The organism is Pseudonocardia sp. ZF1, from assembly GCF_056835605.1.
In genome coordinates, this window is sequence record NZ_JAJNBY010000001.1 from 5,505,056 (window position 1) to 5,561,959 (window position 56,904).

The following is a 56,904-nucleotide window of genomic DNA, read 5'->3' on the forward strand; positions in this document are numbered from 1 at the left end:
GCGGTGGGGGCGACCCGCTCGGGGTCGCGGGTGACGAGCAGGAGGTCGTGTCCGCGCGCGGCCAGTCGGTCGGCCAGAGCCGCGCCGAGACCCGTACCGCCGCCGGTGATGAGAGCCATAGCCACACGATCAGGCTAGCGGTACCCGTTCGGCTTAACGCGTTCGGGTGGTCACATCGCGTTGCGGTGGATCAACGCTGCGTAGATATCCACAGATCAGGACTCGATCGCGGGACGACGGGCGTGCAGCCCCTCCTCCAGAGCGGTGGCCACCTCGGCCAGATCGGCGAGCAGGTCCTGCATCCGATCGGCGGAGATGCCGACGGGCGCGGCGGCCAGCACCCAGGCGTCCTCGGCCCAGAGGAGCTCGACGTCCTCGCCGACCGCGTCGCTGGCGTCGGCGACGCGCGGGGTCAGCAGCGGGCGGACGGCGTCGGCGTCGCTGACAAAGGCGTAGCGCTCACCGACCGGCTCGAGCAGGTCGAGGCCGGCGTCGTCGGGCAGCGGGGCCGACGGCAGCCGCAGCTCGACGGCGGCGGGCAGCGACTCGTGCACCTGCACCGCGCAGAGCACCGAGCTGATGCGGCCGGCCTGCTCGTGGTCGAACGCGTAGGCCTTGCGCGGGCCGTCCGGGGTGGGGACGTCGCCCGAGACCAGGTTGCGGGCCACACCGGGGCCGCCCTGGTGGATCGTCCCGTAGCGCCAGCGGCTGGGCAGGACGGGATCGGACTCGAGGTACTCCCACTCCCGCATGGACGCCCAGCGACGGCGGTCCCGCGTCGCGCCCCCGCGGAACCGGTCGAACAGCAGCAGACCGACACCGACGACGATCGCGACGAGGGCGATGACGAACCAGACCGACATGCCGGGCAGCGTAGTCCCGACGGGCCCCGTGGAGTGGTAGCGCCACGGCTCCGGACGTGCACGTTCGTCGCGGATCAGCCGGCCGGCGCCGTCGGGACGGGCCCGTCCCACTCCGCAACGGTCTCGCGGGCGGACGCCTGCTGTTTCTGGCTCTCGACGACGGCGTCGAGGGCGACGGCGCCCGCGGACTCCGCACGCGAGGCACGGACCGCGTTCGACGGCGAACGCGTCTGCAGGCTCTGCCCGATCCGGGTGGCGGTGCCCGCGGCGTCCTCCAGCATCCGGAGGATCTCCTCGAGCCGGGCGACCAGCGTGCGGGCGAACTGCACGATCTCGAGGACGACGGCGGGGACCGTCACCGCCCCGGCGCCGGCCGTGGCGACGGTGACCGCGGTGGCCAGGACGATCCTGGACAGGATGGAACCCAGGAAGTCCGCGATGGCGTCGCGGATCAGTGCCCGCTCGGTCCCGACGAGGACCCCCGAGTCCAGGACCAGCCCGGCCAGCTCCCGGGTGTCACCGGCCAGCTCCCGCAGGCTCGTCACCTGCCGGGTGGCGGCGGCGAGGTAGGCCCCGGCCGCGGCACCGGTCCAGACGGCCGGGACGTCGGTGATCGCCCGGTCCAGCTCCTCGGCCCGGCCCTCCAGGTGCCGGGACAACCGGGCCCAGCCGTCGGCCCGTTCCCCGATCTGCTTCCCGTCGCCGCACAGGACGTCGAGCACCTCACGCAGGACCTCGATGTGCTCCATCGCCCAGCCGGCGACCGCCGAGCCCAGGGTGGCCACCGGGTCCTGGACGACGCTGACGTGGTCCAGCGCCAGCGCGGCTCCGGCCGAGACGATGCCCAGGCCGTCCTGCCCGTCGACGGCCTTGCCCATGTCGTGGAAGGACGAGGCGATGCCCGCGCCCTCGAACCGGTCGTCGACGAGGTCCTCGGCGGTGGGCGGCGGCGCGTCGAACAGGTGCGGGGTCGGCGCGCTCACGATCCGCTCCGGCCGGGTGACGGACCGACGTCGACTGCGCAGACCTCGGCGGTCAGGTCGGCGTCGAAGGTCCGGTACGACGCGGCGGACTCGGCGAGGTCGCCCGCCACCCTCGCCAGCGCCTCGGCCCCTCGGGCCACCTGCCGTGCGCCGATCGTGGTCGGCGCCAGCAGCGCACCCGTCAGGACCGTGCCGAGCACGCCGTAGGCGTCCGGGGAGAGGTCCGTCCAGCGTGGCACCGCGGCCGCCGTCGCCTCGGCCAGCGCGGACACCCGGCGCGAGTGGTCGGACAGTCTCGTCGGGTCGACGGAGAAACCGCCGGTGTCCGTCACCGCCCGGCCCCCGTCAGCGGTGCCATGATCGCCTCCACCTGCGCCGCCGCGTCCGCCGCGGCCTCCCGGCTCAGCCGCAGCACCGTCTCGGCGAGCCGGGCCCGCGGCATCTCCTCCGCGCGCACGCCGAGCTGCAGGTCGGTGAGGCTCCCCGACGGGTCGACGGTGACCACGACCGCACCGTCGCGGGTGCGTGCGGTCGCGGTCACCGTCGCGACCCGGTCCCGGGCCTGCTCGGCCCGGACCCGGATCGATTCGATGCGGGTGCGGTACTCGTCCAGCCAGGTCCGCCCGGCGTGCGGCTGCTCGGCGGTGAAGTGCTCCATGGGCCCCGACGATGACGTGCACCGCCGGGGCCCACGGGCGAACCGGTGGATCAGTTCGCGATCGCGACCGCCGGGTCGGCCGCCCCGACCGCCTTGCCCACGACCAGGCCGCCGGTCCCGCCGTCGGCCGACGGGTCCAGGTCGACCCGGACCGTGTCGCCCTCGCGGACGCCGCCGGACAGCAGCTCGCGGGCGAGCTGGTCGCCGATCGCGGACTGCACCAGCCTGCGCAGCGGGCGCGCGCCGTAGACCGGGTCGAACCCGTTCATGGCGAGCCACTCGCGGGCCGCGTCGGAGACCTCCAGCGACAGCCGCCGCTTGGCCAGCCGGCGCCCCAGCACCCCGACCTGGATGTCGACGATGTGGGTCAGCTCCTCGGTCGACAGCGCGTGGAACACCACGACGTCGTCGAGCCGGTTGAGGAACTCCGGCTTGAAGTGCGACCGGACGACCGCCATGACGGCGTCCGTCCGCCCCTTCTCGTCCAGGGACGGGTCGGCGATGGCCTGGCTGCCCAGGTTGGACGTCAGCACCAGGATCGTGCTGCGGAAGTCCACCGTGCGGCCCTGGCCGTCGGTGAGACGGCCGTCGTCGAGCACCTGCAGGAGTGTGTCGAAGACGTCCGGGTGGGCCTTCTCGACCTCGTCGAGCAGCACGACGCTGTAGGGCCGCCGCCGCACCGCCTCGGTGAGCTGACCACCCTGGTCGTAGCCGACGTAGCCGGGAGGGGCACCGACGAGGCGGGCCACCGAGTGCTTCTCGGAGTACTCGCTCATGTCGATGCGGATCATCGCCCGCTCGTCGTCGAACAGGAACTCCGCGAGCGCCTTGGCCAGCTCGGTCTTGCCGACGCCGGTGGGCCCGAGGAACAGGAACGAGCCGGTCGGCCGGTTCTCGTCCGCGACGCCGGCACGCGCCCGGCGCACCGCGTCGGACACCACGCGCACGGCCTCGGACTGGCCGACGACCCGGTGGCCGAGCTCGTCCTCCATGCGCAGGAGCTTGGCGGTCTCACCCTCCAGCATCCGGCCGGCGGGCACGCCGGTCCACGAGCTGACGACGTCGGCGACGTCGTCCGGGCCGACCTCCTCCTTGAGCATCACGTCCTCGGCGCGCTCGACCGTCTCGGTGGCGGCGGCGAGCTCCTTCTCCAGCTGCGGGATGCGCCCGTAGCGCAGCTCCGCGGCCCGGCCCAGGTCGCCGTCGCGCTCGGCCCGCTCGGACTCGCCGCGCAGCTGCTCCAGCTGCTCCTTGAGCTCGCGGGTGACGTCGATGGCGCTCTTCTCGTTATGCCAGCGCGCGGTCAGCGCGGCCAGCTCCTCGCGCTTCTCGGCCAGCTCGGCGCGCAGGGCCACCAGCCGGTCCTTCGACGCCGCGTCGATCTCCTTGTCGAGCGCCATCTCCTCGATCTCCAGGCGGCGGACGGCCCGTTCCACGGTGTCGATCTCCACCGGACGCGAGTCGATCTCCATCCGGAGCCGGGAGGCGGCCTCGTCGACGAGGTCGATGGCCTTGTCCGGGAGGAACCGGGCGGTGATGTAGCGGTCCGACAGGGCGGCCGCGGCGACCAGGGCGGCGTCGGTGATGCGGACGCCGTGGTGCACCTCGTAGCGCTCCTTGAGCCCGCGCAGGATGCCGACGGTGTCCTCGACGGACGGCTCGCCGACCAGCACCTGCTGGAAGCGACGCTCCAGCGCCGGGTCCTTCTCGATGTGCTGGCGGTACTCGTCGAGCGTGGTCGCGCCGACCATCCGCAGCTCACCGCGGGCGAGCATCGGCTTGATCATGTTGCCGGCGTCCATCGCGCCCTCGCCGGACGCGCCCGCACCGACGATCGTGTGCAGCTCGTCGATGAAGGTGACGACCTCGCCCGCGGAGTCGGTGATCTCCTTCAGGACGGCCTTGAGACGCTCCTCGAACTCGCCGCGGTACTTCGCACCGGCCACCATCGACCCCAGGTCGAGGGAGACGACGCGCTTGCCGCGCAGCGACTCGGGGACGTCACCGGCCACGATGCGCTGGGCCAGGCCCTCGACGATCGCGGTCTTGCCGACGCCCGGCTCCCCGATCAGCACCGGGTTGTTCTTGGTGCGCCGCGACAGCACCTGGACGACGCGGCGGATCTCGGTGTCCCGGCCGATGACCGGGTCGAGCTCGCCCTCGCGCGCCCGGGCGGTCAGGTCCTGGCCGTACTTCTCCAGGGCCTGGTAGCTGCCCTCGGGGTCCGGGCTGGTCACCCGGGCCGAGCCGCGGACCTTGCCGAACGCCTCGCGCAGCGCGTCCGGCGTGGCGCCGTGACGCCCCAGCAGCTGGGCGACCGGGCCCCCGGAGCGCGCGAGGCCGACGAGCAGGTGCTCGGTGGAGACGTACTCGTCGCCCATCTCGGTGGCGAGCTGCTGCGCCGCGGTGATCGCGGCCAGTGCGTCCCGGGACAGCTGCGGCGCGCTCACCGACGACCCCGACGCCGACGGCAGCCGGTTGCCCAGCGCGGTCAGCTCGGATCGGACGGCGGCCGCGTCCGCCCCGACGGCGGCCAGCAGCGGCGCGGCGATGCCGTCGCCCTGGGCCAGCAGGGCACCCAGCAGGTGGGTGGGCCCGACATCGGGGTTCCCGGCCAGCGTCGCGGCCTGGACGGCGGCGGAGATGGCCTGCTGGGTACGGGTGGTGGGGTTGAAGGAGTCCATGCTCCGCGTTCCTCCCGGTCCTTCTGAGGTCGATGGTCTGTGGATGGGGAGCGGCACCCCGGGCCGCTGCTCCACAGTCTGCCCGGCCGGTGCGCCTCTCGACAGGGTCAACCGCAGAAAAGTTGAGTCCATTCCGCTCAACACCGGAAAGTTCCCGGGAACGACCTCGGCCCGCCCGGAGTGATCCGGACGGGCCGAGGGTGGAACGGGTACGACGATCAGCGCTCGCTGTTGTCGATCACCGTGACGCGGTTGTCGTTGTCGCTGAAGTTGTCGTTCGCGTTGTCCCGGACGTTGTCGTTCAGGAAGTCGCTGCAGTTGCCGGCCTGGCCGATGTTCGAGCCGGCGACCGGGGCCTGCGCCAGGGCGTTGAGCGAGCCCTCGGTGACGATCTTGCCCTTGGCGTCGGCGTCGCCGCCCTCGAAGGCGCAGGCCTTCGCCGGAGCGCCGTGGTGCTCGCCCTTGTCGTGGCCGTAGTCGCCCGCGAAGGCGAACGGCGCGGCCGCGGCCAGCGTGGCGGCGGTACCGGCGACGACGAGGCCGAGCTTCTTCTTCGACAGCATGTCTGACTTCTCCTGTGGTGTATCCGATACAGGACGACGCGAACGGCACCCGGAGCCCGTGGGTGTCGCCTGCCGTCCGACCGCCCGGGGGTTCGACCGAGCGTGCTCGATCGGTGACGGTCTGCTGCTGTCAACGACCAGGGTCGACCCGGGTCACGGCTCTCGGTTCACTCGATCGGAGTATCCTCTGGTGCGCAACCGTCGCCCCAGGTCAGCGGCCGTGCGGGCGGCGCCGGAGCGTCCGTGAGGCCCCCGCGCCGAGGTGCGTCGTGCTCGGGAACCGGCGACGGGAGGGCCGTGGCACCCGCGGCTCGGTCCCCTTGGCACCGAAGAAGTCGCCGCCCTTGCGGGCCGGGTCGTCGGTCCCCCAGGCGCGCCGCTGCGTCACCCGCTCCATCCGCGGGATGTGCTTGCGGCAGTGGATGTAGGCCTCCTCCACGTCCACCACCACCCAGCGCTCGGCGCGGCGGCCCGCGGCGTGGTCGCGCGCGTGTCCGGGGTAGACGGTGCGGAAGGCGTCGTCGTCCATGATCCGGGCGCGGCCGTTGACGTGCAGCCCGATCAGCGACTCGGTGAAGTCGACCATCAGCATCCCGACGTGCGGGTTCTCCACCAGGTTGCCGAGGCTGGCGTACACGCCGTTGCCCCGGTACTCGGGGTAGGCCAGCGTGTGCGGGTCCAGCACGTGCAGGAATCCGGGCGGGCCGGCCCGCAGCGAGCTGTCGCACTCGCCGTGCGCGTCGGACGTCGCGACGAAGGCCATCTCCATCCGCCCGACGAACTCGATCATCCGCGGCAGCAGCCGGTCGCGGAGCTGGTCGTCGTAGAACCGGCCGGCGCGGGCGGAGCTGCCCACCTCGGCCTGCAACGCGTGCTCACCCGCGGAGCCGGGCCGGTGCGGTCCGTCGGTGACCTCCGGGGCGTCGGGCACGCCGCGCTCCGGGGTCGCGGGGACGACCACCGGCGGCGTGGCCGGACGGTCCCGTCCGGGCAGGACGACGGCGGGGATTCGCAACGGCACAGGACAACCGTGCCATCCGGCGCGGCCAGGACCAAACGATCACGGCTCCGACCGGCCCGGGACACGCCACGTCGGCATTCCCCGCGATGGGCGCTATCCTGACCACGGCGCCACCCACGCCATGACGAGTGACCGCCGTCCCCGAACGGATGATGAGTGACAATGCGTACCCGCTCACCACACACTGGTGAGTCGGTCGGCGTACGCCGTTCCGGCGGATGGAGTCTCTCGCGTACCCTAACCGGCGGAACGCGGGCGGCAACGCCCGGTGTCACCGCGGCACGGAGCACGACCGAGGAGAGTGTCCGCCAGGCATGACTGCTGACCAGCTGATCGCCGGCGACGTCGCCCCGCCGCGACGCCCCGCCTCGGAGGCGGAGCGCACCGTCGAGCTCATCCGGACCAGCTTCGCCCTCGTCGAGCCGCAGGCCGAGGACATCGGCAAGCACTTCTACGCCACGCTGTTCAGCCATGCGCCCGAGACGCGTGACCTGTTCCCCGTGAACATGGAGGTGCAGCGCAGCCGGCTGCTGCGCGCCATCGTGCACGTGGTGCAGATGGTCGACCAGCCCGACGACCTCGTCCCGTTCCTGCAGCAGCTCGGTCGCGACCACCGCAAGTTCGGCGTGCTGTCCCAGCACTACGACGCGGTCGGCGCCGCCCTGCTCTCGGCGATCGCCACGTTCGCGGGCGAGAACTGGACCCCGGAGATCGAGAAGGCCTGGACCGGCGCGTACGGGATCGTCGCGGACGCGATGCAGCAGGCCGCCGCGGCCGAGCGCGGGCCCGCGTCCTGGCTGGGCCGGGTCGTGGAGCACCGCCGGATCGGCTGGGACCTGGCCGTGGTCACCGTCGCGACCGACCAGCCGGTGCCCTACCAGGCCGGCCAGTACGTCTCGGTGGAGACACCGCACCGACCGCGGCTGTGGCGCTACCTGTCCCCGGCCAACGCGCCGCGGCGCGACGGGACGATCCAGTTCCACGTCCGCGCGGTCGAGGGCGGCTGGGTCAGCCGCGCGATCGTCGCGCACAGCCGGGTCGGCGAGACCTGGCGGATCGGCCCGCCGATGGGCCGGATGGCCGTCCCGCAGAACACCCGTCGCGAGCTGCTGATGGTGGCCGGCGGCACCGGCGTCGCCCCGATGAAGGCGCTGCTCGACGAGGTCGGCCGGCGCCCCCAGCCGCCGCGCACCCAGGTGTTCGTCGGCGGCCGCACATGGGACGACCTGTACGACTTCACCTCGCTGCGCAAGCTGTCCTACAACTACCCGTGGCTCGACGTCATCCCGGTCGTCGAGTACGAGGACGAGCCGTCCGGGGCCGAGACCGGCACCCTGGCCGACGTCGTGACCCGGTTCGGCGCCTGGAGCGACCACGACGTCCTGGTCTGCGGGTCGCCGTCGATGATCCGCTCCACGGTGTCGCGGATGCTGGTCGCGGGCACGCCGCTCGACCGCATCACCTACGACCCGTTCACGATGGACTGAGCAGGCCCGTACGCCACGACGGCCGCCCTCCCGCGCCGGGAGGGCGGCCGTCGTCGTCGCGGGGCCCGGTCAGAAGGCCTCGGTGGTACGCACCGACAGCACGTGCAGCTCCCGGCTGCCGGTGAACGCGTCGCGCCCGTGCAGGAAGCGGTAGTTGTCGAGGACCAGCAGGTCCCCGCTCTCCAGCCGGAACCGTGGTGCGGCCTCGAACGCGGTGGCGAGCACGTCGGCGTAGGACTCGATGTGCGCGAGGTGGGTGTCCCAGTACGGCTCGCGCGGCACCGGCAGCGCGTAGTCGCTCGCTCGGACCGCACGCCGGCCACCACGGGTGTGCTCGATCATCCGGCGCAGCAGCGGGGTCGACGGCACACCGCGCGGCGGGTTCGTCCGACTGCCGAAGAAGTCCACGTCGCAGCCGGTCAGGAACCCGTGCAGCGACGGGTGCTCCGCGGCGATCCGCTCGGCGAGCGCATAGCCGTCGACGAGCACCGAGTCGCCCCCGGACGGCGCCGGGGAGGTGCAGTGCATGAACAGGAAGTCCTCGTCGGGGTCGCGCAGCCGTACGGTGCGGCCGTGCACGTCGGCCTCGAGGAACGCGCCGTCGTTGTGCAGGCCGAGGACCGGCGAGTCGGTCCCGCCCTGTGGCCGGATGCCGAACAGCTCGCGCAGCCGCCCACCGAGCAGGGTGGCTGCGGCGACGACCATCGCCTCCGGGTCCGGGCCCGCGCCGGGGATCCGGACGACGCCGTCGCGGGCCAGCACCTCCCGGGCCTCGCCGAGCGCCGCCGCGCGGGGCACGACCCCGGTCTCGTCCACCAGGCTCTTGAGCTCCGGTCGCGCCTCGCCCCTGCGCCGTCCGTCGGTTCCGGTCATCGCCACGACGTACCTCCTGCCGTTCATCCGTACTCGCAGCAGTCTGGCAGGAACGAAGCGATGTCAGAACTGTCCGGTCGGACCGGTCGTCCACCGGCGTTCCAGCCCGCGGCCCAGCGAGGTGACGAGCAGCGCCGTCCCGACGACGGCCAGCGCGGGCAGCAGGACGAGCTGCGGGGCGTTGAACAGGAACTGCCGCCCGTCGGCGAGCATCGCCCCCCACTCCGGGGTGGGCGGCTGCGGACCGAGCCCGAGGAACGACAGCCCGGCCACGGTCAGCAGGACGTTCGCGAACCGCAGGCACAGGTGCGACAGCAGCGGCCGGGCGAGGTTCGGCAGGACGTGCCGGAACGCGATCCGCAGCGGCCCGGCGCCGACGGCGACGGCACCCTCGACGTACTCGCGGGCGCGTTCGCGGACCACGAGCTGGTAGGTGAGCCGGGCGAACGGCGTCCACCCGGCGACGACGATCGCCACCAGCAGCGACCACACGCCCGGCGCCCCACCGGACGCGGCGACCACCACGAGTCCGATCAGCACCGCCGGGATCGCGACGAGCACGTCGATGGTGCGCTGGAACAGCTGCCCGACCGCCCGTCCGCACCAGGCCGCGAGCACGCCCAGCACCGTCCCGATCCCCGCGCACAGCGCGAGTGCGACCAGGGTGAACCCGACCGAGAGCCGGGCGCCGACGGCGAGCCGGGCGAGCACGTCGCGGCCGAGCTGGTCGGTGCCGAGCGGGTGTGCGGCCGACGGCCCGGCGAAGCGGTGGGACAGGTCGTTGGCGACCGGGTCGAGCGGCAGCAGGGCGACCACGACGAGCACCCCGAGCAGGACCAACGCCCCCGCCTGCCACCACGTCGAGTGCCGCGCGACGCGCGCGCGTGCGCCCGCCGGGCGGGCCAGTGCCGGGGCGGTCACCGGACGGCGCTCCGGGCGACCGGGTCCAGCGCGAGCGCGAGCAGCTCGGCGAGGATCCCGGCGACGGCGGCGACCAGCACGATCGCGAGCAGCCCGGCCTGCACGACCGGCAGGTCCTGGCCCAGCACGGCGTCGTAGAGCAGGCGGCCCAGGCCGGGGATCGCGAACAGCACCTCGACCACGACCGAGCCGCCGAGCAGACCGCCGAGGAACAGCCCGGACAGCGAGGTCACCGAGGTCAGGGCCAGGCGGCCGCCGTGGCGCCACAGCACCCGTCCGTCGCTGATGCCCTTGGACCGCGCGACGGCGACGTGCGGGCGGGCCAGCGCGTCGAGGGTCTCGGCGCGCACGAGCTGGGCGGCGAGCGCGGCGGGGAACGCGGCGAGCGTGACCACCGGCAGCACGGCCTGGTCGACCCCGCCCCAGCCGGTCGCGGGCAGCACCGGCACGGTGACGGCGAAGGCGAGCACCAGCGCCGTCCCGAGCACGAACTCGGGGATCGCGACGCCCAGCACCGAGCCGGTGGTCAGGACCCGGTCGAGCCGGCCGCCGGGACGGCGCGCGGCGCGCACCCCGAGCGGGATGCCCACCAGGGCCGCGAGCATCAGCGCGGCGACGGCGAGGGTCAGCGACACCCCGAGAGCGGGCCAGAGCAGGCCCGAGACGGGAGTACGGCTGGTCCAGGAGATCCCGAGGTCGCCGCGCAGCAGCGCGCCGGCCCAGCCGGTGAACTGGTCCCACCAGGAGCCGTCGAGGCCGTACTCCTCCCGCAGCGCGGCCAGCACCGCCGGGTCCGGGTCGGACTCCCCGGTCCGGCTGCGCAGGATCGCGAGCGCGGTGTCCTGGCCGGAGAACCGCGGGAGCAGGAACACCAGCACCGCCGCGGCCACGGCGACCAGCGGTAGCGCCAGCAGCCTGCGCGCGACGAGTGCGGTCACTCCGTCGTCGCCAGCCCGGGGACGACAAGCGACCTGGCCAGCGGGTCGACGGTGTAGCCGGTGACCCGGTGCCCGACACCGTTCGCGTTGGTGTGCACCAGCGGGACCCCGACGACGTCGGCGGTCAGCTTCGCCGCGGCCTCGGTGAAGACCTTCTGACGTGCGGCCGGGTCGGTCTCGGTGGCCAGCGGGGCGAGCAGGGCGTCGAACTCCGGCGAGCAGTAGTGATTGAGGTTGTAGGAGCCCTGGCAGGTGTAGTCGGTGGTCAGCGTGGCGCCGGCGTCCGGCACGTCGAGCAGGTAGCTGCGCGAGAGCAGGTACATGTCGAAGTCACCGGCGAGCAGCTGCGGCTCGCGGGCGTCGTAGTCGCCGATGCGGACGGTGGCCTCGATGCCGGCCCCGCGGAGCATCTCCTGGACGGCGGTGGCCAGCGTCGGGAGCTCGGGGCGGGCGCCGTAGGCACCCAGCTCGATCCGCAGCGGGTTGTCCGGGCCGTAGCCGGCCTCGGTCAGCAGCTGCCGGGCGCGCGCGGGGTCGGCGGGCGGCGGGGCGTCCTGCGAGCCCCACGCCACCGCCGGGCCGAACAGTTCCGAGGCCGGGACCGCCGACCCGGCGAGGGCCTGCTCACCGAGCGCGGTGCGGTCCACCGCGGCGGCGACGGCCTGACGCACCCGGATGTCGGCGAAGGGCGTGCGGGACTGGTTGAGGATCAGCGACGCCGTCCGGGGCGCGGCGACGGTCTGGTTCACGTACTCGTCACCGCTGAACTCCAGGGCGCTGGACTCGGGGAGCTCCTGGGCGATGTCGGCGTCGCCGGCCCGCAGCGCCAGGGCGCGGGCGGCCGGGTCGGGCACGAAGTTCGCGGTGACACCGGCCAGCTGCGGGCGCTCGCCCCAGTAGCGGTCGTTGCGGACGAGGGTCACCGACTGGGTGCCGTTCGCCTGGGTGATCGTCATCGGGCCGGTGCCGGTCTGCTGGACCGACGGCGGGGTGGCCCGGTACGCCGACGGCGCCAGGATCGCGGTGTTCGCGCTGGACAGCCGCAGCGGCAGGATCGGGTCGGGCTTCGTCGTCGTGACGCGCACGGCGTCCGCGCCGTCCGCGGCGGCCTGCATGCCGATCCCGCGCACCGCACGCGGCGGCGCGGCGACGCCGGCCACCCAGTTCAGGGCGGTCGCGGCGGCCTGCCCGGTGAGCGGCTCGCCGTTCTGGAAGGTCACGCCGGGGCGCAGCTCGAACCGCCAGGTCCGCGGGTCGGACTGCTGGGCCCACGCCGTCGCCAGTGCGGGTCGCGGCCGGCCGTCCGGCCCGGACGCCACCAGGGACTCGGTCACACCCAGCTGGGAGACGACGAACGCGTCGTCGGTGTCCACCCCGTAGCCGGCCGACGGGCCGAAGGCCATCGCGATCGTGGCCTGCCCGTCCGGGACCACCCGGCCGGTCCCGCCGCCGGTGCCACCGCATGCGGTGAGGACCGCGGCGCTCACCGCCACGGCGACGGCGACCCGCAACCGGGAACGACGGGGTGCTACGACGGCGCGCGCGGCGGGCATGGCGACCTGTCCTCTCCGGCGCCCCTCGACCGTGTGTCACCCGGCGCCCGGAAGATCTTCGGTAAGCCTGTACACACGGTCAAGTGTGTGCATGCATGCGCATATGTCGTTACTGCCATCGAGTCGCGACTGCAGAGGGCGACCTGGTACCACTTCGTGGTGCTCCGCAGTCTGCTCCGCCGCCCCGCCGATCCCGAGTCGGACCCGCGTCCCGCGGCTCCGCTCCGCGTCGGTCGATGGGCGCACTTCAGCGGGCTCCCGCCGGTCATGAAACTGCTGATCAGCACCCAGCTGGCCTTCAACGTGGGCTTCTACATGGTGCTGCCCTACCTGGCCACACACCTGGCCGAGGACCTCGGGCTCGCCGCGGCGCCCGTCGGGCTCGTGCTGGGACTGCGGACGTTCAGCCAGCAGGGGCTGTTCGTGATCGGCGGGACCCTGACCGATCGGTTCGGTGCGAAGCCGGTCGTGCTCGCCGGGTGCGCGCTGCGCGTGACCGGATTCATCCTCCTCGGGGCCGCCGGCACGCTGCCCGCGGTCATCGGCGGGGCGCTCCTGACCGGGTTCGCGGCCGCCCTGTTCTCGCCGGCCGTCGAGTCGTCGCTGGCGCGCGAGGCCGGGGAGCGGGAACGCGCCGGGGAGGGCCCGCCACGGACCGAGGTGTTCGCGATGTTCGCCGTCGCCGGTCAGGTCGGGACGGTCACCGGGCCGCTGGTCGGCACCGCGCTCATGCTGGTCGACTTCCAGCTGGCCTGCCTGGTCGCCGCCGTCGGCTTCGTGGTGGTGGGGCTGGCGCACTGGCGGTGGCTGCCGTGGCGGGAGGCCGAGCAGGCCGGACGGCCGATGCTCGCGGGCTGGGGCGAGGTGCTGGGCAACCGTCGCTTCATGCTGTTCGCGGCCGGCTACTCGGGCTGGCTGCTGTCCTACAACCAGCTGTACCTGGCGCTGCCCGACGAGCTGGAGCGCGTCGGCCGCACCGCGGCACTGGGCTTCCTGTTCGTGCTGATGTCGGTGCTGGTCATCTGCCTGCAGATGCGGGTGACGACGTGGGGCCACCGGATCGGGGCCGGCCGCTCGGTGGTGCTCGGGTTCTGCCTGATGGCCGCGTCGTTCACCGTCGTCGCGGTGGCACGGCTGCTGCCGGGCCTGCCGGGGTGGTGGGCGCTCGCACCCGCGGTGCTGATGGTGCTGCTGCTGACCTTCGGCGAGATGTTCGCCGTGCCGGTCGCGCAGGACCTGGTGCCCCGGCTGGCCGGGGAGCGCAGGCTGGGCGCCCACTTCGGGGTGCTGGCCTCGTTCGGCGGGCTGATGGTGCTCGTCGGCTCGACGGGCGTCGGCGCGCTGCTGGACCCCTCGTTCCCGCCGGCGCTGCCGTTCGCGGTGCTGGCCGCGGTCCCGCTACTGGGCGCCGTGGTGCTCGGGCTGCTGGCCCGCCGCGGGGTCCTGACGGCGGCCTGAGCGGTCCGGGCCCGCACCGCCCGGGGGACTCAGCCGTCGTCTGCGGGGCGCCAGCGCACGACGGCCTGGCGCCGGTCCACCGGCACGAGGTCGCGCCGGTAGGAGCGGTGCACCGCCGCCGTGGCCTGCGCGGCGGCGGCACGGACCGCGTCGAGCTCGGCGGTGGCCTCCTCGAGCCGTGCCGAGAGCTCGTCGACCATCTGTTCCAGCTCGATGATCCGCTTGACGCCCGCGAGGTTCACGCCCTCCTCCTGGGAGAGCCGCTGCACCTCGCGCAGCAGCGCGATGTCGCGCTGGGAGTAGCGACGCCCGCCGCCCGCGGACCGGCCCGGGCTGACCAGGCCGATCCGGTCGTAGCTGCGCAGGGTCTGGGCGTGCAGGCCGGACAGCTGCGCGGCGACCGAGATGACGAACACCGGGCTGTCGTGTGCGACGTCGACGGTCAGCGCTTCCTCCCCGTCCCGGGGGGTGCGTCGTCCGGCCACCGCCATCACCTCCTGGTGCTACCGAGCAGATCGGCCCGCGGGTCGAACGACGACGTCGCCTCGGCATAGGCCTCCAGCGCACTGGTGGCCGCCTCGTCCAGCTTCTGCGGCACCGCCACCTCGACGGTGACCAGCAGATTGCCCTTCTTCCCGTTCCTGCGCTCGACCCCACGCCCCGACACCCGGAACGTCCGGCCGCTGGCGGTCCCCGGCGGGATCCGCAGCGAGACGGTGCTGTCGAGCGTCGGCACCGTCAGGGTCGCACCCAGAGCCAGCTCGGGGAAGGTCACCGGCACGGTGAGGGTCAGGTCGTCGGAGTTCTTCGACGACCGCCCGAAGATCCGGTGCGGGGTGACCGAGACCGTGACGTAGAGGTCACCGGCGGGTGCGCCGCCGCGACCGGGCTCGCCCTGGCCCGCGAGCCGGACCTTCTGCCCGTCGTCGACGCCGGCGGGGACCCGCACCGTCAGCGACCGGGTCCGGGTGGACACGCCGTCGCCGTGGCACTCGGGGCACGGGTCGTCGATGATGCGGCCGGTCCCGCGGCAGTCGCGGCACGGCTCGGAGAACGAGAACGCGCCCTGGCTGCGGTTCACCAGACCCTGACCGGAGCAGGTCGGGCAGGTGCGCGGGGTGCTGCCGGGCCGGGACCCGGTGCCGCCGCAGCGCTCGCAGCGCCCCGGCGAGGACAGCTTGATCGGCACCGTCGCGCCGCGCACCGCGTCGTCGAAGGAGATGGTCAGGCTGCTCTCGACGTCCTGACCGCGGCGGGCACCGGCCGTGCCGTACCCGCCCGCACCGCCGGCGTTGTTCCGCGCGGTGCGGCCGAAGATGTCGCCGAGGATGTCGCTGAAGTCGCCGGCCCCGGCACCGCCGGAACGGCCGGCCTGGCCGAACAGGTCGTTGATGTCGAAGCCGCCCTGGCCGGCGCCACCGGGACGCGCACCACCGGGGAAGCCACCGCCGGTGCCGAACCCGCCGAAGCCGCCGCCGCCCGCGAACATCGCGCGGGTCTCGTCGTACTCCTTGCGCTTGGACTCGTCGCCCAGCACGCCGTAGGCCTCGGAGACCGACTTGAAGCGGGCCTCGGCCTTCTCGTCACCGGGGTTCGCGTCCGGGTGCAGCTCGCGGGCGAGCTTGCGGTACGCCTTCTTGATCTCGTCCTGGGACGCCGTCGAGGAGACGCCCAGCTCGCGGTAGAAGTCCTTCTCGATCCAGTCGCGCTGGGTCACTCCGCCTCCTTCCCGATCAGACCCGCGGTGCGGCGGGAGACTCGTCGCCTCCCGCCGCACCGCGCGGTCACGTCCCTGTCCGCCCTGGTCAGGCGGGGTTCTGCGGCTCGCCGTCGCCGGCGTCCGCGCCGCCGTCGGCGGCATCGGCCCGGGCCTGCTCGGAGACCTCGGCCTCCGGGCGGTCCTGCACGGTCACCATCGCGGGGCGGAGCACCCGGTCGGCGATCCGGTAGCCGCGGCGCAGGACCGTGGACAGCACGGTGACCGTGGGGCCGGAGCCCTCGGCCGGCTCGTGCTGCACGGCCTCGTGCAGCGACGGGTCGAACGCCTCGCCCTCGGCCCCGAAGGGCTCGAGGCCGAGCTTGGAGAGCACCCCGGTGACCTTGTCGGCCGCCGACTTGAACGGCCCGGTGAGGTCGCCGTGCTGCTCGGCGCGCTCGAAGTCGTCGAGCACGACCAGCAGGTCGCTCGCCACGGAGACCTTGGCGTCGACCCGGGTCTGCTCGCGGTCACGGTCGGCCCGGCGCCGGTAGTTGGCGTACTCGGCGCTGACCCGCTGCAGGTCCGCGGTGCGCTCGGCGACCTCGGCCCGCAGCTTCTCGACCTCCGGGTCCTCCCCGTCGGCCGGGCCCGCGACCTGCTCGCCGTCCCCGGCCGGGGCCGCCGTGTCGGCGGCCCCGGTCGTGTCCGCACCGTCCGTCGCCGGACGGGCCTCGCCGGTCTCCGGGTCCACCTTGCGGCGGTCCCGGAAGGTCACCGGCTCCTCCTGCTTCTGCTCGTCTGCCATGTCGACCGTCCTGTCGTCCCGTGGATGGCCGCCGGCCGTCACTTGTCGCCCTTGGCGTCCTTGTCGTCGTCCACGATCTCGGCGTCGACGACGTCGTCCTGCGCGTCGGACGCGGCACCGTCCGCAGCACCACCGGCGGCCCCCGCGGCGCCCTCGGCACCGGGCTGGGAGTACAGGGCGGACCCCATCTTCTGGGACTCGGTGGCGAGCTTCTCCATCGAGGACTTGATCGCCTCGTGGTCGGTGCCCTTCAGCGCCTCCTGGGTCTCACCCAGGGCGGCGTTCACCGCGTCCTTGACGTCGGAGGGGAGCTTCTCGTCGTTCTCCTTGACGAACTTCTCCGTCTGGTAGACGAGGGTCTCCGCCTGGTTGCGGGTCTCCGCCTCCTCGCGACGCTTGGCGTCCTCCTCGGCGTGCGCCTCGGCCTCCTTGACCATGCGGTCGATGTCGTCCTTGGACAGCGCCGAACCGCCGGTGATCGTCATCTCCTGGCTCTTGCCGGTGCCCATGTCCTTGGCGGACACGTTGACGATGCCGTTGGCGTCGATGTCGAAGGAGACCTCGATCTGCGGGACACCGCGCGGCGCCGGCGCGATGCCGGTCAGCTCGAACATGCCGAGCTTCTTGTTGTACGCGGCGATCTCGCGCTCGCCCTGGAAGACCTGGATCTGCACCGACGGCTGGTTGTCGTCCGCGGTGGAGAAGATCTCCGAGCGCTTGGTCGGGATCGTGGTGTTCTTCTCGATCAGCTTGGTCATGACGCCGCCCTTGGTCTCGATGCCCAGGGACAGCGGGGTGACGTCGAGCAGCAGGACGTCCTTGACCTCACCGCGGAGCACACCGGCCTGCAGCGCGGCACCGGCGGCGACGACCTCGTCCGGGTTGACGCCCTTGTTCGGCTCCTTGCCGCCGGTCAGCTCCTTGACGAGCTCGGTGACGGCGGGCATCCGGGTGGAGCCACCGACGAGGACGACGTGGTCGATCTGGTTCACCGAGATGCCGGCGTCCTTGATGACCTGGTTGAACGGGTTGCGGGTGCGGTCCAGGAGGTCCTGGGTGATCCGCTGGAACTCCGCGCGGGACAGCGTCTCGTCCAGGAACAGCGGGTTCTTGTCCGAGTCGACCGTGATGTAGGGCAGGTTGATGCTGGTCGACGAGGAGCTGGACAGCTCGATCTTCGCCTTCTCCGCGGCCTCACGGAGCCGCTGCATCGCCATCTTGTCCTTGGTCAGGTCGATGCCCTGGGAGGACTTGAACTTGTCGACGAGCCAGCTGACGATCCGCTCGTCCCAGTCGTCGCCACCGAGGTGGTTGTCGCCGTTGGTGGCCTTGACCTCGACCACGCCCTCGGCGATCTCCAGCAGGGACACGTCGAACGTGCCGCCACCCAGGTCGAAGACCAGGATGGTCTGCTCCTTGTCGCCCTTGTCGAGGCCGTAGGCCAGCGCGGCCGCGGTCGGCTCGTTGACGATCCGGAGCACGTTCAGACCGGCGATCTGGCCGGCCTCCTTGGTCGCCTGGCGCTGCGCGTCCTCGAAGTACGCCGGCACCGTGATGACGGCGTCGGTGACCTCGTCGCCCAGGTAGGCCTCGGCGTCCCGCTTCAGCTTCTGCAGGACGCGGGCACTGATCTCCTGCGCCGCGAAGGTCTTCCCGTCGATCTCCGGCGTCTTCCAGTCGGTGCCGATGTGACGCTTGACCGAGCGGAACGTGCGGTCGGAGTTGGTGACGGCCTGGTTCTTCGCCGACTGACCGGTGAGAACCTCGCCGTTGCGCGCGAACGCGACGATCGACGGAGTGGTGCGGGCACCCTCCGAGTTCGCGATCACCGTCGGCTCGCCACCCTCGAGGACGGCGACGACGGAGTTGGTGGTCCCGAGGTCGATACCGACCGTACGAGCCATGGTGACTGCCTCCGAGATGTGTGGGGTGTGAGTGCGTCCGGCTCAAGTTGTACCAGGCCGGGGAGCGCCTCGTGCATCGCCCTTGAGTGGGTCCTGCTCAACTTGCTCTCATGGGGGTCAACGGGCGACCCGGAAGACTTGTTCCCGGGGGACTCAACTTTTATCCACGACGTTCGCGGGCGCTCCGAACGGCCGTCGACGGGGGTGGGGCGGGCTAGCCTGTGGCCGCTCGATCGTCGACGGAGGATCACCGTGCTCGTACCGGCTGCGCGTCGGGTCGCTCTGGGGTCGGCGGCCGTCGTCCTCACCGTCGCGGTCACCTCGTGCAGCCCCGGCGCCACACCGCCGGGACCGGACTCGCCACAAACGGCCCAGCCGGGTCCGATCGACGTGACGAGCAGGCATCCCTGCGATCTCCTGTCCGCACCGGCCCTTCGGACGCTCGAGCTCCGCGATCCCCGGGCGAACGATGCGGTGATCCGCGGAACGCGGTCCCCTTCGTGCGGCTACTTCGGCACCGGAACCCCGCGGATCGACATCAACCTGCAATTCCTCCCGCTCGCCGCGACAGATCTCCGGTCAACCGACTCCTCCTCCGGCCGGACCCGGGGATACGACGTGATCGAGAACGAGCGGTTCACAGCCCGGCTGGCCGTGTGCGAAGCCGTCGCCGACACCGACGACTCGACATCCGTACGAGCCCAGGCCTCGGTACCCACCGACGAACTGCGCGAGGCCGGTAGTCCCGTACGCGCACCCTGTGAAAGGGCCAACGAGGTCCTCGACGAGGCACTCGCGATGCTCGCTCCGCGCTGACCCTTGCGATTCGCGACCGCGAAGCAGTCGCTCGAAGGACCCATGCTCGTACGGACCGCCGACTACCTTGCCCGCCCATGAGTTCGTCGGACCCGCAGACCTTGAACGACCTGACCAGTCAGGTGTCTCCCGACAACGTCCTCGGCGTCGGTCGATCACTCGCACAGCAGGCCGAGGCCATTCGCGCCGCCCTGCAGAACGCGCTCGGCTGCACGGTCGGCCCGTGCGGTGAGGACCCGATATCGGGGATCGCGACACCGGTGTTCGACGAGAAGTTCGCTGCCATCATCGATCGTCACGTGGCGCACCGGATCGAGCTGGAGCACGCCGTCACATCACTACGCGCTGTTGCCGCGTCGTACCGGATCGATGAGGCCGCGATCGAGAGGTCCTTCCGGGCCTGATCGTCGCTCACCACCACGAGGACACGGGAATGGCGTTCCACCAGGGCTTCAACTTCGCCGCCACGTCGCTTCAGGAGAAGTACGCCTGGGTGGTCGGGAAACCCGGCTCGACAGCGGTCGCCGACGCCGCAGCCGCACTCCGCACCGCGGACGCCGAGCTGCGCTCCGCATCGGACGAGGCCCGGAAACGCATGGCCGAGCTGGGCATCTCCTGGCAGGGCCCCGCCGCGGCCGCCGCCCAGCAGTCCCTCGACGGCATCACCACCTCGATGATGTGCACCGCCCCCGTCACCGCGAACGGCGCGACCCAGCTGGACGCCTACGGGCAGTCCTTCGACCGCGCCCAGGCCGCCATCGCCGCCCTGGATCCCACCCCGCCGGGCATCTTCACCAGCGGTGTCCGCAACCTCCACCTGCTGGCGAGCACCCCGTTGACCGGGCTGAGCGCCACCGTCGCCGACTACGTCACCTCGCTCGAACGCGACCAGCGGCACAGCGAGGAGGCCGACCGCGTCCTCCAGGAGCATCTCGACACGGCGTCGGCGATCGACGACCGCTTCCGCACCGTCGACCCGGGGTCGGCCGCGACGCCCACCGGTGCGGGAGGTCCGGCGCCGGGCTCGGCCGGGGCCGGCGGTCACGGCCCGGCCGGTGTCGGGGCCGGCGGAGCCACCCCTCTCGGCGGAGGCGGTCCGGGAACCGGCGTCCCGGATCAGCCGGGCGGCGGGCCCCGCCCCGGACCGGACGGCGTCGGTGCTCCCGGCGGGCCGGGGACCGACGGGCCGGGGACCGAGGGATCGGGGTTCGTCGGATCGGGCCCCGGCACGCCGGACGTCGGGAGAACCGCGGGGCCCGGTGGTCCCGGGACCACCGGCGACGGCGTGGCCGACCGGGACCGGGGCACCGGGCTTCCCGGGCCGGTCGACGTCGTCGCACCCCAGCACCTCGACCCGACGACCACGCCCGCCCCGGACCCGTACCGGCCGGCCGCGTCCCCGGGCCCGTACCCCACGACGACACCGGGCCCCGACCCGCTCGCCACCCGCGTCGACCTCGGACGCCGGTTCGGCGAACGGACCCGGGCCCAGCCGCTCGTCCCGCCGTCGGCCCGTGGTCCCGAGTACGGCGACCGGCTCCCCGGCGGCACGGGATCCGGTGGCGCGCGCCTGCACGAGCAGTTCGGTCCCGGCGCCCGGACCGCCGAGCCGGCCTGGTCCGCCCGCCCCGGCGAGAGCACCGGACGCGGCGCCCCCGGCGGCTACGGCCCGGTGGCCGGCGGCGCGGGCACCCGCGACACCCGGGACCACCGCAACCGCTACGTCGTCCCCACCGACGAGGTGTTCGACATCGAGATCGCCGCGACCGACGCCGTCCTGGCCCCCGAGGAGCCCCACCGATGATCGACTGGAACCGCGCCACCGTCCTCACCGCCGCCGAGTTCGACGTCGCCCGGGACCTGCTCGACCTCGGTCGCAACCCCGCGGTCCTGGAGCTGCTCAGCCCCGGGTTCACCGACGTCGAGCGGGCCCGTGTCGTGCGGGGGTGTCTCGACACCCTCGCCGCACGCGGCCTGTTCACCGGCACCGCGTTCGAGCCGGACCTGGTCGGCGACCTGCGCACGGTCGTCGCACCGGAGTTCCAGCACGACCTCGTGGTCGCACCGCCGTCGTGGCAGCGGGCGCTGGTCGCGCGGCGGGCCGGGCGCGCGGTGCTGGCCACCCGGATCGGCGACGACGTCGCGCTGGTCCGCGTCCCGCCCGACGACGCGTCGGCCGTCCTGGTCGAGCTGCTCGGCGAGGTCGTACCCGGCCCCGGGGCCGGGGTGCGGATCCCCGTCGCGGTGCTGGGCGAGGCTGCCGAGCGCGCCGACGGCGATCCCGACCGGCTCGTCCACGAGCTCCTGCGGCGGGGCTGCAGCGGGACCGAGGCCGAGATGCTGCGGCGGATGGGGCAGGTCGAGGGCGTCGCCCAGCTCGGCGCCGGCCGGAAGGGACCCGACCCGTGCCGCGCGCCGGGCGTCCTCCTGGTGCACGCCACCACGGACGGCTGCTACGTCCAGCGGCGCCCGACCCCGGACGTCGTCGGCGGCCCGCTCCCCGACGACGCCGTCGTGCACGCCGGTCCGGCCGACGCCGCGTACCTGGTCCGTGAGCTGGACCGGCTCGCCGACGCGGCGCAGCGCCGTCGCGCGCCGGTCGGGACGCACCGGGCCTGGTGAGGGGGCCGGGAACTCGCTCACCGGGTGAGCGGATCCGCAGGGGAGGTGTCCCTGCCGCACGCCGAGATGCAGCTCAGCGGGCTGTGGAGATCGACGATTCCCGCTGAGGTGCATCTCGGCGACACCCCCGCGCACCGGGCCGGACCCGACCGGTGCGAGCAGCAAGCGGCGACGCGGGGCGCGGTCAGCGCAGGACGACGGTCCCCCGCGGCACCTGCCCCGCCGACGCCGGCGGCACGGTGTCGGGCACCTCCACCCGGACGGGCAGCGACCCGGGGACGACGCGGTCGTCGGCGTCGCGGTACTCGAGGTCGCCGTCGGGCCCCAGCTCGGTGACGTAGCCGTGTGTGGCGAGCTGGGCGTCGTCGAGCTCGGTCAACGGTTCGGCCCGCACCGCGGACACGGCGTACTCCGGCCAGTCGACGCCGGGGTAGGCGTCGTGCAGGTCGGTGAGCAGACCGACGAAGACCTGCTGCCAGCGCAGCGGCATCGACTGGGCCAGTGACCGCGGCACGACGAGGTGGTCCGGGCAGGCACCGGGCGCCGCGGAGTCGAGATAGTCCGAGAGCGGGGAGCGCATGTCGCCCATGATGGCGCCTCGACCCCGCTCAGGCGGGGTTCGGCGTGGTCCCCGGCCGGGTGGCGAGCGGGACGAGATCGGAGAACTCCCACGACACCGGCTGCACGCGGACGGGGAAGTTGCGGTTCGGCGCCTCGACCATCTTGCCGTCGCCCAGGTACATCATCACGTGGTAGATCGTGGTCGGGTCCGAGGTGTCGTGCGCGTAGAAGAGGAAGTCGCCCGGCTGCATGTCCCGGACCGGCAGGTGGCCGCCGGAGTTGTACTGGTCGCGCGACACCCGCGGGATCGTGACGCCGGCCGCCCGGTACGACGCCTGCAGCAGGCTGGAGCAGTCCCAGGAGTCCGGTCCGGTCGCGCCCCACACGTAGGGCTTGCCGAGCTCGCCGAGCGCGAAGCCGATCGCGGCCCCGGCGACGCCCGGGGGCAGCGCGCCGGTCGTACCGGGGGCGCAGCCCGTCGGGTTGGCGACATCGCCGATGTTCTCGACCAGCGACGCGGCCAGGCCCTCCCACTTGGCGTAGGCGTCGGGGAAGGCCGAGCGCTGCACGGTCTGCGCGGCCTTGGTGACCGGCATCGAGTCCCAGCCCGGCACCTCCATCAGCCGTTCGTAGAAGATGCGGCTGCTGTAGGCGGGGTCGGTGACCTGCGCGGGGGTGCCCCACCCCTGCGACGGCCGCTGCTGGAACAGCCCGAGCGAGTCCCGGTCGCCGTAGTCGATGTTGCGGAGCGTCGACTCCTGCATCGCGGTGGCCAGCGCGATCAGCCACGCCTTCGGCGGGAGCTGCATGTCCTTGGCGACCGAGATGATCGCGGCGGCGTTCTGCCTCTGCTCGTCGGACAGCGTCTCGAAGGTGGCTCCCCCGCCGCCACGGCCGACCGTCGCGGTCGAGATCCCGGTGTCGCACCAGGCCGCGTTCGACCGGCCGCCGCCGAGGTTGGGGCTGAACGCGAGAAAGCCGACGGTCAGGAACAGCACCAGCGCCATCCCGATCGCGAGGAACGGCAGCAGCAGCCGCAGCGGCCGCAGCGCACGCGTCAGCGGAGTGCTCATGCCCGGTCGTAGCGGGACACCTTCCAGCCCGCCTCGGTGTCGACGACCAGGATCCGCAGGGTCAGCGTGTCGGTCGGCACGGTGACCTCGATGCTCTTCGGCGCGACCCGGGTCGGGGTCGCGGGCCCGGTGACCCGGGAGGCGGGCACGTTCGACGGGTCGACGCCCGCGAGCACGCCGAGGAACTCGTCGGTCGTGTACGGCCGCAGCCCGGCGACCCACTGCTGGGAGGTCATCCCGTCGGGATGGTTCACCCAGGCCGCCGCCCACACCCGCGCCGTCTCCAGCGCCTGCCGCGGGGCCTGCGACACCGGCAGCGCCTCGGGGGTCAGCTCGGGCACCGGCGGCAGCAGCGTCGGGGTGGGCGTCGCGGAGACGCCGGACGACCCGCTGTCCCACCGGTTGCCGCCGGAGCCGCCCCCGGCGATCAGACCGCCGGACGCCGCCCCGCCGGAACCGCCGAGCGAGACCAGCCCGAACACGAGCCCGCCCAGGACCACCACCGTCACGGCGAGCCGGGCGGGGGAGCGCAGCGGCCACTGCCACACCGCGCGGTAGGCGCCGGCGCGGCCGCGGGAGGACCTAATCGGCACGGTCGCCGCCGGTGCGGGCCGCCCGCGGGCGGTAGATCTTGTAGACGGGCACGCCGTCGACGAGCTCCGGGCTCACCGGGGTCGGGTCGCCGGGGCGGCGGGGCCCCGCGTCGTCGCGGCGGTAGATGGAGCGGTCGTCGACCTCGCCGGGGTCGACCCGCGTGGCGAACCCGGTGTCGGGCCGCCCGGACGCCCCGACCGGCAGCGCCCCGCGGCGCGGCTCGGCGATCCGGGCCGCCTGGGGCGAGGACACGTCCGGTGCCGCGCGACGACGGACCCGGGCCCCCGGCCCGGCCGCGGTCTCGGCCTCCGGTCGCGCCGCGCCCGGGTCGCCGGACCCGCCGGGGCCGCCGCGCTCGGACCACCAGCGGGACTGGCGCTCGTCGGCGTCGTTCGGGCCGCGCATCCGGTTCCACACCCGCGACACCGGGCCGCCGTTGATGCCGGGGACGATCCCGCCGAACTGCTCACGGGTCAGTGTCACCATCGACACCAGCCGCCGGAACGGCCGCGCGACCGCCCACAGCACGAGCGTGACCACGCCGGTCACCAGCAGCGCGAGCCACAGGTCGACCCCGGACCCTGGGGCGAACAGCGACACGACCAGCAGCGCGTGCAGTCCGGCCAGCGCCCCGACGACGAGGGTGTTCACGATCGCGGCGCCGCCGATGCGCAGGATCGCCGGGATGACGTCCGGTTTCAGCAGCGCGACGACGGCGATCGCCGGCGCCGTCACCACCATCAGCCGGATGATCAGCAGTGCGACCAGCACCAGGACCTTGGACAGCAGCTGGAACAGCGCGATGCACGCGGCCTGGATCAGCGCGAGCGTCCCGGCCCCGATCCGGCTGCCGGAGGCCCCGGTGAAGTACGGGTAGCGGTCCCCCATGCGGTCGGCGAGCGCAGCGTACTCGCCCTTCTTGCGCTCCGCCGTCTCGGACGTGTCCTGGCCCTGGTCGATCTCGTCGATGGTGAACGCCTGCGCCCGCAGCAGGTCCCGGCCCAGCTCCTGGGCCTGCGGGACGTCCGGCGCGCCGAACGTGCCGCGCAGCCAGTTCTGGTAGGCGACCTGGTCGACGAGCACCGTCGGGAGGGTGTCGCGGGTGCCCAGCCCGACCTGGCCGAGGAAGCCCTCCTGCATCTGCGTGACGCCGTCGAGCAGCAGGTTGTCCGCGGCGCGGGACCAGTCGACCGGTGCGAGGTAGGCGGCGGAGCCGAGCATCAGCGCGAGTACGGCGATGCCGGTGCGCTGGGCCTGGCGCGCGAGCTCCCCGCGCATCGCCAGCAGCAGCACGATGATCGCGAAGCCGAGCAGGCCGAGGCCCACCCAGGTGGTGAACACGGTCTCGTACATCGCCCGGGTCGCGGTGGTGATGACCTGGTCGAGCGGCGCGAACAACGACCCGCCGTCGGCGATGAGGTAGTGCGCCCAGTTCACCCCACCGACGGTCAGCTTCGCCAGGTTGAAGACCTGGTTGCCCAGCCACGTGTCGGTGGTGACCGACGGGTTCAGCACCCCCGACGTGGCGCAGCCCAGGTCGTAGTTGTGCCAGACGAGACCGGCGTAGCCGACCTCCTCGTAGACGCTGCCGGCCTCCCCGTGCAGCGCCGAGGGCCGGTCCAGCGAGCCGACCAGCCCGGTGCCGGGGCGGTCCGGTTCCGGCGGGGACTTGCAGTCCAGCGCCTGCGCCATGGCCGGCGAGCCGAGCAGCAGCGTGCCGCCGGCGATCGCGGTGACCACCAGGACCGCCGTCCGACGACGACGGCGGCGGGTCACCCCGGGCGTCTGCGGCGTACGGCGGCGGGTCCTCCGCACCGAGACGACGACGGCCGCGAGCAGCACGCCCAGGACGACCCAGACGCCTGCGCCGCCGGACGGGTCGAGGCCCGCCGTCACCGTCCGTCCCCGTCGGGGGGAGCGGCCGCGGGGTGGCCGTTCGTGGCCGCCGTCCCCTTCGACGGGCCGGTGCCGTTCGTGGGGGCGGTGCCGTCCGCGGAGGCGATGCCGTCCGCGGAGGCGGGCTCGTCGACCACCCAGTCGTCGTCGAGCTCGTCGAGCAGGTCGAGCTGCTCGTCGTCGTAGAGCTCCGCGCGGCCGACGGCGGCGTCGGTCGCGGCGACCGACACGACCTGCACCCCACCGGCACGGATCCCGCCGGCCAGGACCGGGTCGTCGTCGCCGGGGCCGATCCGGGTGTCGGTACGCAGGTCGATCTCGTCGCCGTCGAGGTCGGGCAGCACCACGGGGGCGGGGGCGCGCCGGGCGGGCAGCGGGCTCGGCTCGTCGGGTGCGGTCATCTCGGGATGCCCGGGCGCGGTGATCGCCGGACCACCCGGCGGGCGCGGGGCGACGACGCGGGCGGCGTCGGGGTTGGTGTCGAGCGCCTCGCGGACGTGCTCCAGGTGCGGTGCCTCCAGGTCGATGCGGACCTTCTCCACGCCGCCGTGGCCGTCGGCGAAGACGAACTGGCGGGGCGCGTCGTCGGGCCGGTCGTCGTGGCGGGGGCGCGGGGACAGGGTCCCGAGCATCTCCTCGTAGCCGACGTCGGTGGGCACGCGCAGCAGCCGCAGCGCCTCGGACTGGGCCTCCTCGTCGTCGGTCCGGCCGACGAACACGGCGTTGACCAGCGACGCGAAGCCCGAGACCCGCAGCAGGTCACCGGCCAGCTGGGAGGCGAACAGGGCGCGGACGTTGAACTTGCGGGAGTCGCGGGCGAGGCGGTCGATGAGCACCTTGCCGGTGGGCACCTGGGACAGGAAGTGCGTCTCGTCGAGCGCGACGCCCTTGCGCAGGTTGCGGTCGGCGTCGTAGATCGTGCGCTGGGTCAGCCAGGACGCCAGGTTCAGCAGCTCGACGCCGAGCGACTCGTTGTCGGTCCACTCCTCGCGCGGACTGCCCGGGCGCGGCAGCGACAGTCCCTGCATCGTCAGCACGGTGAGCCGGTAGTCCCGGTCGGCCTGCCAGGGGTCAGCCCGGGTCTCGTCGGGGAACAGCAGCGCGGCCTGCGGCAGCTCGCGCCGCTCGTCGAGGAAGTCCGCGACGACACCGGCGTGGTCCTCGCCCTCACCGGCGTGCCGGCGCAGCGCGTCGATGACCATGCCCGGGTGCCGGTCGGGCGAGCCGCCGACCTCGCGGACCGCGCGGAGCAGCACGATCCGGGTGTGGGGCTGGCGGGCGATCTCGTAGGGCAGCAGCCCGGACAGCACGTCGAGCACCAGCCGACGGCGGGTGGCCGCGGCCAGCGAGCGCTCCCGCTTCCAGGCGCGCTCGGGGTCCTCGTCGTCGAGGAAGTGGTCCGGCCGCGGCTCGGCGACCACCCGGTACGGGTTGAGGATGCCGGGGTCGGCGCGGAGCAGGTTGATGTGCCGGGAGAACGGCGCCAGCTCCGGCAGCCGGGTCAGCTCGGCCAGCGGCCCGGACGGGTCGAGCACCGTCCAGCGGGCCCCGGCGCGCAACGTCTTGTAGACGACCAGCCCGGTCAGGAACGACTTGCCCGAGCCCAGCCCGCCGACGATCGCGGTGAGCCCGGACGCGCGTCGCACCTCCTGGGCGAGCCACGGGTCCCAGGCCACCGGACGCCGGGTCGCGGTGCAGGTCTCGCCGAGCATGATCCCGCGCCGGTCGCCGACACTGGCCGTCGCGGCCGGGACCGCGGCGGCCGCCCAGGTGACCGACCCGCGTCGCCGGTAGGCCGTCGCGGCCAGCGGCTCGCCGGGGATGAACTCGCGGGCGTAGCGGTACTGCGCCTCGGGGTGCTCGATCTGCACCTTGGGCCGGTACAGGTCGACGACCTGCTGGGCGCGGGTGGTGGCCTCGGCCTCGTCGCGGCCCGAGACGGCGATCCGCCACCAGCCGTAGAGACGGGTGTTGAGCTGGGTGAGCCCGGTGGTGAGCTCGTCCTCGACCTCCAGGACCCGGTCGGCCTGCCGCGCGAGCGACATCGGCGGGTCGAGGTCGTGGTCGTGGGTGTAGTGCCGGATCTGGCTGCGCACCTTGCCCATCTGGCGCTGCAGCTCGCCGGTGACGTCCTCCGGACGGCGCACGTAGATCCGCGCGGACCACTCCACCGGGAACGGCAGCCGGTCGGAGTGCTGCATCCACGGGTCGTCGATCTCGGGGATCCGCAGACCCTCCATCAGCCCGACGCTCAGCACCGCGACGTTGCGGGTGACGGTCTGGCTGCGCATCCGCCCGACGACCTGCACCGTCGGCGCGTAGGGCTCCTGGTGCAGGTCGACGCCCTCGGTGAACGCGGCGAGGTCCTCCGGCTCCCAGGTCGACACCCCGCGCGGCACCGAGGAGAGCCCGCGCGGGGCGGGCAGCCCGAGGGCGACCGAGCGGTGCATCAGCCAGGCCATGTCCTCCGCGCTCGCGGGGACGGCGTCGAGACCGGACCCGGCGACGAGCACGTCCAGGTGGTTGATCTCGGTCTCCAGCGCGGCGAGCTCGGCCTTGACCGCGGAGGGCACGAGGCGGTCCAGGACGGGCGCGGCGCGCTCCACCCAGCGGTCGATCAGCCCGCGGCCGGAGACCTCGATGCCGAGGAAGACCTCCTTGTCCGCCATCGACAGCCCCATCAGGTGGCGCTGCTCGCCCTCCAGGAACCCGTCCCAGCCCAGGGCGCCGGGCACGTCGGGCATACGGCCGATCGCGTTCTGGTCGAACGACTCCGCCCACATGTGCACCGGGTAGGGCCGGGTCGTGACGCGCAGGTGCAGCCAGCGCCCCTGCAGCTCGCCGAGCTGCGCGGCGATCTGGCGGATCAGGACCTCGCGCTGGTTGTCGCTGCGGAAGCTCCACGCCTGCGCCGCGAGCCGGTACCAGGCCATGACCTGCCCGTTGGTACGCGTGATGTGCCCGTCGATCGAGCGCAGCGCGATCGACGGGGTGTAGTCCGAACCGCCCTCGCCGGCACGGGCCCGGCCGCGCCGGGCCTTCGGCCGGGGGGTCCGCTCAGGTGCGGCCACGGTGGCCACTCCGGCGCCACGGGTCGGGACGGGGGGTGCGCGCGGGCACGCTCGCGCCGCGACCGCTGCCACCGCCGCGGGCCCGGCGGAAACGGCTCCGGCGCGGCGCGCTGCCCGGCTCCGGCAGTGGCGGGACCACGCGCGCGGGTGCGGCGACCGGCGCCTCGAGCCCCGGGACCACCGGAGCGGTGGTGGCGGGCGTGTCCACGACGGCGTCCACGGTGACCGGCGGCTGCGTCCCCGCGGCGTCGATCCGGGTGCGCTGCGCGGTGGACAGCGCGGGGGTCCGGCCACCGGCCGACGGGACGCCGGGGTGGGCACGGGTGGTGTGGACGCGGACGTGCCCCGCGCGGACCGAGCCGCCCGCGGCCTTCCGGCCGGCCCGCGGCCCGGTCACCTCGGCCCAGAACTGGCCGAGGACCTGGCCCAGCGGCCGCTCGTAGTCGATCTTCTTGCCGAGCAGGCGGGTGATCGCGACGGTGCCGACGAGCGCCCAGGCCACGGAGAAGAAGTCCAGGCCGATACCGAGCCGGCGCTGGACGAACATGATCAGCATCATGACGAGGAGTCCGACGCCGTAGCTGACGTAGCGGGCACGCCAGGGGAAGGTGGCCCGTGGCGGCCCGAGCCAGACGGCGTCGACGCGGTAGACCTCGTCGTCCGTGCGAACGAGCACGGATCAGCCCGGGGTCACGAGCAGGTTGGCCAGCGCCTGTCCGATGGCCGGACCGCTGCCGGTCACGGCGATGCCCAGTGCGATCAGACCCACCAGCAGTCCGATGCTGCGCCGGGCCACGCCGGCGTTGTCACCACGACCACCGATCCACAGCAGGATGACGGCGATCGCGAGCAGGATCAGCGGCACGATGTTGTTCGTGATCCAGTCACGGAGGTTGACCGTGGTCAGCTGTCCGCCCTGGGCGAGTACCAGCTGGATCGCCTCGTACGAGGTCTTCACAGCTCCTCCTTGCGGCAGTCCGCTTGTCCCGGTCGCTCCCGCAGGCGAGTAGACCACGAGACCCGTACGGGATCCTAGGGGCTGAGCCACCCGGCCCACCGGTGCGCCACGCTGCGCGATCGGGTCGACACGGTCGGACCAGCGCCGATCGGGCGTGACTCGTGTCTCCCCGCGGGACCGGCCCCGGTCCGAGATGTCATGGTCGTCCTTGGCTACTGTTCGGTAACAAGCACGACCCGACCATGACGGGGTCGGGCGACCCCAGGCCGGGCGCACTACCCTTCGCCCGACCGTCGTCGCACCCCACCACACCAGTGCGGCGACGAGGTCCGAGGAGGCACTGCGATGGAGAGGCCCGCCCGGTCCCGGCGGCACGGTACTCCGTGCGCCCCCGACCGCGCCCTCGCCGACGCGCGCCACCGGACCGGTTCATCGTTTCCCGTCCCGATCCGTCACGGCAGCACCACGCTCCGGCAGGGACCGCTGGGTGTTCAACAGGGAGGTTCCTCCAGATGACCTGGGTGCAGTACACGCTCGGCATCGTCACCGTGCTGTCGGCGATCGTCGCCGTGGCCCTCGTCGCGATGACCGTGACCCGGATGGTGAAGATCATCCGGCTCGGTGAGTCCGACCCGACGCGCACCGGCCCGTTCGGGCCGCGGTTCGCGACGATGCTCAAGGAGACCCTGGGTCACACCAGGATGCTCAAGTGGACCAAGGTGGGCATCGTCCACTGGCTGGTCATGGTCGGATTCGGCGGCCTGTTCCTGGCGCTGATCGAGGCCTTCGTCGAGGTCTGGAACCCGACCTTCCACCTGCCGCTGATCGGGCAGTGGTCGGTGTACTCGCTGTTCGTCGAGATCCTCGGCGTCGGCACGGTCGTCGGCATCGCCGCGCTGATCGTCATCCGCCAGGCGAACAACCCGAACCGGCAGGGCCGGATGTCGCGGTTCTACGGCTCGAACATGGGCCGCGCCTACTTCGTCGAGACGATCGTGTTCCTCGAGGGGCTGGGCATCCTGGTGGTGCGCGGCGCGAAGATCTCCCTGGGCGCGTTCGACGTGCCGGTCTGGTCCGCCCCCGTCTCCTACGCGCTGTCCGCGGTCCTGCCCGCCTCGACCACGCTGGTCACCGTCTTCGCCGCGGTGAAGGTGCTGTCCGCGACGGTCTGGCTGATCGTCATCGCGCTCACCCCGACGATGGGTGTGGCCTGGCACCGGTTCACCGCGTTCCCGAACATCTACTTCAAGCGCAACGACGACGGCTACAAGGCCCTCGGCGCGACCCGGCCGATGATGTCGAACGGCAAGCCGCTGGACCTGGAGGAGGCCGACCCCGACACCGACACCTTCGGCGTCGGCAAGGTCGAGGACTTCACCTGGAAGGGCCTGCTCGACTTCACCACCTGCACCGAGTGCGGGCGCTGCCAGTCGCAGTGCCCGGCCTGGAACACCGAGAAGCCGCTGTCGCCGAAGCTGCTGGTCAACGCCCTGCGCGACCACGCCTACGAGAAGGCCCCCTACCTGCTCGCCGGCGGCAGCCGCGACATGGCGGGCGACGAGGTCGGCATCACCGGCGAGGGCGCCGAGGAGCGGCTCAAGGCCATCCCGGTCGACGCCCTGGAGGCCGCGGGCCGGCCGCTGGTCGGCGGTGAGGACGTCCTCGGCGTCATCGACCCCGACATCCTGTGGTCCTGCACCACCTGCGGCGCGTGCGTCGAGCAGTGCCCGGTCGACATCGAGCACGTCGACCACATCATCGACATGCGCCGCTACCAGGTCCTCATCGAGACCGAGTTCCCCACCGAGCTCAACTCGCTGTTCAAGAACCTGGAGAACAAGGGCAACCCCTGGGGCCAGAACGCCAAGGACCGCCTCGAGTGGACCAAGGGCCTCGACTTCGAGGTCCCGGTCGTCGAGAGCGAGCTCGACGCCGAGACCGAGTACCTGTTCTGGATCGGCTGCGCCGGCGCGTTCGACGACGGCCAGAAGAAGACCGTCCGGGCCACCGCGGAGCTGCTGCACCGCGCCGGGGTGAACTTCGCCGTCCTCGGCTCGGGGGAGACCTGCACCGGTGACCCCGCGCGCCGCTCGGGCAACGAGTTCGTGTTCCAGATGCTCGCCCAGCAGAACGTCGAGACCCTCAACACCGTGTTCGAGGGCCGCGAGGCCGGCACCCGCAAGATCGTCACGACCTGCCCGCACTGCCTCAACACCCTGGGCCGGGAGTACCCCCAGCTCGACGGGCACTACGAGGTCGTGCACCACACCCAGCTGCTCAACAAGCTGGTGCGGGACAAGAAGCTGGTCCCGGTGTCGGCCCCGGCGGGCGAGGAGACCGGCCCGGTCACCTACCACGACCCCTGCTACCTCGGGCGGCACAACGAGGTCTACGAGGAGCCCCGCGCGCTGATCAACGCGACCGGAGCGGCCGGGACGACCACGCTCACCGAGATGCCGCGCCACGGCGACCGGTCGATGTGCTGCGGTGCCGGTGGCGCCCGGATGTGGATGGAGGAGCGCATCGGCAAGCGCATCAACTTCACCCGCGCCGAGGAGGCCGCCGAGACCCTCACGAAGGCCGGGGGCGGCTCGGAGCCGTCCGGCACGCTCGCGGTCGGCTGCCCGTTCTGCCGCACGATGATGACCGACGGCGTGAACCAGACCGCCGGTGAGGCCGTGCAGGTCCAGGACGTCTCGCAGATGCTGCTCGCCGCGGTGAAGCGGGGCGACGCCCCCGCCGACACCGCGCCGGAGCCGCAGCCGGAGACCGAGGGCCAGAGCGCGCCGACCACCGACGCCCCGGGGACCGCCACCCCGGCCGCCGAGGTGGCCGACGAGGCCGCGAAGCAGGACCCGACCCCGGCCGGCTCGGACGGCGCCTCGAGCACCGGCACCCCGGCGTCGTCGGGGAACGGGTCGTCGCCGGAGGAGGCGACGCCGGAGCGCTCGAACGAGAACTGACCCACCACCGACGACGGCCGGGTACCCCGCAGGGGGTGCCCGGCCGTCGTCGTGTGCGGCTCAGCAGGGAGTGAAGGAGCTGACCTGGAACGTCGCCGGGGTGGTGCGGGTGAGGACGACGCGGCCGAGCTGCGGTGCGGCCGCGCCCCACGCCGAGCCGCAGGCGTCGACGGCGGTGGTGGCGCCGACCGCCACGTCCGGGTCCGGACGCCGGTCCGGGACGGTGACCTGTGCCCCGGCGGGCATCCGCCCGTGCAGGACGGCGACGGCGTCCTCGCAGGCCGCCGCACCGGTCGCGGCGCGGAGCTGGTCGAGCGCGGCGGGTTGGACGAGCCGGCAGACCCGGGCCGGGTTCGGCGAGGCGACCCCGGTGTCCAGCGAGACGAGCGCGAGCTGCGGGCGGGCGACGCCGAGGTCGCTGCGGAACTGTGCGCCGGCCTGCGCGTCGACGCGGGCCTGGTCCTGCCGGATCTCGGCCGAGCGGAACGAGTAGCCGACCCCGGACACCACCAGCAGCACCACGCCGGCGGCGAGCACCGTCCAGCGCGGCAGCAGCAGCGCCCCGGCGACGACTACCCCCACCGACAGGGCCAGTGCCCATGCCCACGGGTTCTCCCGCGTCCCGTTCACCAGGGCCGCGACGAGCACGACCCCGGCGACGTGCGGTGCCCACCCCTGGAGCAGCCGGTCCAGCCGCAGCAGGGCCAGCAGGACCAGGGTGCCGAACCCGAGGCCGACCGGGACCCACCAGCGGCCCGGGTCGTCGAGGAAGGGCAGGAGCAGGACCGCGGCACCCGCGAGACCGAGCGCGGTGGCACCGCGGACGGTGCGGGGGCGCAGGCGGCGCCACGGGGCCCAGGGGTCCCGGTCCTCCGTCCCGCGGTCCGCCCGCGGCGGGTCCGCGGGGGCGGGTGCGACCCGGCGGGTGAGGGCGCGTGAGCCCGGGTCGGGCTCCGGGGGGACCACGGGGGACACGACGAGCTCGGTGCCGGGGTCCGGCGGGGTGGCGGGCTCGGAACGGGCCGTGCCCTCACCGGCCGCGTTCTCCCCGGCGCCGCCGGGCGCGGGTGTGCCGGAGGCGGGGGCGCCACGCCCGGCCGGGCCGGGACCGGCGTCGTCGTACCGGGGCGGGGTGGCGCGGCGGACGCCGCGGTCGGGGCGACCACTCCGACGGCGGCCGGTGGCCCACGGGTCCGGGGAGCTGCGGTCGGCGTCCATCACCGCCCAGCGTAGCGGCGGTGCACGCCCCCGCGGGCGCGCTCAGGCGGCGAAGAACGCGTTCATCCCCGGCTCGTCGGACAGGAAGGTCTCGATCTCGACGATCCGGTCGCCCCCGATCCGGCACACGGTGGCGAGGTGCTCGTCGAGCACCCGGTCCCCGCGGCGGGCCGTGTTGTGCAGCCCGAGCGCGACGTGTTCGGCGCTCACCAGGATGTGCTCGAGCGCGAAGTCCACCCCGTAGGACGCGATCAGCGCCGCACGTTCGAGCACCGCGTCGGCGCCGTCGACCCGACCCGAGACCGCGTTGTCGCCCGGCAGGGTCCAGGAGACCTCCGGATCGAGGATCGCCCGCAGCCGGTCGCGGTCCCCGGTGGTGAGGGCGGTGTGGAACTCGGTCGCGATGTGCCGCCGGATGTCCATGACTCCTCCAATAGTTCGACTCTATTCGAACCATAAGAGGGTCGAGCGGTCGCCACCAGATGACGGCCGCCACATCGGTTCGACTGTAGTCGTACTATGGGGCCGTGCAGGAGAACCCGCCCCCGGCCGCCGACGAGCTGCGCATCGAGACCGTGATCGCAGCACTCGACCACCCCGTGCGGATGCGCGTCGTCCGCACACTCGCCGCACTCGGCGAGGACGAGACGCTCACCTGCCAGGAGATCCTGCCGGACATGACCAAGAGCAGCGCGAGTCACCACTGGCGGACGCTGCGGGAGTCGGGCGTGATCGAGCAGCGCCGCGACGGCAGGGTGCTGCGCACCCGGCTGCGGCGCGTCGACCTCGACGCGAGGTTCCCCGGGCTCGTGGCGGCCGTGGTCGCCGGGTGAGTTCAGGCCCGCCGGGTGTCGGTGCGGTGGAAGTTGCGGAACGCGCGCGACGGCGTCGGGCCCCGCTGCCCCTGGTAGCGCGACCCGACGCCCTCGGTGCCGTAGGGCCGTTCGGCCGGGCTGGACAGCCGGAACAGGCACAGCTGCCCGATCTTCATCCCCGGCCACAGCGTGATCGGCAGGTTCGCCACGTTGGACAGCTCGAGGGTGATGTGGCCGGTGAAGCCCGGGTCGATGAACCCGGCCGTGGAGTGGGTCAGCAGACCCAGACGGCCGAGCGAGCTCTTGCCCTCCAGGCGACCGGCCAGGTCGTCGGGCAGCCCGACCCGCTCGAACGTGGAGCCCAGCACGAACTCGCCGGGGTGCAGCACGAACGACTCGCCGTCCGGCGTCTCGACCGGGGTCGTCAGCTCGTCCTGCTGCTGGGAGGGGTCGATGTGGGTGTAGCGCGAGTTCTGGAAGACGCGGAAGTACCGGTCCAGCCGGACGTCGACGCTGGACGGCTGGAGCATCTCGACGTCCCACGGGTCGAGCACGAGCCGGCCGGACTCGATGTCCTTGCGCAGGTCACCGTCGGAGAGCAGCACGCCGACACCCTATCCAGGGCCCGCGGTCACGCCTCGGAGGACTCCTCGGAGTCCGACTCCACCCCGCCGGGGCTGTGCCGGCCGCCGCCGCCGAGGTCGTCGGGCAGCTGCGGCGAGCGGGTCAGCCCGAACATCCAGGCGACGGCCTGCTCGGCGCGGGCGGCCTCGAAGCCGTCCGACGCGGCGGCGCGGCGCCCGTGGTCGCCGTCGAGCACCTGCGCGACGGCGGCGGCCGCGTCGTGCGCGGCGATGCTGCGGATCGAGTCGCCGGGCTGCGGCACGTTCGGCCCGTCGACCAGGACCGCGAGGGTGCCGAGACCGGGTGCGTCGACGACGAGCTCGTGGTCGTCGCTGACCAGGACGGTCGCCGCGGTGAGCACGGCCAGCTGGTCGGGCAGCGCCGGCTCGGCCACGACCGTCACCCGCGGGTGGGTCCCGAGCGACTGCGCCGTCTCCCCGGCGGCGAGCGCACCGAACAGCACGATCTCGATCCTCGGGTACCGCTCCAGCAGGTCCGCGATCCCGCGCAGCACCGGCGACGACGAGGCCCTCGCCAGGTCGACGACGATCAGCCTGCGGTGCTGGTCGTGCACCCGCTCCAGCGCGTCGACACAGCCCTGGTGCTGCGGGCCGGGCAGCGAGTTGATCGTGTCGCCGATCGTCAGCACGTTCGGGCCGAGCGGACTGCCCAGCGCGGAGCCGCTGGTGGTGAGGAACAGCGACGCGAGCTGGCCGATGACCCGCCGGTGCGCCTCCTGCGGGAACGGGCACAGCAGGTCGTCGGTACCCATGCCGGCCTGCATGTGCACGATCGGGATCCGCCGCCAGAACGCGACCGTCGCCGCGACCTCTGCCGCCAGCCCACCACCGTGCACCAGCACCGCGGACGGGTCCTGGTCGACGAGCAGCTGGTCGAGCCGGGTGAACAGCGCCGCGGCGACGTCGGCCATGCCGGGCCCGGTCTCCAGCGGCAGCAGGATCGTGATGTCGGTGGGGACACCGAGGGCCTCGAACGCCTCGTGGACGGACATCGGGTCCGGGCCGGTGGCGACGGTGATCCCACGGATGCGGTCCGCCGCCGCGACGGCCCCGGCGACCGGGGCGAGCCGGGCGACCTCGGGACGGCTGCCGGCGATGAGGAGGACGTCGTGCTCGTGGTCCGGGGGGAACCCGGACACGTCGCCCGACGTCGGGTCGAACACCGTCATCGCAGTCGCCTTCCGGCCGAGGTCTGACCGACGGTGACGAGTGTGCGCGGAGCGGGCGGCCGGGTCGAGACACGCGCGCCCGGTGGTCGGATCGTGCGACGACCGGGCAGGGGAGGTCCGTGACAGGTACGCGGATCGTGGTGCTAGGGTGATCTCACGCCATGCGGATGTAGTTCAATGGTAGAACATCAGCTTCCCAAGCTGAATACGCGGGTTCGATTCCCGTCATCCGCTCAGAACACGAAGGCCCAGGTCAGCGGCAGGTTTCCCGCCGAGCCTGGGCCTTCGTCGTCTCCGGGGAACAGTCTCTCGTGCCATTCCGTGCGACGACGGTCCGTGACCGGTGGCGTGTGGCAGTCGCCGTGCGGCCTCATGATCACCGTTTGTGGAGCGCGGGGGCCGTGGAGTGCACTCCGGACTCCACAACCGGTGATCATGGAGTCAGAGCGCGGGCGGTACGTCCCGGCGGGTGACCCACCAGGTCGCGACCCCGGCCCCGGTGAGCAACGGGACGAGCACCAGCACCGCGGGGCCGGCGAACACCGCGACCACGCCCAGCGCGATCGCCGCGGTCCCCGCGCCGAGGCCGCTGGCCACGGCCAGCGCCGTCGCCCGCTCGCCGACCGGTTCCCCGGCCACCCAGGACAGGGTGCGGGCCACCCCGGCGACGACCACCGCCAGCACGATCCCCACGACCACCGCGGCCGGCGGCAGCGCGGCACCCGCCGCGAGCACGACCGGGATCGCGAGCGCGGTGAGGACGGCGGACAGCAGGGCACGCAGGGAGCGCCGCAGCGGCGGGACGGGGGGTGTCACGTCTCCCCATTGTGCAGGGTCTGACCTGCGGTTTCGATGTAACCTGCGCGACCCTCAGTAGAGCCGGGCCGCGTAGCCGGCACCGTAGTACTCCTCGATCCTCTCCAGTGGCTCGTCGGGACGGGCGAGCCGCTTGGCGAGCTGCGCGGTGGAGGGCAGCGCGTCCGGCTCGGGCCAGCTCGTCGTCACCCACAGCTCGGAGCGCAGGAACGCCTTGGGACAGTGGAAGTAGATCTGGTCGATCGCGACCTCGCAGGCGAGCAGCGGCCGGCGGCCCTTCACGGCGAGCTCGTCGAAGTACGGCGCGTCCCGGACGAGCCGGGCCCGGCCGTTGATGCGCAGCGTGTCGTTGCGGCCCGGCACCAGCAGGATCACGCCGACGTGCGGGTTCTCCAGGACGTTGCGCCAGCCGTCGACGCGGCCGTTGCCGGGACGCTCGGGGATCGCGACCGTGCGGTCGTCGACGACGTGCACGAAACCGGCCGGGTCGCCCTTCGGCGAGACGTCGCAGGTGCCGTCGCGGCCCGACGTCGCCAGCAGCAGGAACCGGGACGCCGCCAGCCAGGCGCGGTGCACGTCCACGAGGTGGTCGCGCTCCTTCGCCAGCGCGGGCGCGATGGGCTGCCCGGTGATCCCCTGCAGCTCGGCGAGGGTACGGATCTCGGTGCCGTGCGCGTCGGAGGTCATGGGCCGACGGTAGGCGCGGACGCGGGCGGGGCCGAGTGGATTCCGGTCACGGGCGTCCGACGACGGGCGGCGTCCACGCCCGCCACGGGAACAGCACGGACACGTCCGGCAGCGGCGTCCGCGGACACGGCCCGTACGGCGCGCTCACCGGTGCACCGTCGATCCCTGCGGGCCGTCGCTCCAGGAGATCTTCTTGGCGAAGCAGTCGTCGGAGCCGAAGCCCTGGGCGTCGCACCAGGCGTTCGCGCCGGCCGCGGCGGTGAAGGGCTGGGCGACGACCACGACCCAGTAGTCGCTGTTGCGGAAGACCGGCCAGTCGCCGGACCAGACCAGCGCGGCGCCCGGGTACTGCGCGGCGAGGCCGCGGTAGTGCTCGAGGATGCCCTGCTCGTCATAGGTGATGCCGCCGTCGCTGGTGCCGGCGCGCTTGGAGGACAGCTGCGGAACCCAGTAGCCGGCCGTCGCGGCGACGCGCGGGCTGTCGGCGGCGGCCTGCTCGGTGAGCGACGTCGTCGGCGACGGGGTGTAGCCCGGCACGTAGGTGGTCGGCGGGATCACGACCGGCGCCGCGGCCGGGGCGACCACCACCGGTACCGGCGCGGCCGCCGGGGTCACGGTGGGCGCGGTGCCGGGGAGCAGGTCGGGGCGCAGGACGAGGAGCGCCGCCCCCACCAGCAGCAGCGTCACCAGCACCAGCGAGGCGACGACCCACGGCGTCCGCGACGGGGCGGGCACCACCGGACCCCACCCGGCCGGGGCGTCCCAGCCCGGCGCGTAGCCGGTCGGCTGCGGACCGGCCCAGGCCGACGGGACCGACGCAGGCGCGGCGGGGCGGTACTGCGCGGCCGACGGGTGCTGCACCGCGGTATGCCCCTGCGGCACCGGGGCCCCGGCGCCGACCTGCACCGCCCCGGTCCGCGGCCGGGGGACGACGGCCTGCGCCCGCGGCCGTCCGCACCCCACGCAGAAGTGCAGCGAGCCCAGCAGCTCCGCCCCGCACCGGCACCGCTCCACCATGACGACCCTCCCCGACGACGGCGGCCGGATCCGTCCGACCGTGTTGCCTGCTCATCGCACGCGACACCCTGTCGTTATCGATGATCTTGGTCCGAACGGCGCACTTCATCTCTTGTGATGACGGGTCGGAACGGAGCAGCCCGCCGGCCCGGCAGGAGGGTGCCCCGGGTGCCGTCGTGGGACGAGGGCCATGACCAACACCGTCGAGCGGGGACGCATCGGGCAGCTGCAGGACGGTCCCGTCAGCATCACCTACCAGCCCAGCACGGGCGTCATCCCCGGCTCCCGCCCGGTGGCGGCGAGCGCGAGGGCGGTGTCGTCCCCCCACCCCGCGACGACGTCGGGACCGGCCAGCCGGGTCACCGTCTCCCGCACCACCGCGAGCCCCGACGCGGGCGGGGCCGGTGCGTCCGGCAACGCGACGGTCATGTCCAGGTGGTGCACCACGACCTCGACGACCCAGGTGCCGACGAAGTCCCCGACGTCGAGGACGTGCCCCTGGAACTCCAGCCGGTACGGCCCGTCCAGGTCCGCGACGAGCCGGCGCAGGCCGCGCAGCGTCATCGCGACGTGGGCGATCTGCCCGGTCGGGCGGGCGTAGGCGGACGCGACGGCGCGGGCGAAGCGCTCGTGCGCCCAGTCCGGCAGCTCGGACCCGGGAAACGCGGTCCAGTAGGTCGCGAGGTCGGCGTCGGCGGGGCGGTCGGTGCGGGCGGGGAACCCGGCGAGCATCTCGACCAGGCCCAGGTGCAGGTGCGCGAGGACGTCCGCGGCGAGCCAGCCGTGACAGCGGCTGCGGGCGTGCAGGTCGGTGTCGTCGACGTGGTCGAGCAACGCGGACAGCCCGTCGAGCGCGTCGAGGAACGCCGGGCGCGCCACGTCGAGCGGGTAGACCGTCACAGCAGGTCCGCACCCGACCGCGACGCCGGTTGCTCCCCGGCCGCGGCCATCTCCTCGGCCACCCGCATCAGCTCGGTGTTGACCGGGGTCGCGATCCGGTGCGCCGCGCCCAGGGCCACGATCTCGCCGTTGAGGTAGCGGGCCTCGATGGAGCCGGTCCCGCGCTGCAGGCTCTGCCACGACGAGGAGCCGCGCCGCGCCGCGCCCGCGACCGGCCGCTCGCTGATGGTGCCCTCCCGGCGGACGCGGTCGTCGTCGCCGGTCCGGGCGGTGATCCCGGCCGCGTCCAGCACGGCGCGGCCCTCCGCGGTCACGGCGTCGACGAGGCGGGGAGCGTCCGGGTCGTCGAGCCCGCAGATCGCGTCGACGGCGTTGGCCAGGTTGGTGAGCAGCTTGCCGTACTTCGCGGCCATCACGTCCGGGTCGGCGCGGGAGGAGAACCCGGCCGCGGTGAGGTCGGCGACGATCGCCTCGGTGGTGGCGTCGACACCGGAGGGGAAGCGGCCGACGTCGAGCACGCCCGGGACCGGCGACGACGACGCGACGACCACCCCCGGCTCGTAGTGCTCGGCGGGCAGGATCACCAGCATCGCCTGCACCCGGTCGGTGCGGCGCGCGGCGAGCCGCTCGTTGGCGACGCCGTTCTGCGCGCACGCCACGGTGATCCCGGGGGCCGCCTTGAGCAGCGCGGCCAGCGGCGGCGGGGTGTCCTGCGACTTGACGGCGAGGATCGCGACGTCGTCGGGGGTGGGCCGGGCCTCGCCGACCGTGCCGACGGCCTCGACCGGGTGGGTGGTCGACCCGTCCGGGGTGTCGAGGCGCAGCCCGCGTTCGCGGATCGCGTCGAGGTGCGCGCCCCGGGCGACGACCACGACCTCCCGCCCGGCCGCGTGCAGCCGCGCCGCGATCGTCCCGCCGACGGCCCCTGCCCCGATCACCACATAGCGCACGACGACGATGGTGGCTCAGCCGTCGCGACGGCGCACGACCGACGGCGGGGCCTTCCGCCGCCAGGCCTCCTCGACGAGCTCCGCGAGCTGCCCCGCGTCGACCCGGTCGAGGTCGACGAGGATCACGCCGTGGCCGTCGTAGTGCGGGGTCGTGAAGTACGCCGGGTCGCCCGACGCGAGCAGCGCCTCCTTCTCCTCGAGCGAGCACATCAGCACCAGCCCGCCCTCGGCCTCGGTGCGCAGCCGGGCGAAACCCTTGCCACGGACCTTCAGCGACGGCGTCCGGTACCAGGTCGACTCCTCGACCTCCGGCAGCCCGGACCCGATCCGCACCACGTCGTCCCAGCTCGGCATGGGGTCATGGTGCCCGCGGCGGGCGCTGCCCGTCGTGGAGGAATCAGACCAGGTGGGCCGCGAGGAACCGGTCGACGGCGGCGCGGCCGTCGGCCACGTGCGGCTCGACCTTCCACTGCTCGACCAGCTCCGCGCCCGGCGCGAGCCCGGCGAGGCGGCGCGACACGGGCTCCGGGTGGAAGGCGTCGATCCCCATCAGTACCAGCCACGGCGTCGCGACGTGGGCGAGCGCCTCGTCGGGGACGGAGTACAGCATCCCGCCGCCGCCCCACATGTTCGTGCGGAACGCCGCCCAGTCGTCGTCGGGGACCCCGGGGTGGTCGGCCTCGATCCCGGCGCGCCACTCGTCGAACTTCTCCTCGAACAGGTGCTGGTTGTCGGCGCGGCCGATGGGCTGCAGCGCGACCGCGGCCCGGACGCGTTGCGGCGCGGTGACCAGCAGGTTCGCGATGAAGGCGCCGCCGATGCACATGCCGAGCACCGCGCACTCGTCGACGCCGAGGTGGTCGAGCAGGGCGAGCTGGTCGGCGGTATAGGTGTCCCAGCCGTCGCTGCCGTGGACCTCGGCGACCGAGGACCCGGCGTTGCGCTGGTCCATCGCGATGACGCGGTACCGCTGCGCGAGGTGGGTGACCGGGTCCCAGGGGGCGTTGCCCCAGGCCGCGATCGTCGAGTTCATGCCGCCCGGGGCCAGCAGCAGGACCGGGAACCCCGTGCCGTGCTCCTCGTAGTGCAGGGTCACACCGGGGCGCTCGAAGGAGGGCATGGCCCGAAACTAGGCCACCCGCGGGGGAGTCCGCTTCTCCGGACGGCGCCGCGCCAGGATCGAGGTGCCGTAGACGACGAGCGCCAGCCCGAGCAGCAGCAGCCACCACAGACCGGGGCGGACGGTGTCGTCGAGCAGGGTGATGCCGACCAGACCGGGCACGACGACCTGGGTGACCATGTAGAGCGCGGTGACCGTGGAGACGTCGCCGAGCTGCAGCGCGCGGGCGTAGTTGTACAGGCCGGTCAGGGCCATCCCGACCAGGATGTACACGAGCGGCTCGCGCAGCAGGCTCCCCAGGTCCACACCGTCGGAGACGTGCATCGCGCGGATGCAGACCGAGCCGCCGCCCAGCCCGAGCCCGGCGAGCACCGCCGACGGCCACGGCTTGGTCGAGTTCGCGATCGCCAGCGTCACCCCCATGATCGCGACGAGCGCCGCGATCAGGACGGCGACGGTCGTGCCGTGGCCGGTCAGGGCCTGCTTGCGCTCGGTCCCCGCGCTGCCGGCGACGAACGCGAGCCCGAGCATGCTGGCGCCGATGGCGAGCCGGTGCACCGGCCGCAGCCACTCGCCGCGGAAGTAGCGGGCGTACAGGGCGGTCATCGCGATGGCCCCGGCGAGCGTCGCCTGCACCGCGAAGATGGGGATGAACTGCAGCGCGACGACCATGCAGAGCCAGGTGACGATGTCCATCGCGATCCCGCCGAGGAACCGGGGGCGGGCCAGGACGGCGCTGGTGCGCCCGCCCTGGTCGGCCGCGTCGGCCTGGAGGATGGCGGCGACGGTGCTGCAGAGCATCGCGAACACCGCGAAGAGCATGCCGATCAGCACGGGCGGGCCCGGGTCAGGGCACGGGCGGCACGCGGAGTGATCGGCACCGGCCGATTGTGACGTACCGCTACCGGGTGCCGGCCGGGCGGGCGTCCGACGGGGCGGGCCGCTGCTCGGGCAGCGCCGCGGGCATCTCGAAGAAGCCGCTCATCAGCCCGCTGCCGGGCTGCTCGTCACGTGTACCGGCGGCGGCCTGCCAGGGGGACGTGCCGCCCTGGGTCGCCCGGCGCTGCGCCAGCAGGGCCCGCGGGCGCTCGGTGAGGACCAGGATGCCGACCGTCAGGGCCACCCCCACCAGCAGCGGCCCTCCGACCACCAGGATGGGCCAGCCCACCACGACATACGCGAGCACCAACGCACCCGCCGCCATGCCGATGACCGCCCCCGCCAACCGCGTCACCACGCGCCCCTCTCACACCGTGCCCCAACCGTGACGACCAGTGTTTTACCACGTCGGAGGGGGTGGACACGGCCGACGCGACGCGGTGGCGGTCACACCTTCGGGCACGGCCGTATCGCAAGGTGCATGGGGCCGAGCCGGCGTGGGGGCTCCCGTGTCCACGCCGGCCCGGCGGTCCGAATCATCCCGCCCCGGGGCCCGGGCGGGACGGGGTGGGGGTCACTCGGCGCTGTCGTCGCAGCGCAGAGGGTGATCGGCGGTGGATTCCCTGTCCGACAGAATGATCACGCAGCCGCACCCGCGGCCGGGGTGGTCGACGTCGGCGCGGGGGCCGTGGTCGTCGGGTCCGGGACCGGGGTGGTCGGGCCGGTGGCGGGCGGAGTCGTGACCGGCGGGGTGGTGACCGGCGGGTCGGGCGGGCCCTCCGGCGCCTTGCTCGGGCCCGGAGTCGTCGCCGGCGGCGTCGTGACCGGAGGGGTCGACACCACCGGGGCGGGGGGCACGACCGGCGTCGGAGCCGCCGCAGCGGGAGCCGGGGCGACGGCAGCGACCGGAGCGGCAGCACCCGCGGCGGGGCGGGCCGCCGTGCCCCCGGTGGCCGCGCCACCCGAGGCACCGGCGCCACCGGCGGCGGCGTGCCTCCCGCCCACGGGGGCGCCCGCGGCCGGACCGGCGGCGACGCCGGCGGCCGGGGCGGCGCCCGGGGCGACCGGGGCCGGCGCGACGGCCGGTGAGCTCAGCACGGGGGCCGCGCTCAGCTCACCGATCCCGGGGCTCGTCGTGGGCCAGAACAGCAGCGCACCCGCGATGGCGGCGGCACCGGCGAGACCACCGGCACCGACCACCAGGCGCTGCCGGGTGATCGTGGCGCGACGGGCGGTGGCCGGGGCGTCCCGGGTGACCAGGGTGTCCGGGGCGGGCCGCTCCGGGCGGACGGCGGACGGCGCGGGCAGCTGTCCGACCCCGAGGAACGAGGTCCGTGCGGGGGGGGGGGCTGCGCCGTACGGGGGCGGGGGACCACGGTCAGCGGGCCGGTCGGCGGCTCCGGGTCGAGCAGCGCGACGGCCGTGGCGGCCGCGGCGGGCTGCTCGGTCCGCGCGGTCCGCTCCCGCTCGCCGCGGGTCGGCCACGCCGGCGCGATGCGGTCGGTCGTGCCGGTGCGGCCGGTGCGGTCGGTGGCCTCCGGCCCGGGCCGGTCCCACGGGCTGCGCCCGGCCGGGTCGACGGGCTCGCGGGGCGCGGGGACACCGGTCAGCGGTGCCATCCGTACACCGGGCCAGGAGGTCCCGGCCCCCGGTGCGACGGCCAGTGCGGCACCGCGGGCGGCGTCGGCCACCGGGTCCGCGACGACGGCGATCGGGCGGCCCAGTGCCGCCGAGACCGCCTGCACCACGACCGGCATCCGCGCGGCACCGCCGGCGAGCAGCACCTCGGCGTCGGGGGCGGCGGCGGCGACGTCCTGCACCAGGTCGGCGACCGGCTCGAGCAGCGGGCGGGTGAGCTCGTCGAGGTCGGAGCGGTGGATCCGCACCGCGGTCCGCAGGCCGGGCATCTCCACCCGGACGGTCGCGACGGTGTCCCGGGACAGCAGCTGCTTGGCGGCGCGGCACTCGTCCCGCAGGGCGGTCAGGGCGGCGACGGTCCGCGGGTCGTCGGGGTCGAGCGCGTCGAACGCGGCGGCCGTGGCCGGGGAGGAGGACCGGACGAAGGCGAACACCGCGTCGTCGACGTCGACGCCACCGGTCCGGCAGCCCAGCGTGCGGCCGACGGCGTCGGGCAGCACCCCGGGTGCGGCCGCGGCCAGCACGGTCGCGGTGGTCCCGTTGCCCCCCAGGTCGACGACGGCGAGCGGCCCCCCGGCCGGCACGACGGCGCGGTGGGCGAGCGCGACGGCCTGCGGCGCGGTCACCAGGGAGACGGTCAGCCCGCGGCGGCGCAGGGCGGCGGCCAGCAGGTCGCGCTTGTGGCGGCCCCAGCCCACCGGGCAGGTGACCCCGATCCGCGACGGCGGGCCGCCGTGCCGGGTGGACACCTCGTCGACCAGGACACGCACCAGCCGGGCGCACAGGTCCTCGGCCGCGTAGGCGTAGCCGCCCAGCGACAGCGGGGTCGGGTCCCCGACCCGGTCGAGGAAGCCGCGTGCGACGCGGTCCGGCTCGGCCGGGGCCCGGCGACGGGCGGGCTCACCGCACAGCAGGTCACCCCCGGGCGTCGCGACGAGCACCGCCGGGAGCACGTCGCTCCCGTCGCGGCCCCCCAGCCGTACGGGCTCCGCGGCACCGCCCGTGCGCAGCACGGCCGCGGTCACCGAGGTGGCCCCCAGATCGATCCCGAGCAGGTACGACATCACTGCTCCCCCCTCGTCGAACCGGCACGCCGGCGTAGTCCTCTCGCCAGACCATCGACGGGGGCCGCCCCGGTGTTAGCCCGTGCGGCGCAGCAGTTCGAGGTTGGGGACCGATCCCCTAACGGCCCCCCCACGGACCCGGAGCGATCCCCGATGGCCGGACCCGGCGGCGCCCCTAGCTTTCTCGTCATCACCGGCCGACACCACGACCGGTACCCACCTCACTGCCCCGGAGGCAACCATGGCCGGCCGCGACCTCTCTCTCGTCGAGTTCGTCAAGATCATCCTCGGGCTCGGCCCGGACAAGGACGAGAACATCGAGCTGCGCGACTGGTTCCTGAAGGACCCCGACGCCGCGCTCGAGTACCACGGTCTCGGCAACCTGACCGCCGAGGACGTCCGCGACGCCGCCGTCCTGCTCCAGGACAACGACACCGTGTCGTTCGACCGCAGCTACGACACCGGCTTCGACTGGGACCACGGCAACGCCGGCTGGGCCTGGAAGGCCGGCTCCGAGGGCCACCACGAGGGCGGCCACAAGCACGGCGCGGAGCACGAGAAGGTCCACGTCAAGGACAACTTCTACGAGTACCACGTCAACGACCGGGACACCGTCGTCGACAACTCGATCAACCAGAACGTCGACACCGACGGCGGCGACTTCCGCCAGACGATCGAGACCAACTCGGTGACCGCCTCCGGCGACGGCGCCGTGGCCGCCGGCCGCGACATCGAGGATTCGACCATCACCACCGGCAACGGCAACGCGGTGGGCGACGGCAACGCCGTGGTCAACGGCGACGACAACCAGGTCGCCTTCGGCGACGGCTCCTCGGCCGACTCCTACGGCGACATCACCGCCGACGACGGCGGCGCCGTCGCCATCGGCGGCGGCAACGCCACCGGCGACAACTCGGTGAACGGCTCCTTCAACGAGGAGACCACCACGACCACGACGACGAACGAGACCAGCTTCGAGGACTCGTTCAACACCACCATCGACGACTCGGTGGAGAACACCACCACCGACAGCGGCAACACGAACATCGGCAACGGCCTCGAGGCGAACGTCGACCTCGACATCGCCTGATCCGACTCCCGTCGTCGACCGAGCGGGCCGGACACCGGCTCCGGCCCGCTCACCCCGCCACCACCGTCTTCCGTCGCCCGCCCGAGCGCGACGGCACCCCCTGAGGAGAACGCCATGTCCGCCGAGAAGACCCTGATCCAGTTCATCCTGGACCTGCTGAAGGACCCGAAGCTCCTGGCCGAGTTCAAGGACGACCCCCAGGGCCTGCTCGCCCAGTGCGGCCTGTCCGACGTCTCCGTCGAGGACGTCCGCGACGCGATCGTCCTGGCCCAGGACAACGACGAGGTCTCCTTCGACCGCGACTACAACACCGGCGGCGGCCACGGCGGCGGCCACCACCACACCCCGCCGCCGCCGCCCGTGCACCACGGCGAGGACCCGGTCAAGTACATCGACAAGTACGTGACCAACAACCACTACACCTACAACGTCGACGACCGCGACACCATCGTCGACAACTCGATCAACCAGAACATCGACACCGGCGGCGGCGACTTCCGCCAGGACATCGACACCAACTCCGTCGTCGCGTCCGGCGACGGTGCGGTGGCCGCCGGCGACGACATCCGCGACTCGACCATCACCACCGGTGACGGCAACGCGGTGGGCGACGGCAACGCCGTGGTCAACGGTGACGACAACCAGGTCGCCTTCGGCGACGGCTCCTCGGCCGACTCCTACGGCGACATCACCGCCGACGACGGCGGCGCCGTCGCCATCGGCGGCGGCAACGCCACCGGTGACGACTCGGTGAACGACTCCTACAACTCGTCGGAGACCACCACCACCGAGGAGACCACCACGTCGTTCGAGGACTCGTTCAACACCGACGTCGACAGCTCGACCTCGACCGTCACCGAGGACAGCGGCAACGTCAACGTGCTCAACGACGCCGACCTCGACGTCAACGCCTCGCTGCTCTGATCCTCGACACCCTGACGAGAAATCGTCCCTGCTCCGCCCGCGAGCAGTAGGATCGACTGCACGGCCCATCGGCCCCGGCCACCCTCACGTGGGTGACCGGGGCCGATGACGTTGGTGTATCCATGACAGCGACGCGACGAGCGGTGACCGCACCGCTCCGGAGCGATGGGGGGCGCAACGCACGTGGCGGTACCGGAGGCGGTCGCGCTGGTCGACCTCGCCCTCAAGGCGGTCACGGCCTACGACCGCCCCGACCTCGCTCCCCGGCTGCGCCAGACCAGGACCAGGCTGTCGGACCCGGTGGTCCGGGTCCTCGTGGTGGGCGAGTTCAAGCAGGGCAAGAGCCAGCTCGTGAACGCCCTCGTGAACGCCGCCGTCTGTCCCGTCGACGACGACATCGCCACCGCCGTGCCGACCCTCGTCCGCTTCGGCGAGGAGACGTCGGTGACGCTGGTCCGTGAGATCGCCGGTACCGACGGGGCCCTGGCCGAGAAGGCCGAGCGGACGGTCGTCGGGTTGGACGAGCTCGCGGACCACGTGTCCGAGGGCGGCAACCCGGGCAACCGCGCCGGCCTGACCCGCGCCGAGGTGACGCTACCCCGCAAGCTCCTGCAGAGCGGACTCGCACTCGTGGACACCCCCGGGGTCGGTGGCCTCGGGTCGGCCCACGGCGCGGCCACGATGTCGGCCCTGCCCACAGCGGACGCCGTGCTGCTGGTCTCCGACGCCAGCCAGGAGTACACAGCTCCGGAGCTGGAGTTCCTGCAGGCGGCGCGCAAGCTGTGCCCCAACGTCGCCTGCGTCGTCACCAAGACCGACCTCTACCCGCACTGGCGCCGCATCGTGGAGCTGGACGAGGGTCACCTGCGGACCGCCGGGATCGACGCCCGGCTGCTGCCGGTCTCCTCCGCACTGCGGCTGCACGCGGCCCGTACCCAGGACCTCGACCTCATCGCGGAGTCCGGCTTCCAGGCGCTCACCAGCTTCCTGCTGCGCAAGGTCGTCTCCGCCGCCGACGACCTGGACCGCCGTTCGACAAGCCAGGACGTTCTGGTCACCTGCCAGGCGCTGGAGTCGACGATGCGTGCCGAGCTCATGTCGCAGAACGACCCGGAGAAGGCCGGGCAGCTCGCCCGTGAGCTGGAGTCGGCCCGGTCGCGCGTCGACGGGCTGCGACAGCGGTCCGCACGCTGGCAGACCACGCTGAACGACGGCGTCGCCGACCTCATCGCCGACATCGACTACGACCTGCGCGACCGGCTGCGGGCGGTCTCCCGCGACGCCGAGCAGCTGCTCGAGGACGCCGACCCGGCCGACATCTGGGAACAGTTCGCCGAGTGGTTCCACAAGCAGGTCGCCCACGCCGTCGCGCAGAACTTCGTGTGGACCACCGAGCGGGCCCGCTGGCTGGCCGAGCAGGTCGCCGACCACTTCGCGGAGGCCGTCGACGTCACGCTGCCCGAACTCCGCGTGGCCGGCGGGTCGGTGGCCGGCCTGGTGGACCCGCTGGACATGCCCGCGGACGAGAAGTTCGGCGTCGGCCAGAAGCTCTTCGTCGGCGCCCGCGGTGGCTACGGCGGCATGCTGATGCTCGGCCTGGCCTCGACCGTCGCCGGGTTCGCTCTGCTCAATCCGGTCTCGGTCGGCGCGGGACTGCTGTTCGGTGCCAAGACCGTGCGCGACGAGAAGAAGCGCATGAAGCAGCGTCGCCAGGCCGAGTCGAAGAACGCGGTGCGCCGCCACATCGACGAGGTCACCTTCCAGGTCGGCAAGGACTCGCGGGACAACCTGCGCCGGATCCAGCGCGACCTGCGCGACCACTTCACCACCGTCGCCGACGAGCTGTCCGACGCGTTGAAGGAGTCGGTCTCGGCCGCCCAGACCGCGCTGAAGGACGACGCGTCGCGGCAGAAGCGCGTCGCGGACCTGGAGGCCGAGCTGAAGCGGGTGTCCGGCCTCGCCGAGCGGGCCCGCGCGCTGGCCGCGGCGGCCGGGGCGGAGGCGTCCGCGTGAGCGCGCTGACCGACCAGACCCGTGCGCTGCTGCGCCGCACCCTGGACGCCTACGGGGACTCGCCGCAGGCCGCCGGGTGGCTGCGCCACCATCTGGAGCGGTTCGACGAGCCGCTGCGCGTCGCGATCGCCGGCAAGGTCAAGGCCGGCAAGTCCACGCTGCTCAACGCCCTGGTCGGCGAGCGGATCGCCCCCACCGACGCGGGCGAGTGCACCCGCATCGTCACCTGGTACGCCGACGCGCCGGCCCCGGGCGTGCGGATGCACCTGCGCTCCGGCGCGGACCGCCCCCTCACCCTGGCCCGGCGCGACGGTGCGCTGCAGATCGACCTGCAGGGCACCCGGGTGGAGGACGTCGACCGGCTGCACGTCGACTGGCCGTCGCAGCACCTGCGGCGCACCAATCTCATCGACACCCCCGGCATCGGGTCGCTGACCGCCGATGCGGCCGGCCGGGCCGGGGAGTTCCTGACGCCGGAGGACATGCCGTCGCCCGCCGACGCCGTCGTCTACCTGATGCGTCACCTGCACGCCGGTGACGTGCGGTTCCTGGAGGCCTTCCACGACCGCGGCGTCGCCCGCGCGACCCCGGTGAACACCATCGCGGTGCTGTCACGCGCCGACGAGATCGGCGTCGGCCGGCTCGACGCACTGATCTCCGCGCGCCGGATCGCCCGGCGCTACCGCGGCGACGACAAGCTGCGGGGGCTGTGCCAGTCCGTCGTCGCCGTCGCCGGACTGCTCGCCGAGACCGCCCGCACCATGCGGCAGGACGAGTACGTCGCGCTCACCGAGCTGGCCGCGCTCCCGCGGGGCGACGTCGAGGCGCTGCTGCTCTCGGCCGACCGCTTCGGCCGCACCGACCTCGACCGGCCCGACGCCGCCACCCGGATCGCGCTGCTGGAGCGGTTCGGCCTGTTCGGTGTCCGGCTCGGGACGACGCTGATCCGGCAGGGCGTGAAGGACCCGACCGCGCTGGCCGACGACCTGGTGCGCCGTTCCGGTCTCGACGAGCTGCGCTCGGTGCTCGACACCCAGTTCTCCGAGCGCCGCGACCTGCTCAAGGCCCGCTCCGCGCTGCTCGCGGTCGACCTCGTACTGACCCGCGAGCCCCGCCCGGCGACGGCCGCCCTGCGTGCCGAGGTGGAGCGGATCCTGGCCGGGGCGCACGAGTTCGTCGAGCTGCGGGCGCTGGCCGACCTGCGCGCCGGCAAGATCGTGTTCCCGCCCGAGGCGCTCGCCGACGCCGAACGGCTGCTCGGCGGCGAGGGCGGCTCGGCTGCGGCCCGGCTCGGGCTCGACGGCGCCGCGGGTCCGCGCGAGGTCCACGACGCCGCCTCCGAGGCGCTGCGCCGCTGGAGGCGGCGGGCGGAGAGCCCGCTGACGGGGCGGGCGTCGGCGGAGGCCGCGCGGATCGTGGTGCGGTCCTGCGAGGGGCTGCTCGCCGAGGCGTCCCGCCCGCACGCGCACCACTGAGGGATCAGGGCCGAGGGATCAGGGCGTCGCGTCGAGGGCGTGCAGCGCCGCGACCAGCGGGGCCAGCTCGGGGCGCGTCGCCGCGTCGGCCAGCGCCTGCTCCAACGCCCGGTCGTGGCCCGGACGGGCGCTCTCCAGGAGCCGGCGTCCCTGCTCGGTGAGCTCGGTGTAGATCCCGCGGCGGTCGGTGGGGCACAGGTACCGCTGCAGCAGCCCCCGGTCCTCCAGCCTGCCGACCAGCCGGGTCGTCGCCGACTGGCTGAGCACGACCACCGACGAGAGCTGGGCCATCCGCAGGTGGAAGCCGTCCTGGCGGGCCAGCGCGTCGAGCACGGTGTACTCCACCACCGACAGCCCGTAGGAGCGCTGCAACGCCCGCTCCAGGTCGTCCTCCAGCCGGGCGTGCAGGGCGGCCAGGGTGCGCCACCCCCGCGCCCGCGTCTCGACCGCGTCGTCGTCGAGCGACATGGTGTGCCTCCCCTTCGGCCCGGGTCACGGTGCTACGTTGTCGGCGTCGGCAATAACCAGCGTGTGCAACTATAAGCGTACGCCGACTGTTGCACGTGCCGACACCACGATACGAGACGGCCACCCCGACTCCTGGAAAGCGACAGCCATGCACCTCGACCTCACCGGCCGGACCGCCCTCGTCACCGGCTCCACCCAGGGCATCGGACTCGCCATCGCCGTCGACCTCGCCCGCGCGGGCGCCCGGGTCGCGGTCAACGGCCGGACCGCGGAACGGGTCGACGCGGCCGTCGCCCGGGTGCGCGACGAGTCCGGCGGAGAGGTCGTCGGCGTGGCGGCCGACGTCACCACCGACGACGGCACCGCGACCTGGCGGCGGAGCTGCCCGGGGTCGACGTCCTGGTCAACAACCTGGGCGTCTTCGGTGCCCAGGAGGCCCTCACCATCACCGACGACGACTGGCGCCGCTACTTCGAGGTCAACGTCCTGACCGCGGCCCGCCTCATCCGGACCTACCTGCCCGGCATGCGCGACCGCGGCTGGGGCCGCATCCAGAACATTGCCAGCGACTCCGCGGTCGTCATCCCGGCCGAGATGATCCACTACGGCGTGTCCAAGACGGCGCTGCTCGCGCTGTCCCGCGGGTTCGCCAAGGAGGCGGCCGGCAGCGGGGTCACCGTCAACTCGGTGATCGCCGGGCCGACGCACACCGCGGGCGTCGAGGACTTCGTGTACCAGCTGGTGGACCCGGCCCTGCCCTGGGACGAGGCGCAGCGCGAGTTCATGCGCGCCCACCGGCCCCAGTCGCTGATCCAGCGGCTGATCGAGCCCGAGGAGATCGCCCACATGGTGACCTACCTGGCGTCGCCGCTGGCCTCGGCCACGACCGGGGCCGCGGTCCGCGTGGACGGCGGCTACGTCGACTCGATCCTGCCCTGACCGGGCGGGTCAGCCGCGGTCGCCCAGGATCCGGCGGAGCTCGTCGAGCAGCTCGCTGCGGCCGCCCACGCCGAGACGCTGGCGCATCCGGGCCACGTGGTGCTCGACGGTCTTCGCCGAGATGAACAGCGCCTCACCGATCTCGCGCTGGGTGCGCCCCTGCACGACGAGCTCGGCGACCTCCAGCTCGCGCTCGGACAGCAGACCCGACCCGGACGGTTCCGGGGCGGCCTCGACGGGCGCCGGGGCCGCGACGGCGGGCTCCTCCGCGACCGGGCCGGGCTCCTCCGCGGGGGGCGGGACGGTCCCCTGGCGCAGGTCCGTCCCCGCCGCCTGCAGCGCCCGCGCGCAGGCCAGCAGGGCCGACACCGCGCGCCGGTCCCCGGTCCGCAGTGCCGCCTGCCCGGCGAGGCGGCCGCCGTCGAAGGACAGGCCGACGGCGTGCAGCCCGCGGGCGGCGGCCTCGACCTCGGCCGCGTCGACCCGGTCCTCCAGCACGCCCACCCAGTGCGGGGCCGCCGTCGCCATGGCGTGGGCGAAGCGGCTGCCGCAGGCGGCGCTCTGCAGCTCGTCGGAGCGGGCGCGGGCGGCCTCGACGTCGTCGGTGAGCACCGCGGCCTGCAGCCGCGCCCAGTGCAGCGGGGCGACCCACAGCGCGGGGCGGCCGAGCCGGTCGAGCAGCGCGTCGGCCTCGGCGAGGTGCGGGGCCACCCAGCTCTCCTCCCGCAGCCGCGACGCCGCGGTCACCAGCTCCCCGAGCGGCTGCAGCACGTAGAGGTCGACCGGGTGCCGGACGATCGCCTGCCGGGCCCGCGTCCAGGACCGCATCAGCGCACCGAGGTCGGACTGGCGGCGGGCGATCGCGACCTGCAGCGCGGCGGCGAGGAACTCGTCACGCGGTTCGAGGGGGTCGTCGCCCGCGTCGACGGCGGCGAGCCGCTCCGACGCCGGGCCGGTCGCGCCGCGCAGCAGCGCGATCCAGCCGAGCAGCAGCCGGTGCCGGGCCCGGGCGGGCGCCCCGCCGAGCCCGGTCCGCAGGGCGCGGTCCAGCACGGACGCGGCGACGTCGAACTCCCCGGTGTGCACGGCCACCAGCGCGGCCAGCGCGGCCGGGGTGTCGGGCAGCAGCGCGGCGCCGTGCGCGGTCTCCAGCAGACCGGCGGCGCGGGCCAGGCCGGACAGCGCGGCGGTCGGGGAGCCCTCGACCGAGTCGAGCATGCCGCGGGCGGTGAGGTCGTCGGCGCCGTCGACGAGGGTGGGCGCGCGGCCGGCGACGAACCCGGAGCCGTCGACCCCGACGACGGCGCGGGCCTCCTCCAGCGCCCCGGTCCCGATCAGCACGGGCACGGCCGCCGCGGGCGGGCGCTCCCCGGACACCGCCGCGGTCCACCGGTACAGCTCCGCGCTGCGTGCCAGCAGCCCCCGCCGGGCGAGGACGGCGGCCGCGACCGACCCGGCGCGGACGGCGTCGGTGGCCTCGACGGCGTCGGTCGCGGACAGCACCGAGTCCGCGTGCCCGAGCGCGCCGTCGAGGTCCCCGGCGACCAGGTGGGCCTGCGCGCGGTGCGCGGCGACGGTCAGCGGGGGCGCCCCCGCGGCGACGGCCTCGGCGTAGAACCGGACCGCGTCCGGGCTCTCCGCGCGGGCCGCTTCGGCCGCGGCGGCCCGGAACACCGCGGCGGCGCGCTCCCCGGTGGCCCCGGACCCGCGCAGGGTGCGGGCGACGGCGAGCACGCTCCCGCCACGGTCGAGCTCGATCTCGGCGAGGTGGCGGCGCAGCTCGGCCCGCCGGGCCGGCGCGACCCGGGTGCGGATCGCCTCGGCGACCAGCGGCACGACCCGCCCGTCGGGGGTGCAGAGCCCGGCGGCGACGGCCCGGCCGGACAGCTCGTCGAGCTCGGCGATCTCGGCGCCGACGCCGATGCCGGCCGCGTCGGAGATCCCGAGCAGCGGGACGAGCACCTCGCCGTCGACGGGGGCGCCGAGCGCGAGCACGGTGACCAGCTCGACCACCCGCGGGTCCTCGGCGTCGACGGCGTAGCCGATCTGCTCGGCGAGCTGCGGCGGCACCGGACCACCGACCCGTCCGTGGGCGAGCAGCCGGTCGACCAGCACCGGGGCCCCGGCGGTGCGCTCGGCGACGACCCGGACGGCCTCGTCGGAGATCCGGACCCCGGCGACGCGGGCGGCCCGGGCGGCGATCCCGGCGGCGTCGAGCGCACCCAGGACCAGCGGCGGCGCGGCGGCGGCCAGCGACGCACCGAGCCGGGCCAGCGCACGGCTGCGCGGCCACGGACGGAACGCGACGACCAGCCGGGCGCCCGGACGGCCCGCGCGCCCGCGCAGATCGGCGAGCTCGTCGTCGCCGAGCTCGTGGGCGTCGTCGACGACCGTCACGTCCTGCCCGGCGCCGGCCTCGGTCCACACCCGGACCAGCTCGCGCAGCACGGTCGACTTGCCCGCGCCGGCGGGGCCGGCGACGGCCACCAGGCGCGGTGCCTCCGGCTCCTCGGCGACGGCCCGGACCAACGCGACCGCGGCGGGGGCCCCGGCGAGCGGGCCGGTCGACGCGGCGGGGGTGGGGGACGTCGTCGGTGCCGCCATCCTCGTCCGCCCTCCCGGTCGCCCGATCGGGTCGCCCGATCGGGGACGGCCGAGGCTATCGGGTGCGGTGTCCGGTTCCCGCGCCGGACCCGGCAGGATCACCGGAGTGCGTGACCACGTGTGGGCGATCGTGCTGGCCGGCGGCCGGGGGCTCCGTTACGGCCGGCTCAAGCAGCTCGACGACCTGGCCGGGTCCCGCCTGATCGACCACACCGTCGCCGCCGCCCGGCGCACCTGCGACCGGGTCGCACTGGTGCTGCCGTCCGGGGTGGACTGGGACGGCGAGCCGGTCGACGCGCTCGCCGTCGGCGGGGACCACCAGTCGGAGTCCCTGCGGGCCGGGCTCGCCGTCGTACCCGCCGAGGCGGGGATCCTGGTTCTCTCCGACCCGGCGCACCCGCTCGCCGCCGACCGGATCTTCACCGAGGTGGTCGAGGCCGTGCGGGCGGGCGCCGACGGGGCGGTGCCGGTGGTCCCGCTGCTGGAGGTGGTGCAGCGGGTGCGCGACGGCGTCGTCGTCGACACCCTCCCCAAGCAGGACGCGGTGGTCACCCAGTCGCCGCAGGCGTTCCGCGCGGACGTCCTGCGTGCCGCGCACGCCGACGCGCCCCGGCCGGTGGAGAACTCCGGGATGCTCGCCGCGCTCGGCCACCGCGTGGTGACGGTGCCGGGGGACCCGGCGAACCTGCACGTCGCGACCCCGGAGGACCTGGCCGTCGTCCGGCGCCTGGTCAGATGAGCGTGCCGACGTCCTGGGCGACCAGGTCGTCGGTGGCCCGTTCGACGACGGCGGCGATCGTCATCGACGGGTTGCAGGCGGCCGTCGTGCCGGGCATCAGCGACCCGTCGAGCACGTAGAGGCCGCGCTGGCCCCGCACCCGGCCCGCCACGTCGCAGACCGTGCCGATGCAGGCCCCGCCCAGCGGGTGCCAGGTGGTCGGCACCGCGTAGGTGGTGTCGAGGAAGGTGCCCCGCGCCCCGGTGATGCGCCCCATCCGCTCGTGGATGCGCGCCGTCAGGGTGGCGTCGCCGTCGAGCGGCCAGTCGACGACGCCCTCCTGCCGGACCGGGTCCCAGCCCATCCGGCCGCGCCCGGCGCTGACGCCGTAGCCGACGAGCATCGTCGTGGTGCGGCCGAGGCCGAGCGGCAACGGCGGCAGCGACGCCTGGATGACGGTGTCGGCGGTCGTCGGGTCCGCCCAGTCCTTCGTCCCGAACACCACCGGGCCACCCTGGGTCGCGCCGAAGTCCTCGACCAGGGAGTTCCAGGTGCAGATCCGGTCGCCGTTGGTGCCCCAGTTCTCGCCGAGCGCGTCGGGCAGGTCCGGGACCGTGTCGTGCGCGCGGGCCCGCAGCAGCAGCCGGTTGGTGTTCTGGGTGCCCGCCGCGAGCACCAGCGCCGGGGTGGTGACGATCTTCTTCTCGAGCACGGTGCCGGTCTCGTCGATCCGGTCGACGTGCGCCTCCCAGCGCCCGTCGGCCGCGCGGACGACGTCGGTGACCTGGTGCA

Annotated in this window: 54 protein-coding genes, 1 tRNA gene and 1 pseudogene (2 of these 56 only partly in view); 15 read left to right on the plus strand and 41 right to left on the minus strand. The window is 74.0% G+C overall.

All coding sequences use genetic code 11. The annotated features are described in order from the left end of the window. From ZF1_RS26540 to ZF1_RS26575, 8 genes are all read right to left on the minus strand, one after another. On the minus strand, positions 1-119 hold the start of the coding sequence (locus tag ZF1_RS26540; RefSeq protein ID WP_476653105.1) for an SDR family NAD(P)-dependent oxidoreductase. Its footprint begins 850 nt before the window's first position; only the first 119 of its 969 coding nucleotides appear in the window; its start codon is at positions 117-119; the stop codon falls past the left edge of the window. Between the two features lie 96 nt (positions 120-215). After that, complete coding sequence (locus ZF1_RS26545; protein WP_062403935.1) at positions 216-863, minus strand: type III secretion system chaperone family protein; 648 nt, start codon at positions 861-863, stop codon at positions 216-218. Positions 864-937: 74 nt separating this feature from the next. Further along, positions 938-1,846, minus strand: a complete 909-nt coding sequence (locus ZF1_RS26550) for a PPE domain-containing protein (RefSeq protein ID WP_482638595.1) — start codon at positions 1,844-1,846, stop codon at positions 938-940. Then, positions 1,843-2,178 carry a hypothetical protein gene (locus ZF1_RS26555; RefSeq protein ID WP_405420939.1) on the minus strand — a complete coding sequence of 112 codons (336 nt, stop codon included), beginning with the start codon at positions 2,176-2,178 and terminating at the stop codon, positions 1,843-1,845. The genes ZF1_RS26550 and ZF1_RS26555 overlap by 4 nt, the downstream gene beginning before the upstream one ends. Next, positions 2,175-2,504, minus strand: a complete 330-nt coding sequence (locus ZF1_RS26560) for a YbaB/EbfC family nucleoid-associated protein (RefSeq protein WP_062398799.1) — start codon at positions 2,502-2,504, stop codon at positions 2,175-2,177. Before ZF1_RS26560 ends, ZF1_RS26555 begins: the two co-directional genes overlap by 4 nt. A 50-nt stretch (positions 2,505-2,554) precedes the next feature. Continuing rightward, the gene (clpB, locus tag ZF1_RS26565; RefSeq protein WP_482638596.1) at positions 2,555-5,188 is read right to left on the minus strand and encodes an ATP-dependent chaperone ClpB; all 2,634 of its coding nucleotides are present in this window, start codon (positions 5,186-5,188) and stop codon (positions 2,555-2,557) included. A 218-nt stretch (positions 5,189-5,406) separates the two neighbouring features. After that, positions 5,407-5,751, minus strand: a complete 345-nt coding sequence (locus ZF1_RS26570; RefSeq protein WP_062398803.1) for a hypothetical protein — start codon at positions 5,749-5,751, stop codon at positions 5,407-5,409. A 211-nt stretch (positions 5,752-5,962) separates the two neighbouring features. After that, a complete protein-coding gene (locus ZF1_RS26575; protein WP_482638597.1) occupies positions 5,963-6,772 on the minus strand; it encodes a pyridoxamine 5'-phosphate oxidase family protein in 810 nt (269 codons plus the stop codon). 314 nt (positions 6,773-7,086) lie between these two features. Here ZF1_RS26575 and ZF1_RS26580 point away from each other — a divergent pair, with 314 nt between their 5' ends. Beyond that, complete coding sequence (locus tag ZF1_RS26580; protein ID WP_482638598.1) at positions 7,087-8,259, plus strand: globin domain-containing protein; 1,173 nt, start codon at positions 7,087-7,089, stop codon at positions 8,257-8,259. Positions 8,260-8,328: 69 nt separating this feature from the next. Here the strand turns inward: ZF1_RS26580 and ZF1_RS26585 are convergent, their stop codons facing one another. From ZF1_RS26585 to ZF1_RS26600, 4 genes are all read right to left on the minus strand, one after another. After that, positions 8,329-9,132 carry a TauD/TfdA family dioxygenase gene (locus ZF1_RS26585; protein ID WP_208822281.1) on the minus strand — a complete coding sequence of 268 codons (804 nt, stop codon included), beginning with the start codon at positions 9,130-9,132 and terminating at the stop codon, positions 8,329-8,331. A 63-nt stretch (positions 9,133-9,195) separates the two neighbouring features. Next, positions 9,196-10,053, minus strand: a complete 858-nt coding sequence (locus ZF1_RS26590; RefSeq protein WP_482638599.1) for an ABC transporter permease — start codon at positions 10,051-10,053, stop codon at positions 9,196-9,198. Then, entirely contained in the window at positions 10,050-10,991 is a 942-nt protein-coding gene (locus ZF1_RS26595; RefSeq protein WP_482638600.1) for an ABC transporter permease, read from the minus strand. The genes ZF1_RS26590 and ZF1_RS26595 overlap by 4 nt, the downstream gene beginning before the upstream one ends. After that, on the minus strand, positions 10,988-12,544 hold the full coding sequence (locus tag ZF1_RS26600; protein ID WP_482638601.1) for an ABC transporter substrate-binding protein: 1,557 nt from the start codon (positions 12,542-12,544) through the stop codon (positions 10,988-10,990). Before ZF1_RS26600 ends, ZF1_RS26595 begins: the two co-directional genes overlap by 4 nt. Before the next feature lie 267 nt (positions 12,545-12,811). Between ZF1_RS26600 and ZF1_RS26605 the strand changes: the two genes are divergently transcribed. After that, complete coding sequence (locus tag ZF1_RS26605) at positions 12,812-14,002, plus strand: MFS transporter (protein ID WP_482638602.1); 1,191 nt, start codon at positions 12,812-12,814, stop codon at positions 14,000-14,002. Between the two features lie 29 nt (positions 14,003-14,031). Here the strand turns inward: ZF1_RS26605 and ZF1_RS26610 are convergent, their stop codons facing one another. From ZF1_RS26610 to dnaK, 4 genes are all read right to left on the minus strand, one after another. Next, positions 14,032-14,487 carry a heat shock protein transcriptional repressor HspR gene (locus tag ZF1_RS26610; protein WP_304580136.1) on the minus strand — a complete coding sequence of 152 codons (456 nt, stop codon included), beginning with the start codon at positions 14,485-14,487 and terminating at the stop codon, positions 14,032-14,034. Positions 14,488-14,492: 5 nt separating this feature from the next. Beyond that, positions 14,493-15,719 carry a molecular chaperone DnaJ gene (gene dnaJ, locus ZF1_RS26615; RefSeq protein ID WP_073576055.1) on the minus strand — a complete coding sequence of 409 codons (1,227 nt, stop codon included), beginning with the start codon at positions 15,717-15,719 and terminating at the stop codon, positions 14,493-14,495. A gap of 88 nt (positions 15,720-15,807) precedes the next feature. After that, positions 15,808-16,506, minus strand: a complete 699-nt coding sequence (gene grpE, locus ZF1_RS26620; protein WP_073576148.1) for a nucleotide exchange factor GrpE — start codon at positions 16,504-16,506, stop codon at positions 15,808-15,810. Between the two features lie 38 nt (positions 16,507-16,544). Next, positions 16,545-18,410: a molecular chaperone DnaK gene (dnaK, locus tag ZF1_RS26625; RefSeq protein WP_482638603.1), complete on the minus strand. Its 1,866-nt coding sequence runs from the start codon at positions 18,408-18,410 to the stop codon at positions 16,545-16,547. A 252-nt stretch (positions 18,411-18,662) separates the two neighbouring features. Between dnaK and ZF1_RS26630 the strand changes: the two genes are divergently transcribed. The 4 genes from ZF1_RS26630 (at position 18,663) to ZF1_RS26645 (ending at position 21,848) form a co-directional block, all read left to right on the plus strand. Continuing rightward, positions 18,663-19,226 carry a DUF3558 family protein gene (locus ZF1_RS26630; protein WP_482638604.1) on the plus strand — a complete coding sequence of 188 codons (564 nt, stop codon included), beginning with the start codon at positions 18,663-18,665 and terminating at the stop codon, positions 19,224-19,226. Positions 19,227-19,303: 77 nt separating this feature from the next. Then, positions 19,304-19,630 carry a PE domain-containing protein gene (locus ZF1_RS26635; protein ID WP_482638605.1) on the plus strand — a complete coding sequence of 109 codons (327 nt, stop codon included), beginning with the start codon at positions 19,304-19,306 and terminating at the stop codon, positions 19,628-19,630. A gap of 29 nt (positions 19,631-19,659) precedes the next feature. Continuing rightward, positions 19,660-21,030, plus strand: a complete 1,371-nt coding sequence (locus ZF1_RS26640) for a PPE domain-containing protein (protein ID WP_482638606.1) — start codon at positions 19,660-19,662, stop codon at positions 21,028-21,030. Continuing rightward, positions 21,027-21,848 (plus strand): ESX secretion-associated protein EspG, encoded by an 822-nt coding sequence (locus tag ZF1_RS26645; protein WP_405420911.1) that lies wholly within the window; start codon positions 21,027-21,029, stop codon positions 21,846-21,848. The genes ZF1_RS26640 and ZF1_RS26645 overlap by 4 nt, the downstream gene beginning before the upstream one ends. Before the next feature lie 184 nt (positions 21,849-22,032). On the opposite strand, the gene ZF1_RS26650 is transcribed toward ZF1_RS26645, so the two are convergent. Genes ZF1_RS26650 through ZF1_RS26680 form a run of 7 tightly spaced genes read right to left on the minus strand, consistent with a single transcriptional unit; the run spans position 22,033 to position 30,001 of the window. Next, the gene (locus tag ZF1_RS26650) at positions 22,033-22,428 is read right to left on the minus strand and encodes a hypothetical protein (protein ID WP_226367990.1); all 396 of its coding nucleotides are present in this window, start codon (positions 22,426-22,428) and stop codon (positions 22,033-22,035) included. 28 nt (positions 22,429-22,456) lie between these two features. Continuing rightward, a complete protein-coding gene (locus tag ZF1_RS26655; protein WP_062398829.1) occupies positions 22,457-23,482 on the minus strand; it encodes a C40 family peptidase in 1,026 nt (341 codons plus the stop codon). Then, positions 23,479-24,075 carry a hypothetical protein gene (locus ZF1_RS26660; protein WP_062398831.1) on the minus strand — a complete coding sequence of 199 codons (597 nt, stop codon included), beginning with the start codon at positions 24,073-24,075 and terminating at the stop codon, positions 23,479-23,481. The genes ZF1_RS26655 and ZF1_RS26660 overlap by 4 nt, the downstream gene beginning before the upstream one ends. Next, entirely contained in the window at positions 24,065-25,972 is a 1,908-nt protein-coding gene (locus ZF1_RS26665) for a hypothetical protein (RefSeq protein WP_251783388.1), read from the minus strand. The genes ZF1_RS26660 and ZF1_RS26665 overlap by 11 nt, the downstream gene beginning before the upstream one ends. After that, positions 25,969-29,043 (minus strand): ATP-binding protein, encoded by a 3,075-nt coding sequence (locus ZF1_RS26670; RefSeq protein WP_482638607.1) that lies wholly within the window; start codon positions 29,041-29,043, stop codon positions 25,969-25,971. Before ZF1_RS26670 ends, ZF1_RS26665 begins: the two co-directional genes overlap by 4 nt. After that, complete coding sequence (locus tag ZF1_RS26675) at positions 29,030-29,719, minus strand: hypothetical protein (RefSeq protein WP_482638608.1); 690 nt, start codon at positions 29,717-29,719, stop codon at positions 29,030-29,032. The genes ZF1_RS26670 and ZF1_RS26675 overlap by 14 nt, the downstream gene beginning before the upstream one ends. Before the next feature lie 3 nt (positions 29,720-29,722). Next, entirely contained in the window at positions 29,723-30,001 is a 279-nt protein-coding gene (locus tag ZF1_RS26680; protein WP_020622502.1) for a hypothetical protein, read from the minus strand. Positions 30,002-30,513: 512 nt separating this feature from the next. Here ZF1_RS26680 and ZF1_RS26685 point away from each other — a divergent pair. Next, positions 30,514-32,964 carry a heterodisulfide reductase-related iron-sulfur binding cluster gene (locus tag ZF1_RS26685; RefSeq protein ID WP_482638609.1) on the plus strand — a complete coding sequence of 817 codons (2,451 nt, stop codon included), beginning with the start codon at positions 30,514-30,516 and terminating at the stop codon, positions 32,962-32,964. A 60-nt stretch (positions 32,965-33,024) separates the two neighbouring features. Here ZF1_RS26685 and ZF1_RS26690 read toward each other — a convergent pair whose 3' ends face one another. Then, a complete protein-coding gene (locus tag ZF1_RS26690) occupies positions 33,025-34,182 on the minus strand; it encodes a hypothetical protein (protein WP_482638610.1) in 1,158 nt (385 codons plus the stop codon). Between the two features lie 42 nt (positions 34,183-34,224). Beyond that, positions 34,225-34,605 carry a nuclear transport factor 2 family protein gene (locus tag ZF1_RS26695; RefSeq protein WP_062398837.1) on the minus strand — a complete coding sequence of 127 codons (381 nt, stop codon included), beginning with the start codon at positions 34,603-34,605 and terminating at the stop codon, positions 34,225-34,227. A 104-nt stretch (positions 34,606-34,709) separates the two neighbouring features. On the opposite strand from ZF1_RS26695, the gene ZF1_RS26700 reads away from it, so the two are divergent. Further along, the gene (locus ZF1_RS26700) at positions 34,710-35,015 is read left to right on the plus strand and encodes an ArsR/SmtB family transcription factor (RefSeq protein WP_062398839.1); all 306 of its coding nucleotides are present in this window, start codon (positions 34,710-34,712) and stop codon (positions 35,013-35,015) included. A gap of 2 nt (positions 35,016-35,017) precedes the next feature. Here the strand turns inward: ZF1_RS26700 and dcd are convergent, their stop codons facing one another. Beyond that, positions 35,018-35,602, minus strand: a complete 585-nt coding sequence (gene dcd / locus ZF1_RS26705; protein ID WP_251783382.1) for a dCTP deaminase — start codon at positions 35,600-35,602, stop codon at positions 35,018-35,020. Between the two features lie 26 nt (positions 35,603-35,628). Beyond that, positions 35,629-36,810 carry a UDP-N-acetylglucosamine 2-epimerase gene (locus ZF1_RS26710; protein WP_482638611.1) on the minus strand — a complete coding sequence of 394 codons (1,182 nt, stop codon included), beginning with the start codon at positions 36,808-36,810 and terminating at the stop codon, positions 35,629-35,631. 163 nt (positions 36,811-36,973) lie between these two features. Here ZF1_RS26710 and ZF1_RS26715 point away from each other — a divergent pair. Next, positions 36,974-37,044, plus strand: a tRNA-Gly gene (locus tag ZF1_RS26715). A 207-nt stretch (positions 37,045-37,251) separates the two neighbouring features. On the opposite strand, the gene ZF1_RS26720 is transcribed toward ZF1_RS26715, so the two are convergent. The 11 genes from ZF1_RS26720 to ZF1_RS26770 all read right to left on the minus strand — a co-directional run bounded on the left by ZF1_RS26720 (position 37,252) and on the right by ZF1_RS26770 (position 45,881). Then, complete coding sequence (locus ZF1_RS26720; protein WP_251783378.1) at positions 37,252-37,626, minus strand: hypothetical protein; 375 nt, start codon at positions 37,624-37,626, stop codon at positions 37,252-37,254. Positions 37,627-37,680: 54 nt separating this feature from the next. After that, the gene (locus ZF1_RS26725; RefSeq protein ID WP_482638612.1) at positions 37,681-38,313 is read right to left on the minus strand and encodes a pyridoxamine 5'-phosphate oxidase family protein; all 633 of its coding nucleotides are present in this window, start codon (positions 38,311-38,313) and stop codon (positions 37,681-37,683) included. A gap of 144 nt (positions 38,314-38,457) precedes the next feature. Beyond that, a complete protein-coding gene (locus tag ZF1_RS26730) occupies positions 38,458-39,330 on the minus strand; it encodes a hypothetical protein (protein ID WP_482638613.1) in 873 nt (290 codons plus the stop codon). Positions 39,331-39,582: 252 nt separating this feature from the next. Continuing rightward, positions 39,583-40,230 (minus strand): maleylpyruvate isomerase N-terminal domain-containing protein, encoded by a 648-nt coding sequence (locus ZF1_RS26735; RefSeq protein ID WP_482638614.1) that lies wholly within the window; start codon positions 40,228-40,230, stop codon positions 39,583-39,585. Next, a complete protein-coding gene (locus ZF1_RS26740; RefSeq protein ID WP_482638615.1) occupies positions 40,227-41,180 on the minus strand; it encodes a ketopantoate reductase family protein in 954 nt (317 codons plus the stop codon). The genes ZF1_RS26735 and ZF1_RS26740 overlap by 4 nt, the downstream gene beginning before the upstream one ends. Positions 41,181-41,195: 15 nt before the next feature. After that, the gene (locus ZF1_RS26745) at positions 41,196-41,534 is read right to left on the minus strand and encodes an MmcQ/YjbR family DNA-binding protein (protein WP_208826833.1); all 339 of its coding nucleotides are present in this window, start codon (positions 41,532-41,534) and stop codon (positions 41,196-41,198) included. 43 nt (positions 41,535-41,577) lie between these two features. Further along, complete coding sequence (locus ZF1_RS26750) at positions 41,578-42,300, minus strand: alpha/beta fold hydrolase (RefSeq protein ID WP_405420877.1); 723 nt, start codon at positions 42,298-42,300, stop codon at positions 41,578-41,580. A gap of 9 nt (positions 42,301-42,309) precedes the next feature. Beyond that, on the minus strand, positions 42,310-43,122 hold the full coding sequence (locus ZF1_RS26755; RefSeq protein ID WP_139282843.1) for a DMT family transporter: 813 nt from the start codon (positions 43,120-43,122) through the stop codon (positions 42,310-42,312). A 79-nt stretch (positions 43,123-43,201) separates the two neighbouring features. Next, positions 43,202-43,534 (minus strand): hypothetical protein, encoded by a 333-nt coding sequence (locus ZF1_RS26760; RefSeq protein ID WP_167410005.1) that lies wholly within the window; start codon positions 43,532-43,534, stop codon positions 43,202-43,204. Positions 43,535-43,818: 284 nt separating this feature from the next. Beyond that, entirely contained in the window at positions 43,819-44,277 is a 459-nt protein-coding gene (locus ZF1_RS26765; RefSeq protein ID WP_482638616.1) for a hypothetical protein, read from the minus strand. A gap of 11 nt (positions 44,278-44,288) precedes the next feature. After that, entirely contained in the window at positions 44,289-45,881 is a 1,593-nt protein-coding gene (locus ZF1_RS26770; protein WP_482638617.1) for an Hsp70 family protein, read from the minus strand. Positions 45,882-46,122: 241 nt separating this feature from the next. Here ZF1_RS26770 and ZF1_RS26775 point away from each other — a divergent pair, with 241 nt between their 5' ends. From ZF1_RS26775 to ZF1_RS26790, 4 genes are all read left to right on the plus strand, one after another. Further along, the gene (locus ZF1_RS26775; protein WP_482638618.1) at positions 46,123-46,971 is read left to right on the plus strand and encodes a hypothetical protein; all 849 of its coding nucleotides are present in this window, start codon (positions 46,123-46,125) and stop codon (positions 46,969-46,971) included. Between the two features lie 114 nt (positions 46,972-47,085). Beyond that, positions 47,086-47,895, plus strand: coding sequence for an IniB N-terminal domain-containing protein (locus ZF1_RS26780; RefSeq protein WP_482638619.1), 810 nt, complete (start codon positions 47,086-47,088; stop codon positions 47,893-47,895). A gap of 183 nt (positions 47,896-48,078) precedes the next feature. Then, entirely contained in the window at positions 48,079-49,908 is a 1,830-nt protein-coding gene (locus ZF1_RS26785; protein WP_482638620.1) for a dynamin family protein, read from the plus strand. Next, the gene (locus ZF1_RS26790) at positions 49,905-51,383 is read left to right on the plus strand and encodes a dynamin family protein (protein ID WP_482638621.1); all 1,479 of its coding nucleotides are present in this window, start codon (positions 49,905-49,907) and stop codon (positions 51,381-51,383) included. The genes ZF1_RS26785 and ZF1_RS26790 overlap by 4 nt, the downstream gene beginning before the upstream one ends. 18 nt (positions 51,384-51,401) lie before the next feature. On the opposite strand, the gene ZF1_RS26795 is transcribed toward ZF1_RS26790, so the two are convergent. Continuing rightward, on the minus strand, positions 51,402-51,851 hold the full coding sequence (locus tag ZF1_RS26795) for a MarR family winged helix-turn-helix transcriptional regulator (RefSeq protein ID WP_062398878.1): 450 nt from the start codon (positions 51,849-51,851) through the stop codon (positions 51,402-51,404). Between the two features lie 148 nt (positions 51,852-51,999). Between ZF1_RS26795 and ZF1_RS26800 the strand changes: the two are divergent. After that, a pseudogene (locus ZF1_RS26800) lies at positions 52,000-52,790 on the plus strand (SDR family NAD(P)-dependent oxidoreductase). 9 nt (positions 52,791-52,799) lie between these two features. On the opposite strand, the gene ZF1_RS26805 reads toward ZF1_RS26800, so the two are convergent. Then, positions 52,800-55,394: a helix-turn-helix transcriptional regulator gene (locus ZF1_RS26805; RefSeq protein ID WP_482638622.1), complete on the minus strand. Its 2,595-nt coding sequence runs from the start codon at positions 55,392-55,394 to the stop codon at positions 52,800-52,802. Between the two features lie 106 nt (positions 55,395-55,500). Between ZF1_RS26805 and ZF1_RS26810 the strand changes: the two genes are divergently transcribed. Beyond that, complete coding sequence (locus ZF1_RS26810) at positions 55,501-56,133, plus strand: IspD/TarI family cytidylyltransferase (protein WP_482638623.1); 633 nt, start codon at positions 55,501-55,503, stop codon at positions 56,131-56,133. Here ZF1_RS26810 and ZF1_RS26815 read toward each other — a convergent pair. Further along, positions 56,126-56,904, minus strand: partial view of a GMC oxidoreductase gene (locus ZF1_RS26815; protein WP_482638624.1) — the end only. Its footprint extends 871 nt past the window's final position; 779 of the gene's 1,650 nt are visible here — the last part of the coding sequence; the start codon falls outside the window, past its right edge; it ends in the stop codon at positions 56,126-56,128. The genes ZF1_RS26810 and ZF1_RS26815 overlap by 8 nt on opposite strands.

Excerpts from the sequence above, each read along its gene's own strand:
- ZF1_RS26775 (WP_482638618.1), top strand. The coding sequence starts at position 46,123 with ATGGCCGGCCGCGACCTCTCTCTCGTCGAGTTCGTCAAGATCATCCTC.
- ZF1_RS26795 (WP_062398878.1), bottom strand. The coding sequence starts at position 51,851 with ATGTCGCTCGACGACGACGCGGTCGAGACGCGGGCGCGGGGGTGGCGC.
- clpB (WP_482638596.1), bottom strand. The coding sequence starts at position 5,188 with ATGGACTCCTTCAACCCCACCACCCGTACCCAGCAGGCCATCTCCGCC.
- ZF1_RS26745 (WP_208826833.1), bottom strand. The coding sequence starts at position 41,534 with ATGCCGAGCTGGGACGACGTGGTGCGGATCGGGTCCGGGCTGCCGGAG.
- grpE (WP_073576148.1), bottom strand. The coding sequence starts at position 16,506 with ATGGCAGACGAGCAGAAGCAGGAGGAGCCGGTGACCTTCCGGGACCGC.
- ZF1_RS26805 (WP_482638622.1), bottom strand. The coding sequence starts at position 55,394 with ATGGCGGCACCGACGACGTCCCCCACCCCCGCCGCGTCGACCGGCCCG.
- ZF1_RS26600 (WP_482638601.1), bottom strand. The coding sequence starts at position 12,544 with ATGCCCGCCGCGCGCGCCGTCGTAGCACCCCGTCGTTCCCGGTTGCGG.
- ZF1_RS26640 (WP_482638606.1), top strand. The coding sequence starts at position 19,660 with ATGGCGTTCCACCAGGGCTTCAACTTCGCCGCCACGTCGCTTCAGGAG.
- ZF1_RS26580 (WP_482638598.1), top strand. The coding sequence starts at position 7,087 with ATGACTGCTGACCAGCTGATCGCCGGCGACGTCGCCCCGCCGCGACGC.
- ZF1_RS26750 (WP_405420877.1), bottom strand. The coding sequence starts at position 42,300 with ATGCCCTCCTTCGAGCGCCCCGGTGTGACCCTGCACTACGAGGAGCAC.
- ZF1_RS26710 (WP_482638611.1), bottom strand. The coding sequence starts at position 36,810 with ATGACGGTGTTCGACCCGACGTCGGGCGACGTGTCCGGGTTCCCCCCG.
- ZF1_RS26695 (WP_062398837.1), bottom strand. The coding sequence starts at position 34,605 with ATGGACATCCGGCGGCACATCGCGACCGAGTTCCACACCGCCCTCACC.
- dnaK (WP_482638603.1), bottom strand. The coding sequence starts at position 18,410 with ATGGCTCGTACGGTCGGTATCGACCTCGGGACCACCAACTCCGTCGTC.
- ZF1_RS26755 (WP_139282843.1), bottom strand. The coding sequence starts at position 43,122 with ATGCTCTTCGCGGTGTTCGCGATGCTCTGCAGCACCGTCGCCGCCATC.
- ZF1_RS26635 (WP_482638605.1), top strand. The coding sequence starts at position 19,304 with ATGAGTTCGTCGGACCCGCAGACCTTGAACGACCTGACCAGTCAGGTG.
- ZF1_RS26725 (WP_482638612.1), bottom strand. The coding sequence starts at position 38,313 with ATGACCTCCGACGCGCACGGCACCGAGATCCGTACCCTCGCCGAGCTG.
- ZF1_RS26685 (WP_482638609.1), top strand. The coding sequence starts at position 30,514 with ATGACCTGGGTGCAGTACACGCTCGGCATCGTCACCGTGCTGTCGGCG.
- ZF1_RS26650 (WP_226367990.1), bottom strand. The coding sequence starts at position 22,428 with ATGCGCTCCCCGCTCTCGGACTATCTCGACTCCGCGGCGCCCGGTGCC.
- ZF1_RS26730 (WP_482638613.1), bottom strand. The coding sequence starts at position 39,330 with ATGGTGGAGCGGTGCCGGTGCGGGGCGGAGCTGCTGGGCTCGCTGCAC.
- ZF1_RS26570 (WP_062398803.1), bottom strand. The coding sequence starts at position 5,751 with ATGCTGTCGAAGAAGAAGCTCGGCCTCGTCGTCGCCGGTACCGCCGCC.
- ZF1_RS26780 (WP_482638619.1), top strand. The coding sequence starts at position 47,086 with ATGTCCGCCGAGAAGACCCTGATCCAGTTCATCCTGGACCTGCTGAAG.
- ZF1_RS26770 (WP_482638617.1), bottom strand. The coding sequence starts at position 45,881 with ATGTCGTACCTGCTCGGGATCGATCTGGGGGCCACCTCGGTGACCGCG.
- ZF1_RS26545 (WP_062403935.1), bottom strand. The coding sequence starts at position 863 with ATGTCGGTCTGGTTCGTCATCGCCCTCGTCGCGATCGTCGTCGGTGTC.
- ZF1_RS26560 (WP_062398799.1), bottom strand. The coding sequence starts at position 2,504 with ATGGAGCACTTCACCGCCGAGCAGCCGCACGCCGGGCGGACCTGGCTG.
- ZF1_RS26690 (WP_482638610.1), bottom strand. The coding sequence starts at position 34,182 with ATGGACGCCGACCGCAGCTCCCCGGACCCGTGGGCCACCGGCCGCCGT.
- ZF1_RS26645 (WP_405420911.1), top strand. The coding sequence starts at position 21,027 with ATGATCGACTGGAACCGCGCCACCGTCCTCACCGCCGCCGAGTTCGAC.
- ZF1_RS26655 (WP_062398829.1), bottom strand. The coding sequence starts at position 23,482 with ATGAGCACTCCGCTGACGCGTGCGCTGCGGCCGCTGCGGCTGCTGCTG.
- ZF1_RS26605 (WP_482638602.1), top strand. The coding sequence starts at position 12,812 with ATGAAACTGCTGATCAGCACCCAGCTGGCCTTCAACGTGGGCTTCTAC.
- ZF1_RS26585 (WP_208822281.1), bottom strand. The coding sequence starts at position 9,132 with ATGACCGGAACCGACGGACGGCGCAGGGGCGAGGCGCGACCGGAGCTC.